Raw genomic sequence first — 57671 nt, forward strand, 5'->3', positions numbered from 1 at the left:
CCACCCTCCGCCCCGGGGCGTCGCCCCGGGCGTCGCCCGGGCGTCGCCCGGCGCCGTCCGCCCGCAGGACGGGGTCGATCAGAGCAGATGCCCCAGGAAGCGACCCGTGTGCGAACCGGTGTGGTCCGCCTGCGCGGCGACGGCCTCGGGAGTCCCCTCCGCGACGATCCTTCCGCCGCCTGTGCCCCCTTCTGGCCCGAGGTCGATGATCCAGTCGGCAGACTTGATGACGTCCAGGTTGTGCTCGATGGTCACCACGGTGTTGCCCTTGTCCACCAGGCTCTGCAGGACGCCGAGCAGCTTGCGGATGTCCTCGAAGTGCAGGCCAGTGGTGGGCTCGTCCAGGACGTAGATGCTGCGGCCCTTGGACCTCTTCTGGAGCTCCGAGGCGAGCTTCACTCGCTGGGCCTCACCGCCGGAGAGCGTGGTCGCGGCCTGACCCAGGCGCACGTACCCGAGGCCCACGTCCACCAGCGTGGTGAGGTGCCGGGCGATGGGCGCGAACGCGGAGAAGAACTCTGCGGCCTCCTCGATCGGCATGTCGAGGACCTCGGCGATGTTCTTCCCCTTGTAGTGCACCTCGAGCGTCTCGCGGTTGTACCGCGCCCCTTGGCAGACCTCACACGGCACGTAGACGTCCGGCAGGAAGTTCATCTCGATCTTCAGGGTGCCGTCGCCGGAGCAGGCCTCGCAGCGGCCCCCCTTGATGTTGAAGGAGAACCGTCCCGGCTGGTATCCGCGGGTCTTGGACTCCTGCGTCTCGGCGAACAGCTTCCGGATGTGGTCGAAGACGCCGGTGTAGGTGGCCGGGTTGGACCGCGGGGTGCGGCCGATGGGGCTCTGGTCGACGTGGATGACCTTGTCGAGATGGTCCACTCCGTCGATGCGACGGTGCCGCCCCGGCACCTGCCGGGCGTTGTTGAGCCTGTTGGCCAGCGACTTGTAGAGGATCTCGTTGATCAGGGTGGACTTCCCGGAGCCCGAGACTCCGGTGACGGCCAGGAAGACGCCCAGCGGGATGTCCACGCTGACGTCGGCGAGGTTGTTCTCATGGGCGTCGACGATGCGCAGGCTGCGCTGGGGGTCCACGGGGCGCCGCGACGGCGGCACGGCGATCGCGCGCCGACCGGCCAGATAGTCGCCGGTGATGGACTCCTCATTGGCCTTGAGGCCCTCCACGGATCCGGAGTGCACGATCCGTCCGCCGCGCTCTCCGGCTCCCGGACCGATGTCGACGACCCAGTCGGCCTCGCCGATGGTGTCCTCGTCATGCTCCACGACGATCAGGGTGTTGCCCAGGTCCCTGAGACGCGTGAGCGTCTGGATGAGTCGGGTGTTGTCGCGCTGGTGCAGACCGATCGAGGGCTCGTCGAGCACATAGAGCACACCCACCAGCCCGGAGCCGATCTGCGTGGCCAGCCGGATGCGCTGCGCCTCGCCGCCGGAGAGCGTGCCGGCCGCCCGCTCCAGGTTCAGGTATCCCAGGCCCACGTCCAGCAGGAAGTTCAGCCGCGCCAGGATCTCCTTGAGCACCTGCTCGGCGATGGTCGCATCTCTGGCGGAGAGGCTCAGACCCGAGAAGAACGCCACGATCTCGTCCAGCGGGCTGCGGGAGACCTCGGCGATGGACCGACCTTCGATCAGGACGGACAGTGAGGCGGGGTTCAGGCGCTGCCCGTCGCAGTCCGGACACGGCACCTGACGCATGTACTGCTCGTAATGGTCCCGGGCGTTGTCCGACTCCGTCTCCTCATACTTGCGATGGATGTAGGAGAGCACGCCTTCGAAACCAGTGGAGTACTTCCGCTCTCGGCCGAAGCGATTCCGATACTGGACGACCACCTTGTGGTTCCGCCCGTGCAGCAACGCCTTCCGGGCCTTCTTGGGAAGCTCTCGCCAGGGGACGTCCAGGGAGAAGTCGAGGTCTTCGGCCAGCGCGCGGATGAGCCGCAGCCAGTACTCACTGGAGGCCTTCCCCCGGTTCCAGGGGGCGATCGCTCCGTCGGCCAGGGAGAGCGTGTCGTCCGGAATGACCAGCTCCTCGTCCACCTCGAGCCGCGAGCCGATGCCCGAGCAGGTCTGGCAGGCGCCGAAGGGCGAGTTGAAGGAGAAGGAACGCGGCTCGATCTCATCGATCGACAGCGGATGCTCATTGGGGCAGGCCAGGTTCTCGGAGAAGCTGCGCAGCTTGGGGCCTTCGAGGCCGTCCGGCACCTTCTCGGGGTTCTCCGGCGAGCCGTCCTCCGCCAGGTCCACCAGGTCGATCACCACTCGTCCTTCTGCCAGACGCAGAGCAGTCTCGATCGAATCGGTGAGCCGCTGGCGCATGCCCTCCCGGATGACCAGGCGGTCGATGACCACGTCGATGTGGTGCTTGATCTGCTTCTCGAGCACCGGTGGGTCGTTGAGCTGGATCTGCTCGCCGTCCACCACGGCCCGGGCGAAGCCCTGTCCGGCCAGGTCTCGGAAGAGGTCCTTGAACTCGCCCTTGCGCCCGCGCACGACCGGCGCCAGGACCTGGAAGCGGGCTCCCACCGGCAGGTCCAGGATCTGGTCCACGATCTGCTGAGGGGTCTGCCGCTCGATCCGCTCTCCACACACGGGGCAGTGCGGAACGCCGATGCGGGCCCAGAGCAGACGCAGATAGTCATGGATCTCGGTGACGGTTCCGACCGTCGACCGCGGGTTCCGCGAGGTCGACTTCTGATCGATGGAGACCGCCGGCGACAGCCCCTCGATGAAGTCGACGTCGGGCTTGTCCACCCGTCCGAGGAACATGCGCGCGTACGCCGAGAGCGACTCGACGTACCGCCGCTGCCCCTCGGCGAAGATGGTGTCGAACGCCAAGGAGGACTTCCCCGAGCCGGAGAGGCCGGTGAAGACGATGAAGCGTTGCGCGGAAGCTCCACGGCCACGTCGTGCAGGTTGTGCTCCCGGGCCCCCTGGACGACGATGCGGTCCGCCTCGGCGCGACCGACGGTGCCGTTGGCGCCGGACTTCCGGCGCGCACCCCGGCTGTAGTAGTCGTCGACGGATTCGATCACGGCGCCGTCGATCGCGGCAACTGGCTCAGACACGCGCACCAGTGTATGCCCGCACCTTCGATCGAACAAATATTCGATCACCCGGGCCGTTCGCCGGCCGCACGGACCCGGATGGCAGGATGGAGGCGTGACGACCCGCCCCACCTCCCCCGCCCTGCAGAACGACGAGCCCTCCGCAGACGACGGCGCTCCCCTCGTCCTCTTCGACCTTGACGGCACCCTCGTGGACCCCGCCGGTTCGATCACCGGCGGCATCGCCGCGGCCCTGGCCGCGCACGGGATCGACGTGCCCGACCAGCCTACGCTGGAGGGCATGGTCGGCCCGCCGCTCGCCGCCAGCCTGCTGTCCCTGCCGGGCGTGACCACCGAGATGCTGCCGGGCCTCGTGGCGCACTATCGAGCCGGCTACCTCGCCCACGGCATGGCGGCCTCCAAGGTCTACCCCGGACTCCGGCAGCTCCTGGCCGACCTGCGGGAGGCAGGCGTCGCCCTGGCGGTGGCCACCTCGAAGCCGCAGCCGCTGGCGGAGCGACTGCTCGAGGTCCAGGGCCTGGCGGGCGCCGTCGACGTCGTCGCAGGCTCGGATCCGGACGAGACCGTGCCCCATGCCGGCAAGGCGCCGATCCTCGCGGCCGCGCTGAGGGACGTGGCCCGCGCCTCGGACCGCGATCCGAGCGGCGGCCCCTCTCGGCCCCGAGCGGCGATGGTCGGGGATCGGATCTTCGACGTCGAGGGCGCCCAGGCCCATGGGATCCCCTGTGTCGGCGTGCGGTGGGGCAGCGCCCCGGCCGGGGAGCTCGAACAGGCCGGCGCCGACGTCGTGGTCGACGACGCGCAGGGGCTCCGAGATGCACTCGAGCACCTTCTTGATGTGCCGCTCGGGGACAGCGCAGCGAGGCCGGCCCCCAGCCCGACTCAGGACTCGACCCACAGCGCAGCCGAGGATCCGGCCGAGGGCTCGGCATCGCCATGGCGTCTGATCGACAGCAGACCATAGACTGTCACCCATGGCCACCGACAGCTCTCTGATCCATGACCTTCCGGCGATCACCGTCCGCCGCGTCGCGGTCTCCGAGATGAGCAACAACGTCTACCTGCTCACCGCGAAGAAGTCCGGGGTCCAGGTGCTCATCGACGCCGCCGACGACGTCCCGGCGATCCGCGCGATGCTGGCCGAAGCCGCCGTCGACACCCCCTGCGCGCCGCAGCTGCGCGCCGTGCTCACCACGCATCGTCACTGGGACCACATCCGCGCGCTGCCCGAGCTCGCCGCCGACGTGGAGACGGTCGCGGGACAGGACGACGCCGGTGCGATCGAGGAGGCCGAAGGCGTGCGGATCGACCGTCGGGTCGACCACGGCGACCTGGTGCAGTATGACGGCATCGCGCTGGACGTCATCCAGCTGCGCGGCCACACCCCTGGTTCGGTGGCCTTCGTGTACCCCGTCGAAGACGGCCCCACCCACATCTTCACCGGAGACTCGCTGTTCCCCGGCGGCGTCGGAAAGACCTGGAGCGCAGAGGACTTCCGCACGCTGATCGACGACGTCGAGGCGCGGCTCTTCGCGGCCTTCCCGGACGACACCGTCATCCACCCCGGACATGGCGACCCCACGACGCTGGGCGCGGAACGGCCCGAGCTCGCCGCGTGGCGGGAGCGCGGCTGGTAGTGGCGGCCCTGCGACTCGACTCCCTGCGTCCTGTCCCCGCTGCGGACGGCATCCCCGACCCCGAGAGCCTCGTCGAGGCCTTCACCGGATGGACCGCCCAGCGTGGGATCACCCTCTACCCCGCCCAGGAGGACGCTGTCCTGGAGCTCGCGGACCGGCGGCACGTCATCATGGCCACCCCGACCGGCTCCGGGAAGTCCCTGGTGGCCACGGCCGCCCACTTCTTCGCCCTGTGCCGCGGCGAACGCAGCGTCTACACCGCTCCGATCAAGGCGCTCGTCTCCGAGAAGTTCTTCGCGCTCGTGGAGATCTTCGGCGCGGAGAACGTCGGGATGGTGACCGGAGACTCGGCGGTCAACGCCCACGCCCCGATCATCTGCTGCACGGCGGAGATCCTGGCCAACGAAGCTCTGCGCGACGGCACGGAGGCCGACGTCGGGCCCGTCATCATGGACGAGTTCCACTTCTATGCGGACCCCCAGCGCGGATGGGCCTGGCAGGTGCCCCTGCTGGAGCTTCCCCAGGCCCAGTTCCTGCTGATGTCCGCCACCCTCGGCGACACCAGCCGCTTCGAGCGCCGCATCGCCGAGCGGACCGGCCGAGACGTCGTCACCGTCTCCTCGGTCCAGCGTCCGGTGCCGCTGCACTTCGAGTACTCCACCACGCCGCTGCAGCACAAGCTCGAGGACCTCGTCGCCGACGGACAGGCGCCGGTCTACGTGGTGCACTTCTCCCAGCGCGAGGCCGCGGAACGTGCCGCCGGGCTCGCCTCGCTGAACGTGGCCGGCAAGGAGGACCGGGAGCGCATCCGGCAGCGTCTGGAGACCTTCCGCTTCGCCAAGGGGTACGGCAAGGTGCTCAATCGGCTGCTGCGGTCCGGCATCGGCGTCCACCATGCCGGGATGCTCCCCAAGTACCGGCGCCTCGTGGAGCAGCTCGCCCAGGACGGGCTGCTGAAGGTCATCTGCGGCACCGACACCCTCGGCGTCGGCATCAACGTGCCCATCCGCACCGTAGTGCTCACCGCCCTGAGCAAGTACGACGGCGAGCGGACGCGCCAGCTCAACGCCCGTGAGTTCCACCAGATCGCCGGACGGGCGGGGCGCGCCGGCTTCGACACCGAGGGCCGGGTGGTCGTGCAGGCCCCCGAGCATGTCATCGAGAACGAGCAGGCGCTGCGCAAGGCGCGGGCCAAGCACGGGGACGACGAGAAGAAGGTCGCCCAGGCGGTCCGCTCCACGGGGAAGAAGAAGCCGCCCGACGGCTTCGTCTCCTGGTCGGAGAAGTCCTTCGACCGACTCGTGGAGGCGACGCCGGAGCCGATGGTCTCACGCATGCAGATCAGCTATGCGATGGTGCTGCAGCTCCTGCAACGCCCTGAGGACCCGATCCTGGCCATGCGTCGGCTCATCCGCGGCTCCGACGAGACCCCGGCCCGGCAGGCGATCCTCCAGCGGCGGGCGCTGCAGATCCTGCGGGAGCTGCTCACCGCTGGCGTGCTGGAGCGGCTGGAGGCTCCCGACGAGGACGGGCGCACAGTGGACCTGACGCTCGACCTGCAGGACGACTTCGCGCTGAACCAGCTGCTGGCCCCCTTCGCCGTCGCCGCGCTGGAGCTCCTGGACCCGGAGTCGGAGACCTACGCCCTGGACGTCATCTCCGTGATCGAGGCGATCCTGGAGACTCCGTATCAGGTGACCGGCGCCCAGGTGAAGAAGCTCAAGTCCGAGAAGATCGGTGAGCTGAAGGCCGAGGGTGTGGACTATGTGGAACGGATGCGCATCTCGATGAGATGACCCATCCCCAGCCGCTGGGCGAGCTGCTGACCCAGCAGTTCGAGGTGTATCGGACCTCGGCGCCCTGGGTGGGCGACCATGAGCTGTCGCCCAAGGCTGTCGTACGGGACATGGTCGAGCGGGCCTTCGGCTTCGTCGACATGGTCAACCACTATCAGCTCACCCGCTCGGAGGGAGTGCTGCTGCGGTATCTCACCGACGCCTACAAGGCGCTGCGCCAGACCGTGCCGCAGCAGAAGGTGACCGAGACGCTGGAGGATCTGGTCGAGTGGCTCGGCGAGATGATCCGCCAGACCGACAACTCGCTGCTCGAGGAGTGGGAGCGGCTGGCCTCCGGGGCCGAGGACTCCACGGCGGAGGATCTCGAGCTCAGTGCCGAGGCGCCGGCAGAACCGGAGGGCGTGACCCACAATGTGCGGGCCTTCCGCGTGATGGTGCGCAACGCGATGTTCCTGCGGGCCGAGCTCTTCGCCCAGGAGAAGGAGCAGCAGCTCGAGCAGCTCGACGGGGACTCCGGGTGGGACGCCGAACGGTGGGGGAAGGCCATGGACACGTTCTTCGACGTCTACGACGATGTGTTCACCGATGCTTCCTCCCGCGGCCCGGCGCTCATCCGCATCGATGAGTCGCCGGAGGGCCGCCCGGGCTTCTGGCGGGCGGTGCAGGTCCTCGACGACGCCGACGGCAATCACGACTGGGCGATCCACGCCTGGATCGATCTGGCCTCCTCCGACGAGGTCGGCGCCCCGGTGGTGCTGGTCGATCACGTCGGCGAGGTCCACCACGAGCCGGCAGCCTGACCGTCGTCGCAGCCCACCAGTCCGGCGGGATGACCTCCGGCTGTGCCGTGTGCCACACTTGATCCGCGGTGGGAGCTGACCACCTCGCCCGAGTCAGCTCCCATCGTCCCACCTCAGCGGCAGAGCACCGCTGAGGAGCCCCACGACGACGCACGCCCGGCCAGCCGACAGAGCGGGACCGGCCAGCAGAGAGAGACAGCATGACCTTGACGTCTTCCCCTGTCCGCACCCTCCTCGACGGCACCCGCCTGACGGAGCACCGGCTGCGGGTCCCCCTGGACCACGCGGCCCCCGACGGTGAAGGCCTCGACCTGTTCGCCCGTGAGTTCGTCACGCCGGAGGCCGCCGCCCGTGGTGAGGACCACGTGGCCCGGATGCCCTGGCTGCTGTTTCTGCAGGGCGGGCCCGGCGGCAAGGGCACCCGTCCGGCGCGGACCCCGGCGTGGATGCAGGAGGCCGGCAGCCGCTTCCGCATCCTGATGCTGGACCAGCGAGGCACCGGCCTGTCCACCCCGCTGACCCGCCATTCGGTGCTCCGCAGGGGCCGCGCAGCGGAGCAGGCCGCCTATCTGCGACGCTTCCGGGCTGACGCCATCGTCCACGACGCCGAGGCCTTCCGTCGGCACCTGGGCCTGCAGAGCTGGAGCGTGCTGGGGCAGAGCTTCGGCGGGTTCTGCACCCTGACCTATTTGTCCCTCTTCCCCGACTCACTGGACAGGGCACTCATCACGGGCGGCCTTCCTCCTCTGACGGGCCACGCCGACCGGGTGTACCAAGCCACCTACGCGAAGATGGCGGCCCGGAACCGGGAGCACTTCGCCCGGTTCCCCGAGGACCGCGACAGGCTGGACGAGATCGTCGATCACCTCCACCGCCACGAGGTGCTCCTTCCGGACGGCTCCCCGCTGACGGTCCCCCGTCTGCAGTCGGTGGGCATGCTGCTGGGTGGGAACACGCGGGCCGACTCTCTGCACTACCTGCTCGAGGAGGCCTTCGTCGCGCCGGGGACCGACGCGCTGTCCGACACGTTCCTGCACGCAGTCCACCAGCAGATCTCCTTCGCAGCGGCCCCCATGTATGCGGTGATGCACGAATCGATCTACGGTCAGCCCGCCGAGATGACGGACGGCCGCGGCGACACCGGCTGGGCGGCTGAGCGCGTGCTCGAAGACCACCCCGAGTTCTGCCCGACCGGGACCTCCCCGATGCTCACCGGAGAGATGATCCTGCGCCACCACCTGGCGCTGGACCCCGCGCTGGCACCCCTGGCGGAGGCCGCAGACCGACTGGCCGACGTCGACGACTGGGAGCCTCTCTACGACCTGGATCAGCTGGCACGGAACGAGGTCCCCACGGCGGCCGCCGTCTACACCGACGACGTCTATGTGGCCCGCGAGCTCTCCCTGGAGACCGCCTCCCGGGTCCGCGGGCTCAGCGTGTGGGAGACCGATGAGTTCCACCACGACGGTCTGCACGACGATGGAGCGAGGATCCTGCGGGAGCTGCTGCACCGCACTGACGCCTCAGCAGGCGCCCGGGACGGCCGGGCTGACGCCGCGGAGGAGGCTCAGGCGCCGTCAGCGCGGTACTCCACATGAGACGATCGTCGGGCAGCTCCGCTCAGGAGACGCCTCCCTCATGAGCTCTGCGCGGCGTGCTCCTCGTCCTCGCGCCGCGCGCGGGCTGCCGAGGTGAGCAGCGAGCTGATCACGGTGACGGCCAGCACCGCGACGATCACGATGAGCGAGAGCCCCGTGGAGATCTCCGGCACGGGAACGTTCTCGCCGCCGTTGATGAACGGCAGGTTGTTCTCATGCAGGGCGTGGAGCACCAGCTTGACCCCGATGAAGCCGAGGATCACCGCCAGACCGTAGGACAGGTGGACCAGCCGGTCCAGCAGCCCGTCGATCAGGAAGTACAGCTGCCGCAGCCCCATCAGCGAGAACGCCGTGGCCGCGAACACGATGTACGGCTCCTGGGTCAGCCCGTAGATCGCCGGGATCGAGTCCACGGCGAAGAGGATGTCGGTGCCGCCGATGGCCACCATGACCAGCAGCATCGGCGTGAGCATCCGTTTCCCGTCCACCCGCGTGACGAGCCGGTCGCCGTCGTAGTGGTCGGTGGTGTGCAGGAAACGCCGGGCCAGACGAATGATGATGTTGTCCGCCTCCTCGGCCGCGTCCTCTCCCGCGGCGCCCTTCTTCAGCAGCTGGACGGCGGTGACCAGCAGGATGAGGCCGAAGAGGTAGAACACGTCGGAGAAGGCATGGATGAGGCCGGCCCCGACCAGGATGAAGGCGGTGCGGGCGATCAGGCGAAGACGATGCCGAACAGCAGGACCTTCTGCTGGTCCTCCCGGGGGACGTTGAAGCTGGCGATGATCACCAGGAAGACGAACAGGTTGTCCACCGAGAGCGCCTTCTCGGTGACATAGCCTGCGTAGTACTCGGTGGCCAGGGCAGGGTCGCCCATGGCGAGGAACACGAGTCCGAAGGCCAGGGCAGCGCCGATGTAGAGGGCCGACCAGACCGCGGCCTCCCGGATGCTAGGGATGTGCGCCTGGCGCACGTGGAAGACGAAGTCGAAGGCCAGCAGGCCGACGATGAGCAGGATGGTGAGTCCCCAGACCAGGGGTGTGATCTCCACAGGAGAGGGTCCTTTCGACAGTCACGAGGATGTGGGTGGTCCTCGCGAGTCTCTCCCCCGGACGCCTGCGCGATCCTGATGGATCTGCCGGCTCCCGACCGCTGTGCCCGGCAGGTCGACGACGACCCGCGTGCTGACGTGCACACCGCTGACGGATACTCCCTCACGCAGAGATCAGCATACACCCGCAGGCGCGGGCGGGCCCTGAAGGAGCCAGGAACCGGATCCCTGGCCGTGCTCAGTCGTGTCCGGCCTGCTGCATCTGGCGCAGCTCCTTCTTCAGGTCCCCGATCTCGTCCCGGAGCCGGGCGGCCAGCTCGAAGTTCAGCTCTTCGGCGGCGTGGTGCATCTGCCCGGTCATCTGCTCGATGAGGTCCGCCAGGTCGGCCGCCGGCGTCGTCGACGCGATGCTTCCCGCCGAAGCCGCCTCCGGGGACCCGGCATCCTGTGCGGCCGCACCCGAGGCGGAGCCCTCGAAGCCGGTGTAGCCGCGATGGCCCTTGCCGTACTCGAAGCCGGTGGCCAGCCCGCCCATGCCCTGCAGCAGGTCCGCCGTGTCGGCGTCCTCGCGGGCCAGCTGGTCGGTGATGTCGGCGATCTTCTTCTGCAGCGGCTTGGGGTCGATGCCGTGCTCGTCGTTGTAGGCCTTCTGGATCTGCCGACGCCGTTCGGTCTCGTCGATGGCCTGACGCATGGAGTCGGTGATCCGGTCGGCGTACATGTGCACCTGTCCGGAGACGTTGCGGGCGGCGCGGCCGATCGTCTGGATCAGCGAACGGGTGGAGCGCAGGAAGCCTTCCTTGTCCGCGTCCAGGATCGACACCAGGGAGACCTCCGGCAGGTCCAGACCCTCCCGCAGCAGGTTGATCCCCACGACGACGTCGTGGACGCCCCTGCGCAGGTCGCGGAGGATCTCCACACGCTTGAGGGTGTCCACGTCGGAATGGAGGTATTCGACCTTGATCCCGTGGTCCAGCAGATACTCCGTCAGGTCCTCGGCCATGCGTTTGGTCAGCGTGGTGACCAGCACCCGTTCGTCGCGCGCCGTCCTCTGGCGGATCTCGCCGAGCAGGTCGTCGATCTGGCCCTTCGTCGGCTTCACCACCACCTCGGGATCGATGAGTCCCGTGGGGCGGATGATCTGTTCGACCACGCCGTCGGAGATGCCGAGCTCGTAGGGGCCCGGAGTCGCCGAGAGGTAGACGGTCTGCCCGATCCGCTCCAAAAACTCGTCCCATGTCAGCGGCCGGTTGTCCATCGCCGACGGCAGACGGAACCCGTGCTCCACGAGTGTGCGCTTCCGGGACATGTCCCCTTCGTACATGCCGCCGATCTGCGGGATCGTGACATGGGATTCGTCGACGATCAGCAGGAAGTCGTCCGGGAAGTAGTCCAGCAGACAGTGCGGAGCGGATCCCGGAGGCCGGCCGTCGATGTGCCGCGAGTAGTTCTCGATGCCGTTGCAGAAACCCATCTGCTGCATCATCTCGAGGTCGTAGGTCGTGCGCATGCGCAGCCGCTGGGCCTCCAGCAGCCTGTCCTGGGACTCCAGCTCGGCCAGCCGCTCGCGCAGCTCGTCCTCGATGGCGGTGATGGCCTTCGCCATGCGGTCGTCGCCGGCCACGTAATGGCTGGCGGGGAAGATGTACATCTCCTCCTCCTCACGCACCACGGTGCCCGTGAGCGGATGGAGGGTGTGGATCGCCTCGATCTCGTCGCCGAAGAACTCGATGCGCACCGCGAGCTCCTCGTACATGGGGATGATCTCCACCGTGTCCCCGCGCACCCGGAAGGTCCCTCGGTGGAAGTCGGTGTCGTTGCGCACGTACTGCATCCCCACGAATCGGCGCAACAGATCATCGCGGTCCAGCGTGTCCCCACGCCGCACCGGCACCATCTGGGCGATGTACTCCTCCGGAGTGCCCAGACCATAGATGCACGAGACCGTAGCCACGACGACGACGTCCCGGCGGGTCAGCAGCGCATTGGTGGCGGAGTGCCGGAGCCGCTCGACCTCCTCATTGATGGAGGAGTCCTTCTCGATGAAGGTGTCCGTCTGCGGAACGTAGGCCTCGGGCTGGTAGTAGTCGTAGTAGGAGACGAAGTACTCGACGGCGTTGTGCGGCAACAGTTCGCGGAACTCGTTGGCCAGCTGGGCGGCGAGCGTCTTGTTCTGCACCATGATGAGCGTCGGGCGCTGCACCCGCTCCACGAGCCAGGCGGCGGTCGCCGACTTGCCGGTGCCCGTGGCGCCCATGAGCACGACGTCCTTCTCGCCGCCTTCGATGCGTTCGGCCAGCTCCTCGATCGCCTTCGGCTGGTCGCCGGAGGGCTGATAGGGGCTGACCACTTCGAAGGGAGCCACTGTGCGGCTGATCTTCGGCGCCAGAGACATCGTCCACTCGCCTCCCGTCCATGGGTCTCGCGGGCCAGGTTCCGGCCCCCAGGACAGCCTACCGCCTCACGCTCGAAGATGTCTTCGATCCGGGACCGTCGATCCCGCACAGCTGATCCGGACCGCCCATCCCGGACTGTCCGGGCGCCCTGCCCCGCGACGCCCGTTCAGGCTCGGCCGATGAGACCTCCGCGGTCGGACCGGGACAGCCGGTCCATCAGCTCGTCCACCCGAGCCTCCAGATCCTCCAGACTCCCGGAGTTGTCCAGCACGACGTCGGCGACCTCCGCGCGCTGCGCATCGGTGGCCTGCGCCTCGATCCGCGCTCGGGCGTCCGCCTCGGTGCCGTCCCGATCCTCGACGATGCGGCGGACCCTCTCCTCCTCCGGGGCCTGGACCACCACGACGAGGTCGAAGCGGTCGGCCTGCCCGGTCTCGACGAGCAGGGGGATGTCCTCCACCACCACGCTGCCGGGCGGAGCCTGCTCGCGCAGCGCCCGAGCCTGCTGACGCACCCGGGGATGGACGATGCTGTTGAGCCGCCGACGCGCCTCGGGGTCGGAGAAGACGATCGCGCCCAGCGCGGCCCGATCCAGCGCTCCCTCGGCGGTCAGCACGGACTCTCCGAAGGCCTCGGCGACCTCCGCCAGGCCTTCACCCCCGGGCTGCAGCGCGTAGCGGGAGAGGACGTCGGCGTCGATCACGACGGCGCCCCGGGCGGCCATCCTCTGAGCGACCGCCGACTTCCCGGAGGCGATCCCTCCGGTCAGGCCCACCAGCACGGTGCCACCGGTCCCGGGGGCCGGAGTCGAGGGCGCAGGTGACTCCACATCCGGGTCGCCGCCGGGGCCGGGCCGGCGGGCGGAGGAAGGTCGGGTCATGGGACGAGTCTATGCAAGAATCCGCCCATGACGCTTCCACCCGGTCCTCGCCTGCCGGCCACGGCCCAGACCCTGATGACCTACGGCGGAAGGATGCGTGCCTTCCCTCGGCTGCGTGCCCGCTATGGCTCCACCTTCACGCTCCGGCTGCTGCCGGGTCCGCAGACCGTCGTGCTGTTCTCGGACCCTGAGGACATCCGTCAGATCTTCGCCGGCGACTCCTGGGAGTTCAGCGGAGCCGGGGGCAATGAGGTGCTGCGTGCCGCCATGGGTGATCAGTCGGTCATGCTCACCGACGGCCAGGATCACCGGGCCCTGCGCCGAGCGCTGATGCCCGCGTTCTCACCCCGTGCGGTCCAGGGTCACCGAGAGACGGTCAGACGCCTGGTCGCCGCGGAGGTCTCCGGCTGGCGGCCCGGAGACCGGATCGACGCCCTGGACCGGATGAGCGCGGTGACCTTGGACATCATGCTCCACGTCGTGTTCGGCGTGACCTCGGCCGACCGTCTCGAACGTCTTCGGCCGCGGGTGCTGCGGCTCGTGGAGGTGGGGCCTGTGGTCGCCTTGGGCTGGCTGTATCCCCGACTGCGCGGGATTCCTCCGTGGCGCGCCGAGCGCAGGAACCTGCGGCAGCTCGACGAGATCATCGCGGAGGAGCTGGCCGCCCGCCGGACCGCGGCTCCTTCGGGAGCCCGACCTGAGGACGGATCCCGACTCGACGCCGGATCGGGAGTCGGCGATTCGGGAGCCGGCAGTTCGGGGGATGACGTGCTGTCGATGCTGATCGACGCCGGGCTGGACGACGCCCAGCTGCGCGACCAGCTGATCACCCTGGTGCTGGCCGGGTACGAGACCACGGCCTCGGCGCTGGCTTGGACCCTGCATGAGCTCGGCCGCCATGACGAGGTGCGGCGCAGGGCGCGGCATGCTGCCGACGTCGGAGACGACGACTACCTGGAGGCCTGCCTGAAGGAAGCGATCCGGCGGCACCCCATCATCGACTTCGTGGCACGCACCCTGCGCACCGAGCAGCACATCGGCGGCTGGAGGATCCCTGCCGGGGTCACCGTGGCCCCGGCCATCATGCTCACCCAGATGGATCCGCAGCTCGTGCCGGACCCGGAGGACTTCGCCCCCGAGCGGTTCCTCGACGGAACTCACGACCCGGGGGCTTGGATCCCGTTCGGAGGCGGCGTCCGCCGATGCCTCGGGGCGGCCTTCGCCCAGATGGAGGGCGTGGAGGTCCTCAGAGAGGTGCTCCGCCGTGTGGATCCGGTGGCGGACCGGCCGGCCGGGACGCGGCTGCGCAACATCACCAACGTCCCCCGGGACGGGGCTCCGCTGCGCCTCCGGCCCCGGTGAAGGGAACAGGCGGCGAGGTCCACGGGCACGGCGGGTCGGACCGCGGTCCGACCCGCCGTGCCCGTGCCCGTTTCAGCGCCGGACGCCGTCGGGGTCCGTCGGGTCGACCAAGGGGGTCTCTCCCGTGCGGATCCGATACTCCTCGACGATCTCCGGCTGCTCGACGTGCTCCACCTCCGGGGCGCCTTCCGGCTGGGTGCCCTCCTGGAAGTCGGGGGCCACCACTGCCTCGACCAGGGAGTCGTCGGCCTCCTCCATGCGGCGCTCGTACTCCTCGGGCGGCAGGGTCTTCAGCCAGCGACGGGTCCGCAGGTAGCCGACCTCTCCGGCATCCTCCCGCATAGCTCGAGAGAGGTTGAACATCATCAGATAGCCCAGCAGGAAGAAGGGCAGGCCCAGCACGATGGCCACGTTCTGCAGGGCCTCGAGGCCGCCGTCGCCTGTGGCGGTGAGCAGGATCGCCGCGATCAGGCCGATGGACACCGCCCAGAAGCCCTTCTGATGGGCCGGCACCTTGCCCTCGAAGCCTGAGGACATGTCGTTGAGCACCAGGGCGCAGGAGTCCATGGAGGTGATGAAGAAGATCGAGACGAGCATGATCGCGACCGCCGAGGTCAACGTCACCAGCGGGAAGTCGCCGAGGAAGGCGAACAGCGCCCCGGGGATGTCTCCTTCGCCGACCACGCGTTCCACCAGGCCCCCGTCGCCGTGCATCTCGATGTCGAAGACTCCGGTGCCCCAGACGCCGAACCAGATGATGGTGAACGCCGTGGGCAGCCCCAGGACTCCGGCCACGAACTGCCGGACGGTGCGTCCCCGTGAGATGCGGGCGATGAAGATCCCCACGAAGGGCGACCAGGTGATGGTCCAGGCCCAGTAGAAGATGGTCCAGCCGTTCTGCCAGCCGGTGTCCGCCATCGTGTCGTTCCAGAACGCCAGCTCGGGCAGCATCGCCGCATAGACGCCCGTCCACTCGATCATGCCGCGCAGCAGGTAGACGGTCGGCCCCGTGATCAGGATGAAGACCAGCAGCGCGATGGCCACCCAGATGTTGAAGTTGGAGAGCCGCTTGATGCCTCGGTTCACCCCGAGGAGCGTAGAGATCAGGGCCACGATCGTCACCGCGGTGATGATCATGATCTGAGACAGCGCCCCTTCGTCGATGCCGAAGAGCTCCGCGAGACCCGAGTTGATCTGCATGGTGCCCAGACCGATCGACACCGCCACGCCGAAGACGGTGCCCACAATCGCCAGGATGTCGATGGCCTTCCCGGCCGGTCCGTGGATCTTCTCCCCCAGCAGCGGCTGGAAGATGGAGGACACTCGCGGGGGAAGGTTGCGTTTGTAGATGAAGTAGGCGAACGCCAGGCCGGGAAGCGTGAAGATCGTCCAGGTGTGCAGTCCGAAGTGGTACAGCGTGAAGCCCATCGCTTCGGACGCCGCCTCCGCGGTGCCGCCGACCACGGTGGTGGGGTCGACGCTGCCTCCGCCGTCGACGATCTCCGCGGCCTCGTCCGCGGAGATGCCCCGCGGCGGGTTCGCGAAGTGGTTCACCGGCTCGGCCACGGCCCAGAACATCAGGATCGTTCCGATCCCAGCGGCGAAGAGCATCCCGAACCAGGAGACGTCCGAGTGCTCAGGGGTCTCGTCGTCCTGACCGAGGCGCATCCGTCCGAAGCGTCCGAGGGCGATGTAGATGAGGAAGAGCAGGAAGATCGTCACGCCGGAGACGTAGAACCAGCCGAGGTTGTCATAGATCCACCCCGATCCGGTGCCGAAGAACTCCCCCATGCCGGTCGGGTTGAGCAGGGTGAGCACGACGAATCCCAGGATGATCGCCGCCGAGGCGAAGAACACCACAGGGCTTGTCCGCAGTCTGAACAGGTCGTGGAACCTTTCGAGCATCAGGATGCCTTTCGTCGGTCTGCCTGGTGTCCGGGGCGCCGATCTCAAGGTGCGGTCTCGGTGTTCCGGAACGTGTCACTCACCGTAGGAGAATATGGGATTGTTTTCACGTTTTCACCGATGACGGCGTGTAGCCCCAGGTGGATGCGTACACTCTACGGGCCGTCGCCTCCCGCGACCAGGCCCTCGGCACCCCTCCGCATGTCATCTTCGCCGCGGATCATCCCCTCACGGGAACGGCATTCATGATGGTCCGCAATGACTCCTGAACATCGGCTGATCATCACCTGAATGCCAGCAGGTTCGGCGAGCTCCTCTAGACTGGTGGCCCATGAGCCCCTCCCTCGCCGGCCGCCTGAGCACCGTCCTCACCGAGGACGCCGAGGTCGTCGTCGAGCTGGAGCGCAGGAAGTCACGGTTCCTCACCGTGCTCCGACGCACCCCGACGCTCGAAGACGCCCAAGCGCTGGTCGAACGGCTGCGCCGCGAACACCACACCGCTCGGCACCATTGCAGCGCCTGGGTGATCGGACCGTCCCAGGAGCTCCGGCGCGGCAACGACGACGGGGAGCCCTCCGGCACCGCCGGGGCACCGATGCTGGAGGCCCTCACACACGCCACCACCATGGACGGACGACAGGACCTCACGGATGTCACCGCGGTGGTGGTGCGCTGGTTCGGCGGCACTCTGCTGGGCGCCGGCGGACTTGTGAGCGCCTACTCCGACTCCGTGGTCGCCGCGGTCGAGCAGGCGCGCGCCCACGGCCTGCTGCGCCGACGCCGTCGCCTGCGCCAGGTGAGTCTGCCGGCGCCGGTCGCGGTCGTCGGGCGCTGGGAGAACGAGCTCCGGGCCGCCGGGGTGACCGTGATGAGCACCGAGTACAGCACCGAGTACAGCACCGACGCGACCGCCCGGCTCAGCCTGGCCGTCGACGACACGGCCCAGGAGCGCGAGAACCTCGAGGCACGGCTCGCCCAGCTGAGCTCGGGGCGCCCCTGCCTGCAGGAGGACGGCCACATCTGGGTGGAGCAGAGGCCATGAGCCCTTCTGACGTCCCCGCGTCCCCTGTGCCGGAGGGCCGGACGCCGGCGGTCCGGCCCTCGGCCCTGACGTCCCTCGCGCTCCTCGACGACCTCGATCAGCACCCTCCCGAAGGGCCCGGCGCCGATGCCGCCGACCGGCTGCTGCTGGAGACGGCGGCGCCTGGTGGACGGCCGGACATCCCCGCGACGCCGTCGCCGTGGCCGACGACCGCTGGGGCGCACTGACGCTGAGCCTGCTGGCCGCGCCGCCGGAGCTGCGCCCACTGACGCTGCGCACGGGTCAGGACGCCCGCAGCGGGGAGCTCGCCGCACAGGCCAACGCCGTCCGGCACGGTCTCACCGACAGCCTCCAGGCGCTCCCCCGGACCTGCGGCGTCACCGAGGAGCTGGTCGCCGGGGCCCGGACCGTGCTGATGCCGCTTCCCCGTGCTCTGGAGACCCTTCAGGACTGGACCTGGCTGGTGGCCGAGCACGCCGCCGACGACGTCGTCCTGCTCGCCGGCGGACGGGACAAGCACATGACCCGCTCCATGAACGAGGTGCTGGCCGCCTGCTTCACCGACGTGGTGCCCGGGCGCGGCCGCGGCAAGGCCCGTGTGCTGACCGCCCGAGGACCGCGCCGGGGACGCACCGCCCCGTTCCCCCGACGTCAGGACCACTCGGGGGTCTCCGACCTGGGCCTCCCGCCGCCGCTGACGCTGCACGCACAGGGGGCCGTCTATGGCGGGACCAGCCTGGACCCGGGCACGCGCCTGATGCTCAGCACTCTGGCCGACGGGTCCGCCGAGGCGCTGCCCTCCGCCGACGGCACACTGCTGGACCTGGGCTGCGGGAACGGCACCATCGCCGTGTGGGCGGCCCTCCGTGACCCCGACCTTCAGGTGACCGCCGTGGACCAGTCCGCCTCCGCCGTGGCCTCCACGCGGCTCAGCGCCGAGGCGGCCGGCGTCGCCAACCGGGTCCGCACCGTCCGAGACGACGGGCTGTCCCGCTGGCCGGACGGCTCCGTCTCCACCATCCTGCTGAACCCCCCGTTCCACCGGGGCAACGCGGTGGACCCCACGGTCGCCCACCGGCTCATCGCCGAGGCCGGTCGGGTGCTGGCTCCGGGCGGCCACCTGGTGTGCGTCTGGAACTCCCACCTGCGACACCGGCCGGTCCTCGAACGCCGGGTGGGCCCCACCCGGCAGCTCGCACGGAACCCGACCTTCACCGTCACCGAGTCGACCAGACGACGCTGACCCGGCGTCGCCCGGCTCGCCGCCGCCCACGACGAAGGCCCCGCCCCACCAGAGGTGGGACGGGGCCTTCAGCGACTCAGCAGATCCGTGCGGATCAGGCGTTGCCGGTCAGCTTCTCCCGCAGAGCGGCCAGCGCCTCGTCAGAGGCCAGGGTGCCCGCGTCCTCGGTCGGCTGAGCCGAGGAGTAGTTGGACGGAGCCGGCTCCGACGACTTGGAGCTGCTGCTGCTGCCGCCCACAGATGCCTGGGCGACGGCCTCGGCGTCGGCGGTGATGGCAGCGGCCACCTGCTTCTTGTGGGCCTCCCAGCGCTCCTGAGCGGCGGCGTACTGAGCCTCCCAGGCAGCGCGCTGCTCCTCGAAGCCCTCCATCCACTCGTTGGTCTCCGGGTCGAAGCCCTCGGGGTACTTGTAGTTGCCCTCGTCGTCGTACTCGGCGTCCATGCCGTACAGCGCCGGGTCGAACTCGGTGCCCTCGGGGTCCACGCCCTCGTTGGCCTGCTTCAGCGACAGGCTGATGCGGCGGCGCTCCAGGTCGATGTCGATGACCTTGACGAAGAGCTCCTCGCCGACGGACACGACCTGCTCCGCCAGGTCCACGTGGCGCACGGCGAGCTCGGAGATGTGCACCAGGCCCTCGATGCCGTCCTCGACGCGCACGAACGCGCCGAAGGGCACCAGCTTGGTGACCTTGCCGGGCACGATCTGGCCGAGGGCGTGGGTGCGGGCGAAGGTCTGCCACGGGTCTTCCTGGGTGGCCTTCAGGGACAGCGAGACACGCTCGCGGTCCATGTCCACCTCGAGGACCTCGACGGTGACCTCCTGGCCGACCTCGACGACCTCGTTCGGGTGGTCGATGTGCTTCCAGGAGAGCTCGGAGACGTGCACCAGACCGTCGACGCCGCCCAGGTCCACGAAGGCACCGAAGTTGACGATCGAGGAGACGGTGCCGGTGCGGACCTGGCCGCGCTCCAGCTTGTTGAGGAAGGAGGAGCGGACCTCGGACTGGGTCTGCTCCAGCCACGCCCGGCGGGACAGAACCACGTTGTTGCGGTTCTTGTCCAGCTCGATGATCTTGGCCTCGATCTCCTGACCGATGTACGGGGCCAGGTCGCGGACGCGACGCATCTCGACCAGGGAGGCCGGCAGGAAGCCGCGCAGCCCGATGTCGAGGATGAGGCCGCCCTTGACGACCTCGATGACGGTGCCGGAGACGACGCCGTCCTCGTCCTTGATGCGCTCGATGTCGCCCCAGGCGCGCTCGTACTGCGCACGCTTCTTGGAGAGGATCAGACGCCCTTCCTTGTCCTCCTTGGTGAGGACCAGAGCCTCCACCTGGTCGCCGACGGCGACGACCTCGTCCGGGTCGACATCGTGCTTGATGGACAGCTCGCGGGACGGGATGACGCCCTCGGTCTTGTACCCGATGTCGAGAAGGACCTCGTCACGGTCGACCTTGACGATGGTGCCTTCCACGAGGTCGCCGTCGTTGAAGTACTTCATGGTCTCGTCGACGGCGGCGAGGAACTCCTCAGCAGTGCCGATGTCGTTGATGGCGACCTGCGGGGCGGTTGCGGTGGTGGTCATGTAGTAGGGGCTCCGATATGGATTGTGTGCTGGACTGGTCAGTGCACGGTTCTCCATGCACTGAGCGACGGACGAATGACAGACTGCCGGCCCAGGCGCCACAGGGCGTCAGGGCCGAGCAGGATCAGTGTCAGAGGTCTGATTCGACTCTGTGCGCAGAACGCGCCCGCCCAGTCTATACTGCGCGGCCAATCGGGTTCAACCGGGCGGCGGCCGGGTCCTGATCCGCCGTGCGACGGCACCCAGAGACGGTCGGATCGCCCTGACGGCGGCCGCAGCCGACCGATCAGAAGTGCGTCGCGCAGTGCGGCGCCGTGGGCAGGTCCCAGCTGGCCGACAGACGGGCCAGCAGCTCCTGCTCCTCGGTCGCTCCCCCGTCCACGGCGAGGCGACCCACGGCGTGCAGGGCGCACACTGAGACGTCGCCGAGCAGCAGCGAGCCCAGCGTCTCGGCATCGAGGGTCACCACCGGCAGCCGGTGCCCCACATCCGACGGTGACGGCTCCCCCACGAGGGCCTCCACCCGGGCCGACCCCTCGTGGACCTCCACGCGGTAGGCGCCGTCGACGATGCCCAGCCGATCCTCGACCTGCAGCAGCATCTGCCCGTCCGCGCCCCAGTCCCGAGCCTGCAGGCACTGCGCGACGTCGAGGACACGGACCCACAGCACATCGGTCTCCCCGACGACCTCACGGGCGCGGGGGTTCACCAGCGCATGGGACAGCGGATCCTCGAGCGGAGCGCGGGAGAAGGTCACCCGACGCACCAGGTCCATCTCCGCCAGGTGGCGCCACAGCTCGACACGACTCGTCGCGTCCCGGGAGACCATGTCCATGACCTCCATCGTCGGTGGCTCGCTGTCCCAGCCGGAGAAGCGGAAGACGGCGCAGCCGCCGACCTCGCCGTCGTCGCGCACGTGGACGATGCCCCGCACGGCCCGATCCCAGGAGGTGGCGTCGTCGCGGCTCCACCGGGCTGTGGCGTAGTTCCGGTAGGCGGCGTGGCGCCCCACCGAGCCGCGCTCACGGGCATGCTGGACGGCGAAGACCTCCGCGAGGACATCGCCCAGCCGCGTCGGGTCCACCGGCAGGACCGTGCCGGTGGGTGCGCCGCGCAGCGCGAAGCCGTCACCGGCAGGTGTGGTGTTCAGGCGGATCCGCTGCTCCCGGGTGGCGGCGCCGAACCCGAATCGGCCGTAGATGCCGCCCTCGGAGACCGTCAGCGCGGCCGCCGGCAGTCCGTCGTCCACCGCGGCGGCCAGCCGCGCGGTCATCATGTGGCTGAGGATCCCCCGACGTCGGAAGCCCGGGTTGACGGTCACCCCGGAGATCAGGCGGGCCGGAAGGAGCCCCGCCCCGAGGTTGAGGGTCTTGTCCCACTCCACGAAGGTGCCCACCGGATGCTCCGGGCCGTGCCCGAGGCGCTCCAGGGCCCCGCCCCAGGGCTCGAGGGCGGCGTGGCCGGGGTCCACGTACACACCGGTGAGCACTTGGCCGTCCTCCACGAAGGCCTCCTGCCAGCGCTCCACGTTCGCGGCGGAGAGCCACCCCTCATAGAACCCCTGGGCCACGCTCCGGGTGAAGGCGGCCGCGCGTCCGTCGCTCGAGGCGTCGGGCTCGATCGGGAACGTCTCGACGCGCAGACCGTCGGCGAGCGGGGCGACGGCCGGCGGGCGAGGCACAGCCGGTGTGTCAGATGCTGAGGAGCGGGGAGTCATGGTGGTCACAGGCCCAGCCTAGCGGCATGCCCCGGGAACGTCGTGGCCAGGCGTCAGTGCGCCGCCTCGTGCCACGAGGAGCCGACCCCGACGTTGACGTCCAATGGCACGGAGAGCTCCGCGGCGGCTCCCATGCGCTCCACCACCAGCCGCTCGACAGCCTCCCGCTCCCCCGGGGCGATCTCGAGGACGAGTTCGTCATGGACCTGCAGCAGCATCCGGGAGGCAAGACCTTCCGCGCGCAGGGCGGCGTCCACATCGAGCATGGCGCGCTTGATGATGTCCGCGGCGGATCCCTGGATGGGGGCGTTGAGCGCCGCGCGCTCGGCCATCTGGCGCAGCTGCCGATTGTCGCTGGTCAGGTCAGGCAGGTACCGGCGGCGTCCGTAGAGCGTCGAGGTGTAGCCGTCCGCGCGGGCCTGCTCGACCACTTCACGCAGATAGTCGCGCACCGCCCCGAAGCGCTGGAAGTACTCGTTCATCAGATCCCGCGCCTCATCCACTCCGATGCCGAGCTGCTTCGACAGACCGAAGCTGGAGAGGCCGTAGACCAGGCCGTAGCTCATCGCCTTCACCTTGGAGCGCATCTCCGCGGTGACCTCCTCGGTGCCGACGCCGAAGACCCGCGCGCCCACGAAGCTGTGCAGGTCCTCGCCGGCGCGGAAGGCGTCGATGAGCGCCTGATCCCCGGAGAGGTGAGCCATGATGCGCATCTCGATCTGCGAGTAGTCGGCCGTCATCAGGGCCTCGTACCCCTCGCCCACGACGAAGGCGTCCCGGATGCGCCGACCGGCGGCGGTGCGCACCGGGATGTTCTGCAGATTCGGATGCAGGGAGGACAGCCGCCCGGTGGCCGCGACCGTCTGAGCATAGGTGGTGCGGATGCGCCCGTCGTCGTCGATGGAGCCCTGCAGCCCGGTGACCGTCTGCCGCAGCTTGGTGGCGTCCCGGTGGGCCATCAGGTGGACGAGGAACTCGTTCTCAGTCTTGACCAGCAGGTCCTGCAGGGACTCGACATCGGTGGAGTAGCCGGTCTTGGTCTTGCGCGTGGTCGGCAGGCCCAGCTCCTCGAACAGCACAGTCTGCAGCTGCTTGGGCGAGCCCAGATTCACCTCATGCCCCACCACGGCGTAGGCGGCTCCGCGGAGGCGCCGATGGAGGCGGCGAAGTCGGTGTCGAGCGTCTCGAGGCGGTCCCGGCTCACAGCGATGCCGGTGAGCTCCATCTGCAGCAGCACCTCCGCCAGCGGGATCTCCAGGTCCTGCAGCAGCGTGGTCGCCTCCCGTCCGGCGACCTGCTCCCGCAGCACCGCGCTGAGTCGGTGCAGGAGCATCCCGTGCAGGGCGGCCGTGTCAAAGTCGCTGCGGTTCACGCCGGGCACGACGTCCTGCGCGGAGAACAGGTCGGGAGCTCCGCCGTCGTCCTCAGCGCCGCCGATGAAGTCCTTCGGCTCGGTGGAGGTGCCGAGGTACTGGGTCACGAGATCCGCGAAGGCGAAGCTCCGACGGTCCGGCTGGATCAGGTACCCGGAGATGAGCGTGTCCTCCACGGCCCCCGCCAGCCGCAGACCCCTGCGGGCCAGCCGACGGCCGGCGTCCTTGAGGTCATGCATCAGCTTGGGCCGCTCGGCATCGGCGAGCCAGTCCGCCAGCGCACCCTCCAGTGCGGCGTCCGCCTCGGCCAGAGAGACCGCGAGCGCCTCCTCGGCCCCCTCGGGGACGAGGACGACGGCGAGAGCCTCCGCCACGCGGGCAGCCTCGTCCCGCTTGGCCTTGGTGGACAGGCTCTCGCCGCTGCGGTCCAGGCACAGGGCGACCGCGATCGGGCCCTGGGATGCCTCCAGGGCACCGGTCAGCTCCTCGGCGTCGGTGATCAGGCGCAGTGCGGGCAGCGCCTCCGTCGGTTCGGCGGCGACCTCCGCGTCCGGGAACCGCTGGGCGAAGGTCTCGAAGAGCCTCTCGCGGATCTGGTTGAACTGCAGGGCGTCGAACAGGGGCTCGATCGCCTCACGGTCGGGAAGCGTCAGCGCGGTGTCCTCGAGGGCCACGGGCAGGTCCAGGTCGCAGACGAGCCGGTTCAGCTCGAGGTTGCGTTCGACGTCGGCGACGGCGGCGCGGAGGTTCTCGCCGACCTTGCCGCCGATCTGGTCGGCCTGGGTGATGATCTCGCGGGTCGAGCCGTACTGGGCCAGCCACTTGGCGGCGGTCTTGGGGCCGACCTTCGGCACGCCCGGGAGGTTGTCGGCCGTCTCGCCCACCAGCGCCGCGAGGTCGGGATACTTCTCCGGAGGGACCAGGTACTTGGCCTCCACACCGGCGGGGTCGAGCAGCGTGACCTTGGACAGGCCGGAGGTGGGGTACATCAGGGTGGTGCGGTCGGTGACGAGCTGCAGGGCGTCGCGGTCGCCGGAGACGATGAGCGTCTCCCAGCCGGCCGCCTCCGCCAGGGTCGTGTAGGTGGCGACGATGTCATCGGCCTCGTAGCCCTCCACGGTGACCGCGGGGATGTTCATCGCGGCGGCGACCTGCTTGATGAGCGCGATCTGGCCACGGAACTCTTCCGGGGTCTTGTCCCGCCCGCCCTTGTATTCGTCATAGGACTCGTGCCGGAACGTCGGGGTGTCCAGGTCGAAGGCCAGGGCGACATGCGTGGGCTGCTCCTCGCGGATGAGCTTGAGCAGCATGTTGGTGAAGCCGTGGACGGCGTTGGTGTACTGCCCGGAGTCGGTGATGAAGCTCTCCGGCGGCAGGGCGTAGAAGGCCCGGAAGGCCATGGAATGACCGTCGATGACGAGGAGCTTCTCACCCCCGGCGTCGGCGGCGGCGGCTGAGGACGGCTGGGGGCTGGCTTCACTCTTCGGGCTCACAGTGCAACTCTAGTGGGCATGAGTGGAGATTTCACCGCCGGCGCCGCGCCTGCCGGCAGCGCCGAGACACACATGGCCCCCGTGCCCAGCCGCCTGCCCGATGAGGCCGAGCGGACCGCCCTCCTGCAGGCCGCCGGAGTCCCGGAGCACCTGCACGGTCTGATGGGACCCCACGGGGTCGCCCCGCTGGGTCGGAAGATGGGGCTGCACTTCGAGGAGATGACCCCGGAGAGGGTGGTCGCCACGCTGCCGGTGGCCGGCAACGAGCAGAACATGGGGCTCTTCCACGGTGGGGCTCACATGGTCCTCGCCGAGACGCTGGGGTCTCTGGCGGCGATCCTGCATGTGCGGCTCACCCTGGGCCTGCCGAACGCGGTGGTGGGCACCGAGCTGGGCGCCACCCACCACCGGGCGTCACCGACGGCGTGGTGACCGGGACGTGCACTCCCATCACCCTGGGACGCACGCTGACCTCGCATGAGATCGTCATGCGGGATGAGCAGGGTCGGCGGCTGTCCACTGCCCGGATGACGAACATCATCCTCACGCCGCGGGACTGATCGCCGCCGCGGCTCCGCCCGCGCGGCGCTGTTCGGTGAGACAGGTCACCGGGTGCGATACTCGCCCCTATGATCGAGACCGCGAACACCACAGTCCAGCTGGTGGCGGTGATCCTGTACTTCGCGTGCATGGTCGCCATCGGGTACTACGCGTACCGCCGCACCACGGACCTCACCGACTACATGCTCGCCGGGCGGAACCTCCGGCCCTCCACGGCCGCCCTGTCCGCCGGTGCCTCCGACATGTCCGGCTGGCTCATGATGGGGCTTCCCGGCGCCATCTATGCCCGCGGGCTCGTCGAGGCGTGGATCGCCATCGGGCTCACCATCGGTGCCTGGCTGAACTGGAAGTTCGTGGCACCGCGCCTGCGCGCCTACACGGAGGTCGCCAGCAACTCCATCACCATCCCCAGCTTCCTGGAGGCCCGCTTCCGCACCGGCAACCACGCGCTGCGGATCATCGCCGGGCTCATCATCCTGGCGTTCTTCATCTTCTACGTGTCCTCCGGTCTGGTCGCCGGCGGACAGTTCTTCACCGTGGCCTTCGGGCTGGACTACCTGCAGGGCATGCTCATCGTCGCCGGCGTCACGGTGGTCTACACACTGGTGGGCGGCTTCCTCGGCGCCTCACTGACGGATGTGGTCCAGGGGACGATGATGTTCCTGGGCCTGCTGCTGGTGCCGCTGTTCGCCGTGGTGGTCCTCGGTGGCGTCGGCGAACGTGGGCTCCGGGGTGTCGGCGGCGGACGCCGTGCAGGCCACCGCGGCCGGCGCCGAGGTGGATCGGATGAGCTTCCTGGCGGGCGCCTCCGTCCTGGGCATCATCTCCGCGGCCGCCTGGGGTCTGGGGTACTTCGGCCAGCCGCACATCATCGTCCGCTTCATGGCCATGCGCTCGGCCGCCGACGCTCCGGCGGCCCGCCGCATCGGCATCGGCTGGATGGCCCTGGCCGGCGCGGGGGCCATCTTCACCGGACTGGTGGGCATCGCCTACTTCCACGGTGAAGGCGTGGACCTGACCCAGGACGGCCGGGAGGAGCAGGTCTTCCTGCTGCTCTCGCAGGCGCTGTTCCATCCGTTCGTCGCCGCGCTGCTGCTCGCCGCGGTGCTGGCGGCCGTGATGTCCACGATCTCATCCCAACTGGTGGTCTGCTCCTCCGCCCTGGTGGAGGACATCTACCTGTCGTTCGGCCGCACCACCAGCAGAGGCCAGCAGCTGATGCTGGGCCGCGGCGCGGTCCTGTCGGTCGCGATCGTCGCCACGCTGCTGGCCCTGGACACCGACTCCACGATCCTGGATCTGGTCGGCTTCGCCTGGGCGGGCTTCGGCGCCGCCTTCGGGCCGGTCATCCTGCTGAGCCTGTACTGGCGCCGCCTGACCATGGCCGGTGCGCTGGCCGCGATGATCACCGGGGCGGTCACCGTGGGCATCTGGGGCAACGTCGACGCGCTGTCCGGGTTCCTCTACGAGATCGTCCCCGGCTTCGTGCTGGCCACGCTGGCCGCCTGGGTCATCTCCCGGCTCACCTGGCGTGAGGACGACGCCGCCGCTGAGGTCGCAGCCGAGTTCGACGCGATGCTGGAGGCCTCTGGGGCCCGCACGCCGCACGCTGATCCCGCCTGCCGGGGCCGCTCAGCGGCTGCCGGCCTTCCTGGGCGCCCGGCGGGCGTCCAGGAAGGCCAGGATCGCCGCCTCCATCGCCTCCGCGTGTCGCTCCGCGGTGTACCGGTCCCGGATAATCTCGAGTCCTCGGGCACCCATGCGCCGCAGACCGGCTGGGTCATCGACGAGCTCCTGCAGGACCTGCCGCAGCGACTCCGGATCTCCGCTGCGGTAGAGCCGTCCGGTCTCGCCGTCGATGACCGCTTCGATCTCCGGAGACGAGTCCGGGTTGCCGTCCTCCGCCACCACGGGCACACCCAGCTGAGCGCCTGGGTGACGTTGAGGCCCGCGCCGCCGATGGACACCGCGGCGTCGGCGCGTGCGTAGAGCTGACGCAACGTGGGCAGGTCGTAGACCGCACCCAGGAACTCCGCGTCGACGCCGGCCTCGACGAATCGTCGCTCCAGGCGGGGACGCTCGACGCCGTCTCCGACCACCAGGACACGAGGACGCGCCGCGGCGGGCATGAGCTCCAGGGCCTCGGCCAGCGTGTCCAGACGGTGCCGGGTGGTGAGTCGGGAGCTGTAGATCAGAGTGGGTCGGCGCGGCGCCTCGGGCGCGCCGACGGCGTCCTGCGGGTCGGCGTCCTGCTGGTCGGCGGCGTGCGGGTCGGCGTCAGCAGGTGCAGCGGCGATCTGGTCCTCCGCGTAGATGCTGTTGTAGACCACGGCGATCTTCTCCGCGGGGACCCCGTAGGAGACGCCCAGCTCGCGGGCCCGGTCGCCGTAGACCAGCAGACCGTCGCACAGCGCGTAGAAGGCCAGACGCAGCCGACGTTTCAGCCCGGCTTCGGGACGCTTCCAGCCGTGCCCCCACAGCAGCACCGTCCGCCCGGTGAGCTTGCCGGCGAGCATCGCGGCCCAGGCCGAGAGCGTATAGATCCGTCCCGCCAGGACGTAGACGTCGTGGCGGCCGGAGAGCACGTCCCGCACCTGGCCGCGTTCCCACCACAGCTCGCCCCAGGAGAGGAAGCGTAGCGGGGTGACCTGAGCCAGCAGCTCCTCCGAGGCGGACTGGATACGGTCGGCCGCCGTGCCCTCGGAGTTGCGGTACCGTCCCACGAGGTCGACATCGAGGCGGGTGCTGGCAAGCAGACGGCGCAGCAGCGGTTCCCGGTAGTGCGAGACGGTCGGCTGGACGACGAGGAAGACCTTCGGCGGCGAATCCTGCTCCCGCGACGTTCGACGACCGGGGACTCGCATGCACGCTCCTCGTTGGAGACCGAGAGGGGAACTCGAGGGAACCTCAGAGCAGAGTTGGAGGGGATGACGGGAATCGAACCCGCGTCGTCGGTTTGGAAGACCGAAGCTTTACCATTAAGCTACATCCCCGTTCGCGACCGTCGTCGCAACGATCACCCAGCTTAGCAATGCGCTCCGCTGAGGCCAAAACCGACGCGCCGCCACCGATCCCGGCGCGTGTCGGGATACCCTCGACAGTGATGAGTTCAGAGCTTCCCCGCCCCGAGGAGCAGCATCCGACGGAGCAGCCTCCCGAGGATTCCACCTCGGCGAGCCTGATCACCGCCGCCTCCGCGCATGACGACGCCGCCGCCGCCTTGGCGCGCACCCGTCGCCCTGAGATCTGGGCCCCGCTGGCCCAGGCCCATGGCCGCCGGGCCTCGGCCATGCGTGCCCGTGCCGCCGAGCAGGACCCTGCCGACACGCCGATCACCGAGTCGGCCCAGTCCCGCGCCACGGCTCGCCGCGCCATCGAGGAGGCTCTCGAGGCGGCCGCCGCCCTGCCCTCGCCGGAGGAGGGCGCCACCCGGCCGCGGCTCCGACTGAGGATCGGCATCATCTGTGACCGGTTCCTGTTCGACACCTTCTCAGGGATCGCCGAGCTCATCCCGCTGACTCCCACCACGTGGCGGCGTCACCTGCATGACGTGGACGTGCTCCTGGTGGCGGCCACCTGGCGCGGCCATGACGGCAGCTCCTGGGACGTGACGGGTGCGCAGGCGCGCAGACGGCGCCGGCTGCTCACCGAGACCCTCATCCCGGCCTACCGCCGAGCCGGTGTGCCCACGGTCTACTACGGCAAGGAGGATCCGCCGGACTACCGGCAGTTCCTCGACGTCGCCCGCGCCTGTGAGCACATCCTCACCACGGCCGCCGAGATGGTCGAGTCCTACCAGCACGACTGCCCCGGGGCGCGCAGCATCGAGGTGATGCCCTTCGCGGTCAACCCGCTGCTGCACTCCCCCCTCGGATCCCGGCCCGCCGCGGGGGAACCGAACTGGTCCTCGGCCCGCCGCCCGGTCCTGTTCGCCGGCTCCTGGATGGGCCGGAAGTACCCGGAGCGGGCCGCCTACGCGCGCTGGATCTTCGACGGCGTGCTCCAGGCCGGTCGTCCGCTGGCCGTGGTGGACCGCTATCACGACGTCGAGGTGCCGACCCCCAACCAGCTCCTCCCCTATGAGTACTGGCCCTACCGCGTGCCCGCGATCGACCATCGCCGGCTCATGGATCTGCAGAGGGTCACCGACGTCGCGATCAATCTGAACTCCGTGCTGGCCAGCCAGACCATGTTCGCCAACCGGGCGCTCGAGCTCCAGGCGGCGAGCACCCTGGTCCTCTCGACCTACAATCAGGGTCTGAACTCCTACCATCCGCAGGTGCGCATCGCGAACTCCGCGACGGAGGTGGCGGCCTCGCTGCGGGATCTGGACCTGGAGACCCTCCGCCGGGCGCAGGGGGACGGCGTCCGCCAGGTGTTCCTCGAGAACCACGGCGCTGACCTGCTGGCGCGGCTGGCCCGCATCGTCGGCCTCACTGTGGAGCTGCCCGGTGAACGGGTGCTCGCGGTGGCCGAAGCCCCCACCGAGCAGCTGCGCACGGACTTCGCGACTCAGAGCCGCGGCGCGGTCGACGTGGTCAGCTGGGAGGAGCTCCCGCAGCGGGCCGCCGAGGCCGAGATCCTGCTGCCGGTCTCCCCCGCCCGACGCTACGACCCCGAGTACGTGGCCGACCACACCGCCGCGCTGAGATTCCAGTCTGCGGGCCTGACCGTCAAGCTCGACGGCGATGCCGCCTCCACCGATCCTCTCGCCCACCGCCACCACCGCTTCGACCTGCTGGGTGGGCAGGCCGGCGCGCTCGAACTCGCAGCCGTGCATCGCCCCGCGGACCGCATCGCGGAGGGATCGCTGTCCCGCCGAGCTCTGACCGGGCCCCAGCAGCTGGCCTCCGCCCTGCAGGACGAACGTGCCTACGCGCTCGACCACCTTCAGCATCGGGTCCATCCGCAGTCGACCGTCCAGCCCCGGACGGACAGGCGCCAGGCAGATCGACTCCACTCCCTGGAGGTCTCAGCCTCGGACGAGGAGCCGGCGCTCAAGGAGCGGACGCCCGAGGGTGACAGTCTGGCGGCGGCCCGGCGGATGTTCCGCAGCACGGCCGAGGACCATGCCCTGCAGCTGGCGGTCATCGTGCCCATCTACAACAACGGACACCATCTGCGGCACAAGGCCTTCGCCTCGCTGCGGCGATCGGCCTCCTTCGAGCAGATGCATGTGCTGCTCATCGACGACGGGTCCACCGACGGCACCACCGCGGCGGTGGTCGACGAACTGGCCCGCACCTACCCGAACGTCTCCGCGTTCCATCACGCTCCCGGCGGATCCGGCTCCGCCTCCCGGCCCCGCAACACCGGGCTGGAGCTGACGTTCACGCCGTTCGTGACCTACCTGGATCCCGACGACGAGCAGCACGAAGACGGCTACATCCACCTCATGGAGCGCCTCCACGAGGCCGAGGAGGCCGACTTCGCCCTCGGCACCCAGATCACCTGGACCCACCGACGCACCGTGCTGGACGTGCACCGGTGGCTCAACGCCGGCATCCCCGAGGTCGACGGTCTTCGCCGCCCCGAGGCGGGGTCCCTGCGGGCGGTGAAGTTCCGGCCCGCCAGCATCGAAGGACTGGTGGCCCGGACGTACTGGCTCAAGAGTCTGGGCCTCACCCAGCCGGTGGGCGCCACCGGCCAGGACACCTTCTTCTTCCAGCAGATGCTGCACCACACCAAGGCCTACGTGGCGGCGCCGGACCCGGTCTACGTGTACTACGGCGCCGTGGACACTTCGATCGTCAATGTGGTGACTCCCAAGTATTTCCGGAAGTATCAGATCCTGGAGGCCGCGCGCGCGGCTTGGCTGCGCGAGACCGGCCTCATGCAGGACTACCTGGAGACCCGGTTCGAGCACTTCCTGGTCACCTGGTACCTGTGGAAGCTGACGCGTGTCGCCCCGGTGCATCGCCGCGAGGCCGAAGAGATCCTCCGCCAGATCATCATGGAGTACGTCCCCGATCCCTGGTCCCACCGGTGGCGCTCCCCCAAGGCGCTGCGCTTCTTCGGGCTGGCCAACCCGCAGCAGGTCCTCCGGGGGCGTCTCCCAGCCCCGGCGGCGCTGCGCCCGGCGCTCGGCGCGGCCCGGGACCGTCTGCGCGCGGAGGCCTCCGCGAAGGTCGGCTCCTTCAAAGGCTCCCCGCCCGGGCGTGCCCTAGGCGCGGTCTACCGGCGCACGATCAAGCCGGAGCCGACGGCGCAGCTCGCCATGATGGCCGACCTTCGGGAGGACCAGCGCAGGCTCGAGGCCGCCGACGGACCGTGGGAGTCGGTGATGGCCGCCGAAGATGCCGTGGACCGAGCCCTGCAGAGCCCGGCCGCGCGGGAGTCCGTGCCACAGGACCCCGCGGCCCGGAACTCCGCGACACAGGACACGGAGACACAGGACACCGCAGCGCAGGATCCGTCCCCCCAGCGCCCAGCGACACACGCCGTCGCTCCGCAGGACACGGCCGAGGAGCTCAGCGAGCGTACTCCTCGCGGGCGCGCCCGGTGACGGCCTGGACCATCCCGACTCCCTCGCGCAGCCACAGGCTGTCCTGATAGGTCACAGACTGACCCCGCAGACGCCTCAGCGCCACGCGGCCGGCGCCCAGCCCGATGCGGGCCACGGCCTCGCCGGTGATCCGGGCGGCCGACTTCCCGGCCTTGACGGCCTTCTTCGCCCGGACATGTCCGGCGCGCACTCCGCGCGCGCGCATCCACTCGCGGGTGGCGCGCTCCGGAGGAACGTCCTCCTCCACGACGGCCTCGGCGCACCACCAGCTGGTGGCGCCGGCGGCCTGAATGCGACCGAAGAGCTCGGAGTCCTCCCCGCCGCTGAAGTTGAAGTCCTCGTCGAACCGGAACGCCGGCTCACCGGTGAACCAGTCCGCACGGACCAGCACATTGTTGGTGGCGGGTCGATACCTCCACGGTCCGGTGGGGAAATCGATGCGGCGGATGAAGCCCTCACCGGCAGCCTCTGCGGGAGCACCTGCCGGCAGCACGGAGCGCACCGGACCGGAGACCGTGTCCGCTCCTGACCGATCTGCGGTGCGCACCAGCGCCGCGAGCCAGTCCGGATGGGCCCGCTCGTCGTCGTCGAGGAACACGACGGCATCCGCATCGTCCGGCAGCGCGTCGAGAGCCGCATTGCGCGCCGCCGCGATCCCGGGACGTGGCTGGTGCACCCACCTGGCCTCGGGCCAGAGGCGCCGGACCGTCTCCTCGGAGCCGCCGTCCGGATCGTTGTCCACCACCAGCAGATGCGGCCTCTGCGGTGCCCGCTGGGCCTGCAGGGACGTCAGGAGCTCGGCCAGCAGATCGTTGCGCCGATAGGTGCACACAGAGATCCACAGCCGGTCCCAGTCGATCGGGCCGCGCGCGCTGCGAGCTCGCGGGTCGACCGTCTCGGCGGTGTCTCCGACGAGGTCGGAGAGCAGTCCGGCGTAGCGGCGACCGAGGCCGGGCAGATCCGCGTGCTGGGCCACCCAGCGACGCCCGCTCCGGGAGATCGGGGTGGAGGCCGGGTCCCGGGCCAGGTCCGTGAAGGTCGCCGCCAGCCGGTCGGCGCGATCAGCGGTCCGAGGGCAGGAGCCGGCGTCGGCGTCGGCGCCGTCGAGCACAGCGTCATCGTCCACAGCGTCATCGAGCACCGTGACGTTGTCTGCCTGCCGCAGGATCTCGGCGGCCTCCCCGGTCACCGCGGCGGTGATGTGCTTGCCGAGACCGAGCAGCTCGAAGGTCTTCGAAGGCACCGTCCAGGCGAAGGAGGCCCAGTCGGTGCGCAGGCTCACCAGCAGCGTGTCCGCCCAGCGGCAGTGCTCCCACACGGCCTCGCCGTGGCAGGGATCATGGAATTCGATGGCCGGGCAGTCGCCGGCCCGCTCCTGCAGCCGCGGCTTCTGAGTCCCGGAGCCGATGAGGCGCAGCGTCACCGTGACCTCTCCGGCGGCGTGCACCGCGCGAACGGCGTCGATCACGGACTCCAGGGCCTGGCTCTCTCCATGATTGCCCAGGTAGGCGACCCGCAGGCTGCCGGGCTCCCGCTCGCGGTGCTCCAGGGACGGGACGCCGTCGAGATCCACACCGTTGCTGACCGTGGCCACCCGCTCCACGCCCCGCTCTGCCAGGCGTCGGGCGAAGCCCTGCGTCACCGTGACCACCAGGTCCGCGTCGCGCTGCACCCCGGTGACCACAGTCTCCATCAGTCGTCCGGCAGGCCCGGCGCGGACACCGGCCTCGCGGGCCAGCTCCGGCCACGCATCCCGCATGTCCACCACCAGCGGCACTCCCCGCAGGCGTGCCGCCGCCCAGCCCGCACAGATCACCGGCAGGGCGGGCACCGTGGCCACGACGACGTCGGGGCGGCGCGCCATCAGGGCCCGCGGTGCCATCAGCAATGAGGCGACGGCGTCGGAGGCGAACCTCCCCATCCGCGAGTTCGGCAGCAGGACGCGTGGGAGCCGCAGGACCCGCTCCCCGGCCGGCCGGACGCGGCCGACCGGGGCGGCTCCCCTGCCGGGCCGCGATCCGGGGTGAGCCGCGGGTCCGGAGAGGGGGTGACGACGTCGACGTCCCACCCCTCCTCCACCAAGGACGCGGTGAGTCGCTGCCAGCGTCGCTGCGGCGGCGTGGATTCGGGCCAATAGGAATGGGTGAGCAGCTGCAGGCGCCTCACGGCTGAGTGACCTCCGCCCCATCCTCGGCGAGGCCCTCCGCCGACTCCTCTTCGGTGAGCTCACCCTGCCCCGGCTCCTGGTCCTGCATCGGGTCCACCGTGAGGTCCTCGGGCGCGTCCTGCTCCTCCTGGGAATCCAGGTACTCCAAGAAGCCGTCCATGTTCTCCTGGCGCAGTGAGCGGCTCAGCAGCTCGAGGGCCTCCTCATCCTTGAGCAGGACCTGCGCTCCGCCGGAGGTCACGGTCGGCTCGCCGGTGGGGATGGTGAACATGTGGATGTCCTGGGACCGCAGGTCCCGCAGCTGGATCGCGTAGTCCACCGCGGTGCCGGAGTCCAGTCCTTCGTCCATCCAGAGGTACGGGACGATGCTGTTGACGGCGTCGGAGATCCGCTGCGGGCTGGTCAGGGTGTCCGCGCTCAGGAAGCGGTCGACGATCGCCTGGACCACACGCTGCTGGTTCTGCACGCGCATGAAGTCGCCCTCGAGGAACGACTTGCGCTCACGCACATAGCGCAGCGCGTCCGACCCTTCGAGACGGATGGTGCCCTCCGGGTAGAAGGAGGGGTTGAGCTGGCCCGCGGAGAACGCGACCGGGTTGTCCACGTAGACACCCTCCAGCGCGGTGGTCAGCTCCTCGAAGCCGTCGAAGTCGATGATCCCGATGTGGTCGATATGGGTGTCGAGCAGCTCCTCGACGGTGTCGATCACCAGCTCGTAGCCCCCGGCGTCGAGGGCCGAGTTGATGCGGCCCTCTCCATGCCCGGGGACGTCCACCCAGAGATCCCGGACGATCGACATGACGTAGACCCCGGAGCGGTCGGCCGGGATGTGGACGAACATCATGGTGTCCGAGCGTTCCCCGTCCTCCCCCTTGACCTCCGCCAGGTCGAGGCCCTCGCCACGGCTGTCGGAACCCAGCAGCAGCATGTTGATCACGCCGTCGTTGGTGCGGTCGGCGGTCTCGTCCTCCAGGTCCATCTGCAGCACGTTGCGGTTCTCGTCGAAGTCGGTCTGCAGCTGACGCAGATAGAGCCCGGCGGCGACCACCGCCACGACGACCACTGCGGTCACGGCGACCAACGACCAGCCGGCGATCCGGCGGCGCCGGCGTCGTCGCGTCCGCTTCTCGTCCGAGGCGTCGGCCGACGGGCGGGTCGGCGCAGCCTCGGATGCGGAGGCGGCCGACGCAGCGGTCTCGCTGAGCCGCTTGGCCCGGCGGGGCCGGTGAGGCTGCCGCCCTGCGGCGGAGTCATGGTCGGCCACGGGGCCTCCCCTCGGAACGGAACGATCGGACGATCGGCGAGCCGGTGCGCACGCCGCAGAGCCGCGGAACGACCTGCCGCCCCGCGACCATCCCAGCCATGCTAGCGGACCGCAGGAGAGTCACCAGCGTCCGCGCCGAGGTCTGGGCTGGCATGTGGGGCACCAGTAGGAGGATCGCCCCATGAAGGCTGTGCGCCGGATCACGGCCTCGCGGGGCGTTCCAGCGCATCGGGGACAGGGCCGGCCCTCCTGACCGTAGGCCGCCAGGGACCGGTCGAAGTATCCCGAGGCACCGTTGACGTTGACGTAGAGCGCATCGAAGCTCGTCCCTCCGGCGGCCAGCGCCTCCTCCATGACCTCGCGGGCGGCGGCCAGGACACGGCCAGCTTCAGCCCGGGTGATGGTCTCGGTGCGCCGGGCGAAATGCAGCCGCGCTCTCCAGAGCGCCTCGTCCGCGTAGATGTTGCCGATCCCGGAGATCAGCGTCTGGTCCAGCAGCGAGCGCTTGAGCCCGGAACGCCGGCGTCGAAGTGCCCGGAACAGCCTCTCTGCCGCGGTCCCCTCCGCCGCCGGCCCCTCCGAGGACACCAGGTCCTCGAACGGGTCCGGAGCGATGTGGACCACCGGAGCAGGGACGGCTCCGGTCGAGTGGTCGGCCGGCACGAGAGGGCTGACCTGCATACCGCCGAAGATCCGCTGGTCCACGAAGCGCAGCTGCTCGGGAGCCCCGGCACGGGGGCTGAGGTCCAACGAGATCTTCAGGTGCTTCTCCACGGGAGCGTCGCGGTCCTCGACCAGGACCTGGCCGCTCATCCCCAGATGCACCAGCAGCGCGGAGGGCTGTTCCTCCGCCACAGGGACGGCAGGGCGGGCGGTGGCCGTGGAGGCGGCGTCCTGCGACGTCGAGGGACCCTCGTCGGCCGGCGACGGCCCGAGCGGGATCCACAGGTACTTGCCGCGCCGCTGCGGAGTCTCCAGCAACCGCCCCACGAGCCGGGTACGGAAATCCTCTCCGAGGGGAGGCGGTGTGGCGACTGCGGACTCCGGTCCTGCGGGGATCCGCGGCTCGTGCCGTCGGAGGCTGCGCTCGTCGTGGACGTCGACGGCGGTGATCACCCGGCCAGTCGCCCAGTCGGCGATCCCGCGTCGGACGACCTCGACCTCAGGAAGCTCCGGCATGGCGTTCGGGTCCGAAGGGTCAGCGGTCCAGGACGGCGCGCAGCACGTCGTCGCCGTCGGAGCCGGTGGACAGCGTCGAAGCGGTCAGGCGGGCGGCCTCCCGCTCGGCCTCCTTCTTGGACTTGCCGGTGCCGGAGGCGTACGACTCGCCGCCGATGGTCAGCGTGGCTGTGAACGTCTTGTCATGGTCGGGGCCGGAATCCTCGATCACGTAGCGGACCTCGCCCAAGTCACGCTGCGCCGAGATCTCCTGGATGGTGGTCTTCCAGTCCTTGCCGGCGCTCATGGCCTGGGCGTCGGAGAGCAGCGGCACCACCAGTCGCAGCACGAGGCGCCGCGCGGTCTCGAAGGAGGTCGAGAGGTAGGCGGCTCCGATGAGCGCCTCCATGGTGTCCGCGAGGATGGAGTCCTTGTCCTGTCCCCCGGTCCGCAGCTCGCCGGTTCCGAGACTGATGTGCGGGCCGACGTCGTGGCCTCGGGCGATGCGCGCCAGCGCCCGGGTGCTCACCAGCGCAGAGCGCAGCTTGGCCAGGTCACCTTCGGAGAGGTCCGGATACGTCCGGAACAGATAGTCGGTGACGGCATAGCCCAGCACCGAGTCGCCCAGGAACTCGAGGCGCTCGTTCGTGGGGATCCCGTCGTTCTCGTAGGCGTAGGACCGGTGCGTCAGGGCACAGCGAAGAGTCTCGGGGGCGATGTGCACCCCGAGACTCTTCACCAGTGATTCATGGTCGTCCGCTCCGACGGGACCGTCGGAAGGAGCCGCCGAGGTCACGCGTCGGCGACCTTGCGACCCTTGTACTCGTAGAACAGCGGGGTGCCGGCCGAGTCGGTCACGAGCTTGGCCTGGTGCGGCTGGCTGTAGACGACACGACCGTTCTCGACCGTCTTGACCAGCGTCGGTGCCTGGGCCTTCCACTGCGAACGACGGTGACGGGTGTTGGCACGGGACTTCTTCCGCTTCGGAACAGCCACGGTGTCTCTCTTCTCTCTCGGTGTCGGTCAGGTCAGCAGGAGGGACGCTCGCCCCTCCCCGATGGAGTCTCGGTCAGTCTTCGGGCTCGTCCAGCCCGTTCCGCAGGTTGGCCAGGGCCGCCCAGCGGGGGTCGATCTGCTCGTGGAAATGCTCGGGGTCGTCCTCCATGCGGAAACCGCACTGGGAGCACAGCCCGGGGCATTCCTCGCGGCAGACCGGCTGGAACGGCAGCGCCGAGACCATCAGGTCCCGCAGCACCGGCTCCAGGTCGATCGTGAGGTCGTCGCCGATGAGGCGTTCGTCCTCGTCCTCAGCCTCTCCGGACGCCTGAGCGGCGCGCTCCGGAAAGGTGAACAGCTGCATGACGTCCACGGTGAGCGGGTAGCCCAGCTCATCGAGGCAGCGTCCGCATTGGCCGGCCACCTGTGCCGAGGCGGTGCCGGTCATCAGCACACCTTCATGCACCGACTCCAGCCGCAGGTCCAGTTCGAGGTCTTCGCCCTGGCGGAATCCCACCAGCACTGTGGAGAACTCCGCGGGCACGCCGACGGTCCTGGTGAGATGCTGCTGGGTGCCGGGCCTGTCCCGGAGCTCCTTCACATCGATCACCAGGTGGCTTCCGCGCGGTGCAACCACGGTGGACACTCCCTGAGGACGACGAACACTTCGATCCTGTGGACCGACGTGCCAGTCTATCCCACACGATGCGCCGCTGACGAATCCTGGGATGGCGCCCTTCCAGGCGTGTCGCGACCCGTCAGCACCTGGGCGGCTCGGCGACGGCCCTGACGCTCACAGCTGGGTCACGAACTCCTTGAGCCAGCCCCGCAGGTCCTGGCCGAGGTCCTCCCGGTCCACGGCGAGGGTCACCACGGCCTTGATGTAGCTGAGCTTGTCCCCGGTGTCATAACGACGTCCGCGGAACACGACGGCGTGGACGCCGCCGCCCTCCTCGACGGGCCGCTGCGCCATCGCCTCCAGGGCGTCGGTCAGCTGGATCTCGTCGCCCCGCCCCGGAGGGGTCTGCTCGAGCTGGTCGAAGATCGCCGGGTGCAGCACGTAGCGGCCGATGATCGCCAGGTTCGACGGCGCCTCCTCGGCCGGCGGCTTCTCCACCAGCCGCGTCACCGGCACCACGGTGTCGCCGTTCTCGGCCTGCCCCGTCCCCCGCCCACCGGTGTCGACCACACCGTAGGCGCTGATGTCCTCGAGCGGGACCTCCATCACCGCGATCACGGACCCTCCCAGGTCACGCTGCGTCTGCAGCATCGTGGTCAGGAGCTCATCACGCGAGTCGATCAGGTCATCGCCCAGCAGGACGGCGAAAGGCTCCTCGCCGACGTGCTGGCGGGCACACAGGACCGCATGCCCGAGGCCCTTGGGATCGCCCTGTCGCAGATAATGGATGTCCCCCAGCTCGGTGGCCTCCCGGACGGCGGCGAGCTTCTCCTCGTCACCCTTGGCCTCCAATGTCGCCTCCAACGCCGGGACCCGGTCGAAATGGTCCTCCAGCGAGCGCTTGTTCCGCCCGGTGATCATCAGGATGTCGTCCAGACCCGCCGCGGAGGCTTCGGCCACCACATACTGGATGGCGGGCTCATCGACCACCGGCAGCATCTCCTTGGGCATCGCCTTCGTCGCCGGAAGGAAACGGGTCCCCAGACCCGCCGCGGGGATGACGGCCTTGGTGATCGGCTTCATGGTGCTCCTCGACCTCTCTCTGGACTGGACGACACTGGTATCCGGGAATCTAACACGACGCCGACGTCGCCCCGCTCCCGGTCAGCTCTCATGACGCCGGTCGGCGAGCCGCCGCTGCACAGCGCGCGGCACATGCTCCGAGACGTCCCCTCCGAGGCGGTGCACCTCTTTGATCAGCGTCGAGGACAGATGCGTGTACCGGCCGTCCGCCGGGAGGTAGACCGTCTCCAGGCCGGAGAGATGGCGATTCATCGTGGCCATGGGCGTCTCATAGGCCAGGTCCTTCGCGTCGCGGAGCCCCTTGACCACCGCATTGGCTCCGTGGGCACGGCAGAACTCCGTCAGCAGCCCCTCCCCGAGCGGCTTGACCGTCACGCCGCGCACATACGAGAAGGTCTCCTGCGCCATCTCCATGCGCTCCTCCACCGAGAACATCGGGGCCTTGTGCATGTTCGGGGACACAGCGACGATGACCTCGTCGAAGAGGTTCGAGGCACGGGCTATGATCTCGACATGCCCGTTGTGCAGGGGGTCGAATGATCCGGGGCACACAGCAGACTGCATGTACAGGACCTACTGCAGGTGATCACCGCCGAGTGGGAGCCGACGACGATGTGTCTGCCGGATGTCGAACGGGAAGACCCGAGCAGGAAGTGTCGAGCAGGAAGTGTCTACGATGGGAGGCATGCTCTCCCGCCCTGACCCCAGCTCCGCGACCGGTGGCGAGTCCGCCGCCGAGGCCGGAGGCGCGACGGCGTCCCGGGCGCCCCTGGACCACCGCCCCCTGTGGGTCAAGGCGTCCATCGGCGCGAACACCTATGACTTCGCCTCCGGGCGCGTCCTGCCCACCGTCTACGAACGCACCACTGCGGCGGCGCTGCACCACGGGGCCGTGAACCTCGGCCAGGGCTTCCCCGACCGGGACGGACCCCGGTGGCTCACCGACGCCGCGGCCGAAGCCATCACGGACCCCGACGTCGGACCGACCAACCAGTACGCCCCCGGCACGGGGCTGCCGGTGCTTGGGGCCGCCGTGGCCGATGCGCACCGGGCCCGCTACGGCGTGGAGCTGGACCCCGTCGACCAGGTCATGATCACCACGGGCGCCACGGAGGGCATCACCGCGGCGATCCTGCGGTTCGCCGAGCCCGGATCCGAAGTCCTCACGTTCGAGCCCCACTACGACTCCTACGGAGCCTGCGCGGCGCTCGCCGGGGCCGAGCTCATCGGGGTGCCGCTGCGGGGGCCGGACTTCAGGCCCGACGTCGAAGCGCTCGAAGCGGCCGTCACCGAGCGGACGTCGCTGATCCTGCTGAACACCCCGCACAATCCCACCGGCACCGTCTTCAGTGCGGAGGAGCTGCGGCGCATCGTGGACATCGCGCGCAGGCACGGCCTGCGCATCATGTGCGACGAGGTCTATGAGCATCTCGTCTTCGAGGACGCCGCCCACCAGCACCAGACCATCCTGGCCGTGCCGGGCGCCGACGAGGTCGCCGTGGCGGTGGGATCGGCCGGGAAGTCCTTCTCCGTGACCGGCTGGAAGGTCGGCTGGGTCACCGGGTCCGCGCGGCTGCTGAATCAGGTGCGCGGCGTCAAGCAGTTCCTGAGCTTCTCCTCCGGTCCCGCCTACCAGTGGGCGGTCGCCCAGGGGCTGCGGGACGATCACGGATTCTTCGCCGCGAACGTCGCCGAGCTCGCCGCGGGCCGCGACCCGCTGCGCGCCGGCCTCGCCGACGTGGGACTGCGCCGGCACCCGCGCTGAGGCCGGATACTTCGTGGTCGCCGACATCCGCGAGATCACCGACCTTCCCGGACCGGCGTTCTGCGATCTTCTGGTCCGCCGGGCCGGCGTCGCCGCGATCCCCGTCTCCGCGCTGACCATCCAGCATCGCGCTTCCCTCGACGACGAGCTCCAACATCTGGTCCGGTTCGCCTTCTGCAAGGACCCTGCGACCCTCGAGGAGGCGGTGCGCCGCCTGCGCACCCACCTCCCCGCGGCCCTGGAGTGATTCCTGTGGACCGCGCCCGCCTCCCCCGACGCATCCGTCTCTCCGCCTCCGGGACCGTGGCAGAGCTCCGCCAGGACGAGCTCACCGAGGCCGGGGTCATGCTCACCATCGACGGCGTGGAGCAGTCCCATGTGGAGACCGACGACCCAGGGTGGCTGCTCCACGACTACACGCTGCGCATCGCCGCCGTCCTGGACGCGCTGGCGGGGTGGTCGGCGGAGCGGCCCTGGTCCGTGCTGCATCTCGGCGCCGGCGCCCTGACCCTGCCTCGATGGGTGGAGCACCGCGCCGGGCAGCGCCGGCTGCGCCCCCTGAGCAGACCGTGCTGGACTTCGAGCCCGAGCTGATGGACTTCGTGCTCGAGCATCTGCCCATGCGCACCCGCCCCCGCACCGTGGTCGCCGACGCCGCGGCGGCCCTGGCCGACGGCGGGGAGCTCGAGGGCGAGCGTCACGACGCCGTCGTCGTCGATCTCTTCAACGGCGCCCACGCTCCGGACCAGCTCACCTCGGCGACGTTCTGCGCCCACGTGGCTCGCACCGTGGACGATGACGGGGTGCTGGTGATGAACCTCGGCGACGACCCGGGGCTGCACTTCGCCCGGCCCCTGATCCGGCGGATCCTCCACGCAGCCGCAGGCGCGGACCCCTCCCGGCTGCTGGTCACCGCCCCGGCCGACGTGCTCGCCGGCGCGACGGCGGGGAACCTGGTGGTCGCCGCCCTCGGGGAGCCGGTGCCCACCCGGGCCGCCGAAGCCGTATGGGCGGCCGGCCCCCATCCGGGGGACGTCCTCACCGGAGACGAACTGCGGCAATGGCTCGGCCTCTGACCGACGCCGAAGCCCCTGACGGGCGAAGCCGCCGCTGAGATCATCTGGCGGAGAGGCGCACGCTCAGGCCGGCTCCGCGAACCATAGCCGCGTGGTGCCGTACGCACGATCTTGGAACCGTTCCAGTCCAGCGGGCCACTGCGGCTCCGGACTGCGGGACTCCCGCTCCACCACCACGGTGGCCGCCGGATGCAGCTGCGGCACCGCGGCGGCGAGCACCTCGGCGAGCTGCTGCTCGGTGAAGGCATAGGGCGGATCCAGGAACAGCAGCTCGATCGGTTCGCCCTCCCGGCGGCGAAGATGGCGCAGCGCCTCGGACTTCTGGACGGTGACCGCCCCGGCGTCGAACAGGGCCGCGTTGCGTCGCAGGGTCCGCAGCGCCGGCTCGGCCCGATCCACCAGCTCCGCGCGACGGGCACCACGACTCAGCGCCTCCAGTCCCAGTGCCCCGGAGCCGGCGAACAGGTCCACCACGACGGCGTCGCCGATCGCGTCATAGCCCTCCAGCCGGGAGAACAGCGATTCCTTGACCCGGTCGCTGGTGGGACGCGTCCCCTCCCCCGGAACGGCCGTCAGACGACGTCCCTTATGCGTGCCCGCGATGATCCGCGCCACGGCGGTCCTCCTTCTCGGTGGGTCTCCGGTTCCCTGTCGTCTCCGGCGTCGTCTCCGGCGTCGTCTCCGGCGCCTCAGCCGCGTTCGATATAGGCGTCGGCGCCGTCGCTGCGCGCGATCCAGGAGTCGATCGCCTCCCGCAGCTGCGGATGGCCCTCCCATCCAGGGTCGTTCGCGGTGAGCGCCTGGACATGGTCGGCGGCCGAGCTGATGATCCCCTCGTCGCGCACGATGCGCAGCAGCTTCAGCGTGGAGCTCCGTCCCGCCTGCGAGGCCCCGAGCACATCGCCCTCCCGACGGCGCTGCAGATCCAGCCGGGCCAGCTGCATGCCGTCGCTGTGCGCGGCCACCTCCTCCAGACGCTCCAGAGACGGGTGGCCGTCCGGCAGCCGGGTGACCAGCAGGCACAGCCCCTGGGCGGAGCCTCGTCCGATCCGGCCCCGCAGCTGGTGGAGGGTGGAGATGCCGAAGGCGTCGGCGTCGAGCACCGCCATCACCGTGGCGTTGGGGACGTCGACCCCGACCTCGATGACCGTGGTGGAGAGCAGCACGTCGATCTCGCCGCGTTCGAAGGCCGTCATCACCTCCTCCTTCTCGGAGGAGTCCATCCGGCCATGCAGGCTCGCCAGTCGCAGCCGGCCGATCAGCGGATGCTCCGCCAGCCGGTCCGCCAGCAGCTCGACGGAGGCGTCCTGTTCGATCTGGACACCGGTGGCCGGGTCCTCACGCTGGTCCGACTCGGAGATCTTGGGACAGACCACGTAGGCCTGATGTCCGGCGGCCACCTCCTCGGCGATCCGCTCCCAGACTCTGCCGATGATCCGGGGTCCCTGGGTCATCCGCGCCACATGGGTGCGGATCGGCTGGCGGCCGGCCGGCAGGCCGGCCAGCATCGTCAGCTCCAGATCGCCGAAGACCGTCATCGCCACCGAGCGGGGAATGGGGGTCGCCGACATCACGAGCATATGGGGGGTCACCGGGTACCGGTGCCGCAGGGCGTCCCGCTGCTCCACGCCGAACCGGTGCTGCTCGTCGACGACGACGAGGCCGAGGTCCGCGAACTGCACCTTCTCCCCCAGCAGAGCATGGGTCCCCACCACGATGCCGGCCCTGCCGGAGGCGATGTCCAACAGCGCCTGTTTCCGCTCCGCCGTGCTCATCGACCCCGTCAGCAGGGTCACGGTGACCGCCGGCGCGTCGTCAGGGGCGTCCCAGGCCGAGAGCAGATCCGTGCCCGCCAAAGCTCCGAGCATGCCCCGCAAGGACCTTTCGTGCTGGGCCGCCAGCACCTCGGTGGGCGCCACCAGTGCCGCCTGGGCGCCGGCGTCGACCACCTGCAGCATGGCTCGCAGCGCCACCAACGTCTTTCCTGAGCCGACCTCGCCCTGCAGGAGCCTGTTCATCGGCGCCGCACCGGAGAGGTCCTCGGCGATCAGCTCCCCGCAGCGGCGCTGGCCCTCGGTGAGGGTGAACGGCAGGGCGTCGTCGAACACGCCGAGCAGGCCGTCCTCCCGGCGTGGGGCGGGACGCCCGACCCCGGAGCCGGCGAGCACTCTGCGCCTGGCGAGCAGAGCCTGCAGCAGGAACGCTTCCTGGAAGCGAAGTCGCTTCAGCCCTTCGGCGGGGTCCTCCAGACGAGCGGGCCGATGGATCAGCAGATACGCCGTCGCCAGTCCGCGCAGGCCCTCACTCTCGGACACCTCCGTGGGGACCGGATCCGGCCAGGCGTCGAGATCCACCATGTCCAAGACGAGGCGAACACACCGGTAGATCTCCCAACTGGAGACCTTCGCCGTGGCCGGATACAGAGGCACCGGCGTCGACTGCCCCTCGCCGGGCAGCGGAACGCCCGCCGGACCACGGGAGTCAGCTCCCGGTCCGACGTCCCCGTCCTCGGGGAGCACCGAGTAGTCGGGATTGTTCAGCGTGAGGCGCCCGCCGTAGCTGCCCACCTTCCCGTGGAACATCGCCCGGGCGCCCGAGGTCAGGTCACGGAAGGCCTGATGCCCCTGGAAGAACGCCATCTGGAGCCGGACGCCGTCGTCGTCCTCCACCACGACCTCCACGAGGAACCCGCGACGCCGCTGCATGCGACGCTTCGAGCGCTCACCACCCGCGCGACGAACGTGACGTGTTCGTCCTCGCGGAGCTCCGCCAGAGAGGAGAGCTGCCCGTGCTCGACCCACCGACGCGGGATGTGGTTGAGCAGGTCCTCGGCGGTGTGCAGGCCCAGCTCCCGCTCCAGGGTCCGCGCCGAGGCGTCGCCCAGCAGTCGATCCAGCGGGGTCTCCGGGCCCTGGACGGATCCGTGAGCCGTCATGCGCCGAGCTCCGTGAGGGTCAGGGCCTCGACGGAGCCGGCCGATCGGATGGCCTCGGAGGTCGGTCCGCGCCGTGCGGTGTGGACGTGGATGCGCCATCGGTACGCGCCGGCGGCATCCGCTTCGACGTCCACCGGGGTGATGATCACCGAGTCCCCCAGCTCGTCCAGACGGTGGCGCAGAGAGGCCGCCCCCAGCGGGTCGAGCCGGACCGTGGCCATGATCTCCACCAGCGGAGGACCTGGTGCTTCCCTCGCCGGCGCGGCAGGGCCGACGCTCCGTCCGTGGAGGTCGCCCTCGGGAGTTCGCGCGCCGCCCGCAGCGGGTGCACCGGGCAGGCCCGGAAGACCGTCGAGCAGGTCGTCGTCGAGCTCCTCGCCGCACACGGTCGCGCGCAGGGCGTCCAGGATGAGCAGCAGTCCGGTGCCTCCGGCGTCGACGACGCCCGCCCGGCGCAGCACGTCCAGTTCGTCGACGGTGGCGGCCACGGCGGTCCTGCCGGCCGCGATCGCCTCACGGAGGCTCCCCTCCAGGGCGGCGCGGCTCTCCAGCTCCGCAGCACCGGCGAGACCGGCTCGGACCCGCTCGGAGACGGCATCGATCACGGAGAGCATGGTGCCTGCCACCGGTTCGGACAGAGCGGTCCAGGCCCGCAGGCTCCCTCGTTCCAGGGCGTCGGCCAGGCGCGGCACGGTGAGCCGCTCATGCCCGTGCAGCGGCTCCGCGATGCCGGAGAGCAGGACCGCCAGCAGGGTCCCGGAATTGCCGTGGGCCTCGACCATCGCCGTCGATCCTGCCGTCGCCAGCAGCGCCCCCAGGTCATCTTCCCGGGATGCCTCCACCGCGGCGCGACACGTCCGCATGGCCGCAAGCATGTTCGCGCCGGTGTCCGAGTCCGGCACTGGGAAGACGTTGAGCCGGTCCAGCTGTCCGCGGCGGGACTCCAGGGTCTGTTCGGCGAGCTGGAACCATGCCAGCACCGCCTGCCGACCTCTGACCTTTCCTCTCATGGCCCTCCTCCGGTCCTGCCGACCCCACCACCCCGGTTGTCGGACTCCGCCTCGCGGCGGTGCCCTCAGAGGTCGTTGTCGTCCACGTACTCCTGCAGCGTGCCATCGCTGAGCGCCTCGGAGATCTCCGAGATCGCCTGGGTGTCCTGGTTCCAGATCCACTGGCCGTCCGCCGATCGGCCCGAGTCCCCGGTGGGGAGGGTGAACAGCTGGATGTCGCTGACCGCGCCGCGCATCTGCCAGCCCAGGGAGGCCACCGTCGAGGAGTCGAGGGTCTCATCCACCACCAGGTGGGGTGCGAAGGTCTCCACCATGTCCTGCACCTGCCCCGGGTTGGTGAGGTTCGACGGGGAGACCGACTCCTGGATCACGGCGCGGATGAAGGCCTGCTGGTTGCGCACGCGCTGGAGATCGCCGTCAGGGAACGTCGCGCGGTGGCGGACGAAGGACAGCGCCTGCTCAGAGTCCATGTGCTGGACCCCGGGCTCGAAGGTGTAGCCCTCACCAGTGGTGAAGGACTCCGGGTAGCTGGAGTTGACGTCGACGCCGCCGAGGGCGTCCACCAGGCCGATGAAGCCGAGCATGTCCACCGACGCGATGTGATCGATCCGCGCGTCGAAGAGGCCCTCCAGGGTCTGGACAGTCAGCGAGATCCCACCGAGCGCCAGCGGAGCGTTGACCTTGTGCCAGCCGTGGCCCGGCACCTCCACCCACAGATCACGCGGGATCGACATGACCTGCACGCTGTCCCGGTCCGCCGGGATGTGCACCAGCATCATCGTGTCCGAGCGTCCGCCCTGCGGCACACGGGGCAGGTCCTCCGACTCGCCGGAGCCTCCATGGTCGTCGGAGCCGATGAGCAGGATGTTGATGGACTCGTCGTCCTCGTCCTTCTCCGGACGGTCCGCCTCATCGGGGAAGGTCTCCTCGTCCCCGAACGTCTGGACGTTCTCCTCGTAGCTGCGAGAGAGCGAGTTCAGGTACAGCAGCGAAGCGACCAGGGCACCTGCCACCAGCACCACCAGGGACCCCAGCACGATGCCGATGGTGAGCCGGCTGCGCCGCTTCCTGCGCCGGCGCGACTCTTCGACGGTCTCTTCTGCCATGTGTTCTCCTCAGCTGAGCGCGCCCATGCCCCCGGACGGCGGGCTATGCCCGCACACGGCGTCCGGCGGTCGACGTGCAACGGATGGGTCGACGTCGTTCCAGGATATGCCAGAACTGTGACAGGCCATGACAGCGGCGCTGCATCCTCAGTCCGCAGTCCTCCGCTAGCGTGTCCTCCATGAGCTCCGCCTCGTCCCCAGCAAGGTTCCGCGCATCATCCCGTGCCTCACTGCGTGCTCGGCCGGGAACCGGTTCGTACACCGGACCGTCCGCCCCGGCTCGGAGCTGGATGCGTCCTTGGTCAGCGTCGCCCGCCGGGCGACGGAAGACGGCGATGCTGCTCGCCCCTGCCGCGCTGGTGCTGAGCTCGTGCGCCCCCGGAGGCGCCGCCACCGTGGAGCCCGCCCCCTACGCCTCCGACCCGGTCTGTGCAGAGGTCATGCTCGCGCTGCCGGAGACCATCGACGGACACCACCAGCGGGAGACCAACTCCCAGGGGACCTCGGTCTGGGGCGACCCGAGCCGCGTGGTGGCGAGATGCGGCGTCGAGCCGCCCGGACCGAGCCCGGAGCACTGTGTGACTGCCGACGGCGTCGACTGGCTCGCCGTCGAGGAGGAGGGGTCGGACTGGCGACTGGTCAGCTACGGCCGGGAGCCCGCGGTGGAGGTCCTTCTCGACGTCGACGAGATCCCGTCCTCCACCGTCATGCTGGCCCTGGCCACGGCCGTCGAGCGGGTGGAGCAGACGCGCGGGTGCACGTCCACCGAACAGGAGATCGAGGGCACCGAGGATTCGGACGCGGTGACCGAGGACTCGGCGGACTCCGACCATGCGGAGTCCCATCACTGACCCTGACGCTCGGGCGCGGCGGCCTCTCCGCCGTCCCGGCCGGGGCAGCCCAGGCCGGATCAGCGCAGGCCGGGTCAGCGCAGGCCGACGGGCCGCTGAAGGGCCAGCGTGATGAGCTCGGCGATGAGCTCCGGGTACTGGATCCCGGTGGCGTGCCACATCTGCGGATACATGCTGATCGGCGTGAACCCCGGCATGGTGTTGATCTCGTTGATCACGACGTCGCCGTCGTCGGTGTAGAAGAAGTCCACCCGCGAAATCCCCTCAGCGTCCACCGCCTCGAAGGCGACGACCGCCTGACGCCGGATCTCCTCGGCCGCCTCGACAGGCAGGTCGGCAGGACAGCTGAGGTCGGCGGCCGCAGCATCCGTGTATTTGGCCGTGAAGTCATAGAACTGGTGGGACTCGCCGCCGTCGTGGACCACGATCTCCCCCAGCTGGGAAGCCCGGGGCGGCTGACCGTCATGGCCGTCCAGCACGCCGCATTCGATCTCGCGGCCCGAGATCCCCTGTTCCACGACCACCTTCGGGTCATGCTTCTGGGCCAGGGCGACGGCCTCCTCCAACTGCTCCCAGGCATCGACCCGGGTGATCCCCACCGAGGACCCGGCCCGAGCGGGCTTGACGAACACCGGAAGATTCAGGCCGCGCACCCGCTGGAGGGCTGCCCCCGGGTCTCGGCGCCACTGGCGGGCCGTCAGCGTCTCATAGGGCCCCACCGTCAGCCCGGCGGCCTCGAAGGCCAGCTTCATGAAGTGCTTGTCCATTCCGACGGCGGAGGCGAGCACCCCAGCTCCCACATAGGGCACGCCGACCGACTCGAGCAGCCCCTGCACCGTGCCGTCCTCGCCGAAGGGGCCGTGCAGCAGCGGCAGCACGACGTCCACCGGACCCAGGGAGGACGTCTTCCCCGCCGGGCCGACCTCCAGGAGCTCGCACCGACGTTCCCCGGTGCCGTTGGAGGCGCCGTGCAGGGCCACGGTGGACTCGGTGGGCAGCACCCGGGGCAGCTCGCCGTCGGCGAAGGTGTGGGTGCGGGGGTCCACCGCCGGACGGGTCCACTGCCCGTTCGAGGTGATCCCGACCGGCACGACGTCGAACCGCTCCCCATCGACGGCCTTCAGCACTCCGGCGGCCGTCACACAGGAGACGGCATGCTCCGAGGACTGCCCGCCGTAGAGGACCAGCACGCGCGGACGGGCGCTCGAGCCCTGGGAAGCCACCCGCAGTCCGTCATCGACGGTGGTGCGCGGCACGGTGCTCTCGGACATGGAAGGAGTCACTTCCCTTCGGGTTTGAGGTCTCGGGCGAGCAGGAGGGTGGCGATCCGGTCCACAGCCAGGGATCCGTCCAGGACTGCTACGACGGCCTCGGAGATCGGCATCTCCACACCGTGGCGGCGGGCCAGATCGACCACCGCCGATCCGGACTTCATGCCCTCGGCGGTCTGTGTCAGCTCGGCGGTCACCTCATCCGCGGACAGGCCGTCTCCCAGCAGACGCCCCGCGGTCCGGTTCCGGGACAGCGGAGAGGCGCAGGTCGCCACCAGGTCCCCCAGCCCTGCGAGGCCGGAGAAGGTCTCCAGACGACCGCCGAGCACGGTCGCCAGACGGGTCGTCTCGGCGAGGCCGCGGGTGATCACGGATGCCTTGGAGTTGTCTCCGAGCCGTTGTCCGTCGCAGATCCCCACGGCCAGGGCGATCACGTTCTTCACGATGCCGGCGATCTCCACGCCCACGACGTCGGTGTTCGTGTAGGGCCGGAAGTAGGGATTGTTGCACAGCGCGGCGACACGTTCGGCGACGGCGGCGTCCTCACAGGCGACGACCGACGCGGTGGGCTCCTGGCGGGCGATCTCCATGGCGAGGTTCGGGCCGGAGACGACGGCGACACGATCGGCCCCGACGCCGAGCTCCTCGATGATGACCTCGGACATGCGCATGTCCGACCTCGCTCGAGCCCCTTGATCAGGGACACCAGCACGGCACGCTCACCCAACGCCGCACCGACGGCGGCCAGGTGCGACCGCAGCGACTGCGCCGGGACCGCCAGCACCACGACCTCGGCACCGGTGACGGCCTCGGCGACGTCGGTGGTCGCGCGGATGCCCGGAGGCAGGACGATGTCCCCCAGGTAGGTGGAGTTCGTCCGTCGCTCGGTGATCTCACGGGCGATCTCCTCGCGGCGAGCCCACAGCACGATCTCCGCAGGGGCCCCCGAGGCCACGGCGGCGTCGCCGAGGACCTTGGCGAAGGTGGTCCCCCAGCTGCCGGCGCCGAGCACGGCGATGCGTGCGGCCCCGGGCGCTCCCTCAGGAGCCCCGGTGGACGGTCTGACGCTCTGTGCGCTCATGGATCACGACTCCTCGATCTGACGGCGCGGAACACGCTGGCGCAGGGCACGGTCCCAGATGAGCTCAGGGGGCTCCTCACCGCGCAGCTCAGCCACGCCGGCCGTGAGCGCATCTTCGATGCGCTCCGTGGCCCGGGCCAGCGCCGTGCGGGTCATGGGGCCCTCCCGGAGGTCCGAGAGGTCGACCTCGTCACCGACGAGCAGCCGATAACGCGGACGGGGCAGCACCGTGGGCACGCGGCCGTAGGGCGCCAGGAGGTCCTGGACGCCCCAGTGGGTGATCGGCACCACCGGCGCTCCGGTGGTCAGCGCGAGACGCGCCGCCCCGGTCTTCGCACGCATGGGCCACAGCTGCGGATCCCGCGTCAGCGTGCCCTCGGGATAGATGATGATAGCCCCGCCCTGAGCGATGACCTCACCCGCCACGGTCAGCGACGACTGGGCGTCCCGCTGGTCACGGGCCACCGGGATCTGCTGGAGCCGACGCAGCAGGGTCCCCAGCGCCGGAGCCCGGAACAGGGCGTCCTTCGCCAGGAAGTGCGGCGTGCTCCCGGAGCTGTAGACCGCGTGGGCCACGGCCAGCGGGTCGATCTCGGTGACGTGGTTGGCCACCACGATGTACCCCTGCCGGGGCAGCCGGTCGAGCCCGTCCCACTGCTTGCCGATCACGAGGTTCAGGGCAGGGCGCACGACGGCGGCGGCGGTGCGGAAGCCCAGCGAGGGCGCGTCGTCTCGTCGGGAAGTCACAGACAGAAGCCTACCGAGGCTCAGCGCTCAGTCATCTCGACGTCGGCGCCGAGTCCTGCAATCTTGTCGATGAACCGCTCATAGCCGCGATTGATGATCTCGATCCCGGTGACCCGGGAGGTGCCCTGGGCCGCCAGCGCGGCGATGAGGTGGGAGAAGCCGCCGCGCAGGTCCGGCACGTCGATGTCGGTGCCCTTCAGCTCCGACGGCCCGGAGATCACAGCGGAGTGGAGGAAGTTGCGCTGGCCGAAGCGGCAGGGATTGGACCCGAGGCACTCACGGTGCAGCTGGATGGAGGCCCCCATGCGCTTGAGCGCCTCGGTGAAGCCGAAGCGGTTCTCATAGACCGTCTCATGGACGATGGACACGCCGTGGGCCTGAGTGAGGGCCACGACCATGGGCTGCTGCCAGTCGGTCATGAAGCCCGGGTGCACGTCGGTCTCCAGCACCAAGGGCTTGAGCGGCTCGCCGGCATGCCAGAACCGGATCCCGTCGTCGTCGACCTCGAACTCGCCGCCGATCTTCCGATAGGTGTTCAGGAAGGCGGTCAGGTCCCGCTGGGCAGCTCCGCGCACGTAGATGTCACCACGGGTCACCAGCGCCGCCGACGCCCAGGACGCCGACTCGTTGCGGTCCGGGATGGCCCGATGCTTGAAGCCGCTGAGTCGGTCCACACCTTCGATCCGGATGGTGCGATCGGTGTTCACGGAGATGATCGCGCCCATCTGCTGCAGGATGGCGATGAGATCGTGGATCTCCGGCTCGACCGCCGCGTTCTTCAGCTCCGTGATGCCTTCGGCCATGACGGCCGTGAGCAGCACCTGCTCCGTGGCCCCCACGGACGGGTAGGGCAGGTCGAGCTTGGCACCCTTGAGGCCCTTCGGAGCGGTGATGTGGATGCCCGTGACCTGTTTGTCCACCACGGCGCCGAAGTTGCGCAGCACCTCGAGGTGGTAGTCGATGGGACGGTCTCCGATGCGGCACCCGCCGAGATCGGGGATGAACGCCTCACCGTTCTTGTGCATCAGCGGACCGCAGAACAGGATCGGGATCCGCGAGTCTCCGGCGTGGGTGTCGATCTCCGAGTGCTCGGCGTTGCGCATCCGGCGCGGGTCCAGCGTGAGGTCCCCCGTCTCCGGGTCGACGTCGACCGTCACGCCGTGGATGGTCAGCAGATTCTTGACGATCTCGACGTCCTTGATCTCCGGGACGTTCCGGAGCTCCGAGGGTTCGCTGCCGAGCAGAGAGGCGACCATGGCCTTCGGAACGAGGTTCTTCGCGCCGCGGACGCGGACGCTGCCCTCGAGGGGCTTTCCACCCTGGATGGTGAGCAGTTTGGCCATAGTGACTCGACGGTCCCTTCGTGAAGCACAGGAGATGTAGCCATGCCACTGTATCCAACCCGGACGCCTCCCCCGGACAATTCCGCCGTGGGGGAAGGCAACGATTCCATGACGGACCGGATGTCCAGCTCGCACTCAGCAGATCCCCAGGATGACGGCGATCCGCGTCACACCCGCAGCCGTCTCAGATCCTGGCCGGCAGTGTCTTCGGCTTCCACTCGGGCCGGGTGGCCTCGAACTGCTCGATGTCCTCCGCCCGGGTGAGGGTCAGGGAGATGTCGTCGAGCCCCTCCATGAGGCGCCAGCGCGTGTAGTCGTCGATCTCGAAGCTCGCCTCGACCGAGCCGCAGCGCACGGTGCGGGCCTCCAGATCGACCTGCACCTCGGCGCCGGGCTCCTTCTCGAGCTCCTTCCAGATGAGTTCGACGTCGGGCTGGGCCACCTGAGCGGTGACCAGCCCCTGCTTGCCCGAGTTGCCGCGGAAGATGTCGGCGAAGCGGGAGGCGACGACCACCCGGAAGCCGTAGTCCTTCAGCGCCCAGACGGCGTGCTCCCGGGAAGAGCCGGTGCCGAAGTCGGGGCCGGCCACCAGCACCGTGCCCTGGGCGTAGGCCGGCTGGTTCAGGACGAACTCCGGATCCTTGCGCCAGGACGAGAACAGAGCGTCCTCGAATCCGGTGCGGGTGATCCTCTTCAGGTACACCGCCGGGATGATCTGGTCGGTGTCGACGTTGGAGGCGCGCAGCGGCACGCCGACGCCGGTGTGTCGAATGATGGGTTCCATAGCTATGTCAGCTCCTCGTCGGGGCACGCCGGTCAGGCCGGCTGGGGCTCGGTGGACAGGACGTCCGACGGCGCAGAGAGCGTGCCGCGGACCGCCGTGGCCGCCGCCACGACCGGAGACACCAGGTGCGTGCGACCACCTTTGCCCTGGCGCCCTTCGAAGTTGCGGTTCGACGTGGAGGCGCACCGCTCCCCCGGCTGCAGCTGGTCCGGGTTCATGCCCAGGCACATCGAGCACCCGGCGAAGCGCCACTCGGCCCCGAACTCCTTGAACACCTGGTCCAGCCCCTCGGCCTCAGCCTGCAGACGGACCCTCTGGGAGCCGGGGACCACGATCATGCGCACCTGAGGGTCCTTCTCCCGACCGCGGATGATCCCCGCGGCCGCCCGCAGGTCCTCCATCCGCGAGTTGGTGCAGGATCCCAGGAACACGGTGTCCACCCGGATGTCCCGCATCGGCGTACCCGGGGCGAGGTCCATGTACTTCAGGGCCCGCTCGGCGGACTCCCGGTCCACGGGGTCGTCGAAGTCCTCCGGAGCCGGCACCGTGTCGGAGAGGCTCACGCCCTGGCCCGGGTTGGTGCCCCAGGTGACGAAGGGCTCGAGCGCATCGGCGTCGATCACGACCTCGGCGTCGAACTCTGCGCCGGCGTCGGTGCGCAGCGCACGCCAGTTCTCGACGGCCGCGTCCCAGTCCGCGCCCTGCGGCGCGTGGGGACGTCCCTTGATGTAGTCGAAAGTGGTCTCATCGGGGGCGATCATGCCGGCTCTGGCGCCGGCCTCGATCGACATGTTGCAGATGGTCATCCGGGCGTCCATCGAGAGCTGTTCGATCGCCGAGCCGCGGTATTCGAGCACATAGCCCTGGCCGCCTCCGGTGCCGATCTTGGCGATGACCGCCAGGATGATGTCCTTGGAGCTGACTCCCGGCTTCAGCGTGCCCTCCACTGTGATCGCCATGGTCTTGAACGGCTTGAGCGACAGCGTCTGGGTGGCCAGCACATGCTCGACCTCGGAGGTCCCGATGCCCATGGCCAGAGCTCCGAACGCTCCGTGGGTGGAGGTGTGGGAGTCTCCGCACACCACGGTCATCCCGGGCTGGGTGAGTCCGAGCTGCGGGCCCACGACGTGGACGATGCCCTGGTCGTCATCGCCCAGCGAATGCAGCCGGATGCCGAACTCCTCGGCGTTCGCACGCAGCGTGTCGACCTGCTTGCGGCTGATCGGGTCGGCGATCGGCTTGTCGATCTCCAGGGTCGGGGTGTTGTGGTCCTCGGTGGCGATCGTGAGATCAGGCCGGCGCACGGGCCGGTCGGCCAGCCGCAGCCCTTCGAAGGCCTGCGGCGACGTCACCTCGTGGACGAGGTGCAGGTCGATGTAGAGCAGGTCCGGCGTGCGCTGCCCGCCCTTCTCCTCACCGGGCACGACGACGTGCTCGCGCCACACCTTCTCCGCCATCGTCAGCGGCTTGTCCGCCATGGGGTCCTCCTGAAATCGGCCTTATACCACTACAGAAGCACCGATGCCAGATGGTATCCAGACCTGCAGGCCCGGGTCTCACTATCTGAACACGCCCGGTCGGCAGAGAGGAGTGTGCGCGTCCCGTGCCCTCCCCGACAGCGACACGAGGTCTCACTATCTGAGATTTCCGGGCTTTTCGCAGTATGATGTCGACCATGTCCAGCCCTCGATCCGGCGCTCCCCGATCCGGCGCCTCCCGACCGACCGGCCCCGCCTCCGCCCGGGCCGGGGCTTCGCCGAGCACCCCGCCGCGCACGAGGCCCACCGAGCCTCCCCTGGATCCGCCGCGGCCGCTGCACACTCCGTCCGGGATCGGCGTCGTGGACAAGTCCGTGATGATCCTCGACGCCCTGGAGGCCGGACCGGCGTCCCTGGCGCAGCTCGTGGAGTGCACCGGGCTGGCGCGTCCCACCGTGCACCGACTCGCCTCCGCGCTGATCCACCACCGCTTCCTCAGCCGCGACGTGCGGGGACGCTACGTGATCGGATCCCGCCTGGCGGAGCTGGCCTCCGCCGCAGGAGACGACCGACTCGTCTCGGCGGCCGGCCCCATCCTGCTCAAGCTGCGGGACGCCACCGGAGAGAGCTCGCAGCTCTATCGCCGCCAGGGCGACGCCCGCGTCTGCGTGGCCTCGGCGGAGCGGCCCATCGGCCTGCGCGACTCCATCCCCGTGGGGACCCAGCTCTCCATGAAGGCCGGCTCCGCCGCGCAGGTCCTGCTGGCCTGGGAGGACCATGAGCGCCTCGTCGAGGGGCTGCAGGGCGCCCGGTTCACCCCCACGGTGCTGGCCGGCGTCCGGCGGCGCGGCTGGGGCGAGTCCCTGGGCGAACGGGAGCCCGGAGTGGCATCGGTCTCCGCCCCCGTCCGTGGCCCTTCCGGACGCGTGATCGCCGCAGTGTCCATCTCCGGCCCGATCGAGCGGCTGACCAGGCAGCCGGGCCGCCAGCACGCCGAGGTGGTGGTCCAGGCCGCCCACCAGCTGACCGAGCTGGTGAGGAAGAACCCGGACGCTGCCGAGCACGGGCTGGGGGAGGATCTCGGACGGCACTGACCGGGCTCCGAGCCGTCACAGACAGGCCGCAGACAGGGCCGTCCCTCACTGCCGGTCACCTCCCACCTATGATGGGTCCGTGATCAAGAACATCAGTGTCATCGGTACCGGATATCTGGGCGCCACGCACGCCGCCTGCATGGCGGAGCTGGGCTTCGACGTCGTCGGCGTCGACGTCGACCCGGAGAAGATCGAACATCTCTCCCGCGGAGACCTGCCCTTCCACGAGCCCGGCCTGCCCGAGCTCATCCGCCGCCACGTCGACTCCGGCCGGCTGCGCTTCACGACTGACCTGGAGGCCGTCGGCGGATGGGCGGACGTCCATTTCATCGCCGTCGGGACCCCGCAGCAGGCCGGCGGCACCGGGGCCGACCTGACCTACGTGGACACCGCCGCGGTCTCCCTGGCTCAGGCCATCACCAAGGACTCCCTCATCGTCGGCAAGTCCACCGTGCCGGTGGGCACCGCGCGTCGGCTCAGCAGCCTCATCGCCGAGGAGTCCCGCGACGACGTCTCCGTCTCGCTGGCATGGAACCCCGAGTTCCTGCGCGAGGGCTTCGCTGTGGAGGACACCCTCCGCCCCGACCGGCTGGTGGTCGGCGTCGGTTCCGAGGCCGACGAGGCCGTGCTGCGCGAGGTCTACGCCGAGGCGCTCGGCCGTGAGACCCCCTGGGTCAGCACCGACTTCGAGACCGCGGAACTGGTCAAGGTCGCCGCGAACGCGTTCCTGGCCACCAAGATCTCCTTCATCAACGCCTTCTCCGAGGTGACCGAGACCGTGGGCGGCGACATCCGCACCTTGGCGGACGCCATCGGCCATGACACCCGCATCGGCCGCAAGTTCCTCAACGCCGGCGTCGGATTCGGCGGCGGCTGCCTCCCCAAGGACATCCGAGCCCTGCAGACCCGTGTCTCCGAGCTCGGCCTGGACCACACGATGACCTTCCTCAACGAGATGGACCAGATCAACCTGCGTCGCCGCGAGCGCGTGGTCACCCTCTCCGAACAGATCCTCGGCGACCTCGCCGGGCGGCGCATCGCCGTGCTCGGCGTGACGTTCAAGCCGCTCTCCGACGACGTGCGGGACTCCCCCGGTCTGGATGTGGCCAACCGCCTGTTCAACGCCGGCGCCGACGTGTTCGTCTACGACCCGGAGGGCAACGCGAACGCCGCGAAGCGCTTCCCCCGGCTCGGATACGTCGACTCGCTGGCCGAGGCGGCCCGGGACGCCGACCTCGTGGTGCTCACCACCGAGTGGAACGAGTTCAAGGCCCTCACGCCCGCGGATCTGGAGGACGTGGTGGCTGCCAGGAACTTCCTGGACGCGCGCCACGTGCTGGACGCGGGCCAGTGGGAGTCCGCCGGATGGACCTTCGCCCAGCTGGGCCGGATGTTCCCGCAGGACTGAGACCCAGCCATGACTGGGTCCGGCCACGGCTGAGGGCCAGCCCGGACGGCGCCGTTCGGACCACGGGCGGCCCAGGACGCCAGCGGATCAGGACTCGTGCAGGGAGTCCCAGCCCTCGTCCACAAGACGCTCGACGGTGCCCCCGGTGATCACGCCGGGGGCACCGTCGTGTCTGCGCACCTCGCCGATGCGGCGGAACCCCGCGGGCAGCGGGGACCCACCTGGGAAGGTGGCCAGCAGCGCGTAGTCCTCGCCGCCGTGGAGCACGAGCCGCAGGGCCGTCATCGCGACCTCCGAGAGGGCCCCCGACGACGGCGCAGGGTGGGCCTCCTGCGTCTCAGGGACCTCCTGGACATCCTGACCCGTTCGGGGCCGCAGACGGTCGGCGATCCCCTCCAGAGCGGCGGCCTGCTCCCG

Annotated in this window: 36 protein-coding genes, 1 tRNA gene and 10 pseudogenes (1 of these 47 running past the window's edge); 18 read left to right on the forward strand and 29 right to left on the reverse strand. The window is 69.8% G+C overall.

What is annotated here, in order from left to right:
- Positions 1 to 78: 78 nt before the first annotated feature.
- A pseudogene (gene uvrA / locus BCY76_RS06615) lies at positions 79 to 2954 on the reverse strand (excinuclease ABC subunit UvrA).
- Positions 2955 to 3171: 217 nt separating this feature from the next.
- Between uvrA and BCY76_RS06620 the strand changes: the two are divergent.
- From BCY76_RS06620 to BCY76_RS06635, 4 genes and pseudogenes are all read left to right on the forward strand, one after another.
- Entirely contained in the window at positions 3172 to 4041 is an 870-nt protein-coding gene (locus tag BCY76_RS06620; RefSeq protein WP_070160141.1) for an HAD hydrolase-like protein, read from the forward strand.
- A 10-nt stretch (positions 4042 to 4051) separates the two neighbouring features.
- The gene (locus tag BCY76_RS06625; RefSeq protein ID WP_085437397.1) at positions 4052 to 4714 is read left to right on the forward strand and encodes an MBL fold metallo-hydrolase; all 663 of its coding nucleotides are present in this window, start codon (positions 4052 to 4054) and stop codon (positions 4712 to 4714) included.
- Positions 4715 to 4722: 8 nt separating this feature from the next.
- Positions 4723 to 7310: pseudogene (locus tag BCY76_RS06630) on the forward strand (DEAD/DEAH box helicase).
- Between the two features lie 200 nt (positions 7311 to 7510).
- A complete protein-coding gene (locus tag BCY76_RS06635) occupies positions 7511 to 8908 on the forward strand; it encodes an alpha/beta fold hydrolase (RefSeq protein ID WP_070160142.1) in 1398 nt (465 codons plus the stop codon).
- A gap of 74 nt (positions 8909 to 8982) precedes the next feature.
- On the opposite strand, the pseudogene BCY76_RS06640 reads toward BCY76_RS06635, so the two are convergent.
- The 3 genes and pseudogenes from BCY76_RS06640 to coaE form a co-directional block, all read right to left on the reverse strand.
- A pseudogene (locus tag BCY76_RS06640) lies at positions 8983 to 9956 on the reverse strand (TerC/Alx family metal homeostasis membrane protein); the annotation flags it as partial.
- A 238-nt stretch (positions 9957 to 10194) separates the two neighbouring features.
- Positions 10195 to 12351: an excinuclease ABC subunit UvrB gene (uvrB, locus tag BCY76_RS06645; protein WP_070160143.1), complete on the reverse strand. Its 2157-nt coding sequence runs from the start codon at positions 12349 to 12351 to the stop codon at positions 10195 to 10197.
- Between the two features lie 167 nt (positions 12352 to 12518).
- Complete coding sequence (gene coaE / locus BCY76_RS06650) at positions 12519 to 13076, reverse strand: dephospho-CoA kinase (RefSeq protein ID WP_237090015.1); 558 nt, start codon at positions 13074 to 13076, stop codon at positions 12519 to 12521.
- A 183-nt stretch (positions 13077 to 13259) separates the two neighbouring features.
- Here coaE and BCY76_RS06655 point away from each other — a divergent pair, with 183 nt between their 5' ends.
- Positions 13260 to 14594: a cytochrome P450 gene (locus BCY76_RS06655; protein ID WP_070160145.1), complete on the forward strand. Its 1335-nt coding sequence runs from the start codon at positions 13260 to 13262 to the stop codon at positions 14592 to 14594.
- Positions 14595 to 14666: 72 nt separating this feature from the next.
- Here the strand turns inward: BCY76_RS06655 and BCY76_RS06660 are convergent, their stop codons facing one another.
- Positions 14667 to 16499, reverse strand: coding sequence for a BCCT family transporter (locus tag BCY76_RS06660; protein WP_070160147.1), 1833 nt, complete (start codon positions 16497 to 16499; stop codon positions 14667 to 14669).
- Between the two features lie 331 nt (positions 16500 to 16830).
- Here BCY76_RS06660 and BCY76_RS06665 point away from each other — a divergent pair, with 331 nt between their 5' ends.
- The 3 genes from BCY76_RS06665 to BCY76_RS06670 are packed head-to-tail and all read left to right on the forward strand — an operon-like array spanning position 16831 to position 18784.
- Positions 16831 to 17541: an IMPACT family protein gene (locus tag BCY76_RS06665; protein WP_070160149.1), complete on the forward strand. Its 711-nt coding sequence runs from the start codon at positions 16831 to 16833 to the stop codon at positions 17539 to 17541.
- Positions 17538 to 17768, forward strand: coding sequence for a hypothetical protein (locus BCY76_RS17485; protein WP_139827661.1), 231 nt, complete (start codon positions 17538 to 17540; stop codon positions 17766 to 17768). The genes BCY76_RS06665 and BCY76_RS17485 overlap by 4 nt, the downstream gene beginning before the upstream one ends.
- On the forward strand, positions 17741 to 18784 hold the full coding sequence (locus BCY76_RS06670; RefSeq protein WP_139827662.1) for a class I SAM-dependent methyltransferase: 1044 nt from the start codon (positions 17741 to 17743) through the stop codon (positions 18782 to 18784). Before BCY76_RS17485 ends, BCY76_RS06670 begins: the two co-directional genes overlap by 28 nt.
- 94 nt (positions 18785 to 18878) lie before the next feature.
- Here BCY76_RS06670 and rpsA read toward each other — a convergent pair whose 3' ends face one another.
- The 3 genes and pseudogenes from rpsA to polA form a co-directional block, all read right to left on the reverse strand.
- Positions 18879 to 20369, reverse strand: a complete 1491-nt coding sequence (gene rpsA / locus BCY76_RS06675) for a 30S ribosomal protein S1 (RefSeq protein WP_070160151.1) — start codon at positions 20367 to 20369, stop codon at positions 18879 to 18881.
- A gap of 286 nt (positions 20370 to 20655) precedes the next feature.
- Positions 20656 to 22050 (reverse strand): GNAT family N-acetyltransferase, encoded by a 1395-nt coding sequence (locus BCY76_RS06680; RefSeq protein WP_070160153.1) that lies wholly within the window; start codon positions 22048 to 22050, stop codon positions 20656 to 20658.
- 89 nt (positions 22051 to 22139) lie between these two features.
- Positions 22140 to 24859 (reverse strand): annotated as a pseudogene (gene polA, locus BCY76_RS06685) (DNA polymerase I).
- 165 nt (positions 24860 to 25024) lie between these two features.
- On the opposite strand from polA, the pseudogene BCY76_RS06690 reads away from it, so the two are divergent.
- Together BCY76_RS06690 and putP are read left to right on the forward strand one after the other, a co-directional pair.
- A pseudogene (locus tag BCY76_RS06690) lies at positions 25025 to 25512 on the forward strand (hotdog fold thioesterase).
- Positions 25513 to 25581: 69 nt separating this feature from the next.
- A pseudogene (gene putP, locus BCY76_RS06695) lies at positions 25582 to 27118 on the forward strand (sodium/proline symporter PutP); the annotation flags it as partial.
- A 368-nt stretch (positions 27119 to 27486) separates the two neighbouring features.
- Here putP and BCY76_RS20670 read toward each other — a convergent pair.
- Both BCY76_RS20670 and BCY76_RS06705 read right to left on the reverse strand, forming a co-directional pair.
- A pseudogene (locus BCY76_RS20670) lies at positions 27487 to 28377 on the reverse strand (glycosyltransferase); the annotation flags it as partial.
- A gap of 55 nt (positions 28378 to 28432) precedes the next feature.
- Positions 28433 to 28506: transfer RNA gene (locus BCY76_RS06705), tRNA-Gly, on the reverse strand.
- Between the two features lie 110 nt (positions 28507 to 28616).
- On the opposite strand from BCY76_RS06705, the gene BCY76_RS06710 reads away from it, so the two are divergent.
- Complete coding sequence (locus BCY76_RS06710) at positions 28617 to 32018, forward strand: glycosyltransferase family 2 protein (protein WP_085437399.1); 3402 nt, start codon at positions 28617 to 28619, stop codon at positions 32016 to 32018.
- On the opposite strand, the gene BCY76_RS19055 is transcribed toward BCY76_RS06710, so the two are convergent.
- The 8 genes from BCY76_RS19055 to coaD all read right to left on the reverse strand — a co-directional run bounded on the left by BCY76_RS19055 (position 31984) and on the right by coaD (position 39869).
- On the reverse strand, positions 31984 to 34206 hold the full coding sequence (locus BCY76_RS19055; protein WP_237090016.1) for a glycosyltransferase: 2223 nt from the start codon (positions 34204 to 34206) through the stop codon (positions 31984 to 31986). The genes BCY76_RS06710 and BCY76_RS19055 overlap by 35 nt on opposite strands.
- A complete protein-coding gene (locus BCY76_RS06720) occupies positions 34181 to 35449 on the reverse strand; it encodes an LCP family protein (RefSeq protein ID WP_085437401.1) in 1269 nt (422 codons plus the stop codon). The genes BCY76_RS19055 and BCY76_RS06720 overlap by 26 nt, the downstream gene beginning before the upstream one ends.
- A gap of 120 nt (positions 35450 to 35569) precedes the next feature.
- Positions 35570 to 36628: a bifunctional DNA-formamidopyrimidine glycosylase/DNA-(apurinic or apyrimidinic site) lyase gene (gene mutM, locus BCY76_RS06725; protein ID WP_070161043.1), complete on the reverse strand. Its 1059-nt coding sequence runs from the start codon at positions 36626 to 36628 to the stop codon at positions 35570 to 35572.
- 19 nt (positions 36629 to 36647) lie between these two features.
- Positions 36648 to 37346 (reverse strand): ribonuclease III, encoded by a 699-nt coding sequence (gene rnc / locus BCY76_RS06730; RefSeq protein WP_237090013.1) that lies wholly within the window; start codon positions 37344 to 37346, stop codon positions 36648 to 36650.
- Between the two features lie 53 nt (positions 37347 to 37399).
- Complete coding sequence (rpmF, locus tag BCY76_RS06735; protein WP_070161041.1) at positions 37400 to 37603, reverse strand: 50S ribosomal protein L32; 204 nt, start codon at positions 37601 to 37603, stop codon at positions 37400 to 37402.
- Positions 37604 to 37676: 73 nt separating this feature from the next.
- Complete coding sequence (locus BCY76_RS06740) at positions 37677 to 38240, reverse strand: YceD family protein (RefSeq protein WP_237090014.1); 564 nt, start codon at positions 38238 to 38240, stop codon at positions 37677 to 37679.
- 156 nt (positions 38241 to 38396) lie between these two features.
- Entirely contained in the window at positions 38397 to 39305 is a 909-nt protein-coding gene (gene galU / locus BCY76_RS06745) for a UTP--glucose-1-phosphate uridylyltransferase GalU (RefSeq protein WP_085437403.1), read from the reverse strand.
- An 81-nt stretch (positions 39306 to 39386) separates the two neighbouring features.
- On the reverse strand, positions 39387 to 39869 hold the full coding sequence (gene coaD, locus BCY76_RS06750) for a pantetheine-phosphate adenylyltransferase (protein ID WP_070161039.1): 483 nt from the start codon (positions 39867 to 39869) through the stop codon (positions 39387 to 39389).
- A 121-nt stretch (positions 39870 to 39990) separates the two neighbouring features.
- Between coaD and BCY76_RS06755 the strand changes: the two genes are divergently transcribed.
- Genes BCY76_RS06755 through BCY76_RS06765 form a run of 4 tightly spaced genes read left to right on the forward strand, consistent with a single transcriptional unit; the run spans position 39991 to position 42146 of the window.
- A complete protein-coding gene (locus BCY76_RS06755; protein WP_170922618.1) occupies positions 39991 to 41070 on the forward strand; it encodes an aminotransferase class I/II-fold pyridoxal phosphate-dependent enzyme in 1080 nt (359 codons plus the stop codon).
- A gap of 13 nt (positions 41071 to 41083) precedes the next feature.
- Positions 41084 to 41317, forward strand: coding sequence for a hypothetical protein (locus tag BCY76_RS19060; protein WP_139827664.1), 234 nt, complete (start codon positions 41084 to 41086; stop codon positions 41315 to 41317).
- A gap of 5 nt (positions 41318 to 41322) precedes the next feature.
- The gene (locus tag BCY76_RS06760) at positions 41323 to 41664 is read left to right on the forward strand and encodes a hypothetical protein (RefSeq protein WP_085437404.1); all 342 of its coding nucleotides are present in this window, start codon (positions 41323 to 41325) and stop codon (positions 41662 to 41664) included.
- Positions 41640 to 42146: a hypothetical protein gene (locus BCY76_RS06765; protein ID WP_085437405.1), complete on the forward strand. Its 507-nt coding sequence runs from the start codon at positions 41640 to 41642 to the stop codon at positions 42144 to 42146. The genes BCY76_RS06760 and BCY76_RS06765 overlap by 25 nt, the downstream gene beginning before the upstream one ends.
- Positions 42147 to 42209: 63 nt before the next feature.
- On the opposite strand, the gene rsmD is transcribed toward BCY76_RS06765, so the two are convergent.
- From rsmD to BCY76_RS06785, 4 genes and pseudogenes are all read right to left on the reverse strand, one after another.
- A complete protein-coding gene (gene rsmD / locus BCY76_RS06770; protein WP_070161034.1) occupies positions 42210 to 42761 on the reverse strand; it encodes a 16S rRNA (guanine(966)-N(2))-methyltransferase RsmD in 552 nt (183 codons plus the stop codon).
- Between the two features lie 74 nt (positions 42762 to 42835).
- Positions 42836 to 45081, reverse strand: a pseudogene (locus BCY76_RS06775) (ATP-dependent DNA helicase RecG).
- On the reverse strand, positions 45078 to 46091 hold the full coding sequence (locus BCY76_RS06780) for a DAK2 domain-containing protein (RefSeq protein WP_070161032.1): 1014 nt from the start codon (positions 46089 to 46091) through the stop codon (positions 45078 to 45080). Before BCY76_RS06780 ends, BCY76_RS06775 begins: the two are co-directional and overlap by 4 nt.
- A 65-nt stretch (positions 46092 to 46156) precedes the next feature.
- Positions 46157 to 47197 carry an LCP family protein gene (locus tag BCY76_RS06785; protein ID WP_070161030.1) on the reverse strand — a complete coding sequence of 347 codons (1041 nt, stop codon included), beginning with the start codon at positions 47195 to 47197 and terminating at the stop codon, positions 46157 to 46159.
- Between the two features lie 335 nt (positions 47198 to 47532).
- On the opposite strand from BCY76_RS06785, the gene BCY76_RS06790 reads away from it, so the two are divergent.
- A complete protein-coding gene (locus BCY76_RS06790; RefSeq protein WP_070161028.1) occupies positions 47533 to 48048 on the forward strand; it encodes a DUF3515 domain-containing protein in 516 nt (171 codons plus the stop codon).
- 74 nt (positions 48049 to 48122) lie between these two features.
- Here the strand turns inward: BCY76_RS06790 and BCY76_RS06795 are convergent, their stop codons facing one another.
- The 6 genes and pseudogenes from BCY76_RS06795 to leuC all read right to left on the reverse strand — a co-directional run bounded on the left by BCY76_RS06795 (position 48123) and on the right by leuC (position 54752).
- Complete coding sequence (locus tag BCY76_RS06795) at positions 48123 to 49319, reverse strand: D-alanine--D-alanine ligase family protein (RefSeq protein ID WP_083277606.1); 1197 nt, start codon at positions 49317 to 49319, stop codon at positions 48123 to 48125.
- A gap of 8 nt (positions 49320 to 49327) precedes the next feature.
- Positions 49328 to 50400: pseudogene (locus BCY76_RS06800) on the reverse strand (NAD(P)H-dependent glycerol-3-phosphate dehydrogenase).
- 3 nt (positions 50401 to 50403) lie between these two features.
- Positions 50404 to 51147 carry a lysophospholipid acyltransferase family protein gene (locus BCY76_RS06805; RefSeq protein ID WP_070161026.1) on the reverse strand — a complete coding sequence of 248 codons (744 nt, stop codon included), beginning with the start codon at positions 51145 to 51147 and terminating at the stop codon, positions 50404 to 50406.
- Between the two features lie 20 nt (positions 51148 to 51167).
- Positions 51168 to 52490, reverse strand: a complete 1323-nt coding sequence (gene murA, locus BCY76_RS06810; protein ID WP_070161024.1) for a UDP-N-acetylglucosamine 1-carboxyvinyltransferase — start codon at positions 52488 to 52490, stop codon at positions 51168 to 51170.
- Between the two features lie 184 nt (positions 52491 to 52674).
- Positions 52675 to 53274, reverse strand: a complete 600-nt coding sequence (gene leuD / locus BCY76_RS06815; protein ID WP_070161023.1) for a 3-isopropylmalate dehydratase small subunit — start codon at positions 53272 to 53274, stop codon at positions 52675 to 52677.
- 32 nt (positions 53275 to 53306) lie between these two features.
- A complete protein-coding gene (gene leuC, locus BCY76_RS06820; protein ID WP_070161021.1) occupies positions 53307 to 54752 on the reverse strand; it encodes a 3-isopropylmalate dehydratase large subunit in 1446 nt (481 codons plus the stop codon).
- A 197-nt stretch (positions 54753 to 54949) separates the two neighbouring features.
- Between leuC and BCY76_RS06825 the strand changes: the two genes are divergently transcribed.
- Together BCY76_RS06825 and BCY76_RS06830 are read left to right on the forward strand one after the other, a co-directional pair.
- Positions 54950 to 55846: an IclR family transcriptional regulator gene (locus BCY76_RS06825; protein ID WP_396954320.1), complete on the forward strand. Its 897-nt coding sequence runs from the start codon at positions 54950 to 54952 to the stop codon at positions 55844 to 55846.
- Positions 55847 to 55925: 79 nt separating this feature from the next.
- Positions 55926 to 57254 (forward strand): UDP-glucose dehydrogenase family protein, encoded by a 1329-nt coding sequence (locus tag BCY76_RS06830; RefSeq protein ID WP_083277605.1) that lies wholly within the window; start codon positions 55926 to 55928, stop codon positions 57252 to 57254.
- Between the two features lie 87 nt (positions 57255 to 57341).
- Here BCY76_RS06830 and BCY76_RS06835 read toward each other — a convergent pair.
- Positions 57342 to 57671, reverse strand: a pseudogene (locus BCY76_RS06835) (hypothetical protein); its annotated part runs 108 nt beyond the window's last position; the annotation flags it as partial.

The sequence above is a fragment of the Nesterenkonia sp. PF2B19 genome (assembly GCF_001758425.2).
Classification (GTDB): domain Bacteria; phylum Actinomycetota; class Actinomycetes; order Actinomycetales; family Micrococcaceae; genus Nesterenkonia; species Nesterenkonia aethiopica.

Coding starts and splice junctions, on each gene's coding strand:
- BCY76_RS06755 (WP_170922618.1), top strand. CDS start 39,991: ATGCTCTCCCGCCCTGACCCCAGCTCCGCGACCGGTGGCGAGTCCGCC.
- galU (WP_085437403.1), bottom strand. CDS start 39,305: ATGAAGCCGATCACCAAGGCCGTCATCCCCGCGGCGGGTCTGGGGACC.
- leuD (WP_070161023.1), bottom strand. CDS start 53,274: ATGGAACCCATCATTCGACACACCGGCGTCGGCGTGCCGCTGCGCGCC.
- BCY76_RS06785 (WP_070161030.1), bottom strand. CDS start 47,197: ATGGCAGAAGAGACCGTCGAAGAGTCGCGCCGGCGCAGGAAGCGGCGC.
- BCY76_RS06825 (WP_396954320.1), top strand. CDS start 54,950: ATGTCCAGCCCTCGATCCGGCGCTCCCCGATCCGGCGCCTCCCGACCG.
- BCY76_RS06660 (WP_070160147.1), bottom strand. CDS start 16,499: ATGCTCGAAAGGTTCCACGACCTGTTCAGACTGCGGACAAGCCCTGTG.
- BCY76_RS06655 (WP_070160145.1), top strand. CDS start 13,260: ATGACGCTTCCACCCGGTCCTCGCCTGCCGGCCACGGCCCAGACCCTG.
- BCY76_RS17485 (WP_139827661.1), top strand. CDS start 17,538: ATGAGCCCTTCTGACGTCCCCGCGTCCCCTGTGCCGGAGGGCCGGACG.
- BCY76_RS06795 (WP_083277606.1), bottom strand. CDS start 49,319: ATGTCCGAGAGCACCGTGCCGCGCACCACCGTCGATGACGGACTGCGG.
- BCY76_RS06790 (WP_070161028.1), top strand. CDS start 47,533: ATGCTGCTCGCCCCTGCCGCGCTGGTGCTGAGCTCGTGCGCCCCCGGA.
- BCY76_RS06780 (WP_070161032.1), bottom strand. CDS start 46,091: ATGAGAGGAAAGGTCAGAGGTCGGCAGGCGGTGCTGGCATGGTTCCAG.
- BCY76_RS19055 (WP_237090016.1), bottom strand. CDS start 34,206: ATGGGGCGGAGGTCACTCAGCCGTGAGGCGCCTGCAGCTGCTCACCCA.
- BCY76_RS06625 (WP_085437397.1), top strand. CDS start 4,052: ATGGCCACCGACAGCTCTCTGATCCATGACCTTCCGGCGATCACCGTC.
- BCY76_RS06635 (WP_070160142.1), top strand. CDS start 7,511: ATGACCTTGACGTCTTCCCCTGTCCGCACCCTCCTCGACGGCACCCGC.
- coaE (WP_237090015.1), bottom strand. CDS start 13,076: ATGGCCGCCCGGGGCGCCGTCGTGATCGACGCCGACGTCCTCTCCCGC.
- mutM (WP_070161043.1), bottom strand. CDS start 36,628: ATGCCGGAGCTTCCTGAGGTCGAGGTCGTCCGACGCGGGATCGCCGAC.
- coaD (WP_070161039.1), bottom strand. CDS start 39,869: ATGCAGTCTGCTGTGTGCCCCGGATCATTCGACCCCCTGCACAACGGG.
- BCY76_RS06665 (WP_070160149.1), top strand. CDS start 16,831: ATGAGCCCCTCCCTCGCCGGCCGCCTGAGCACCGTCCTCACCGAGGAC.
- BCY76_RS06710 (WP_085437399.1), top strand. CDS start 28,617: ATGAGTTCAGAGCTTCCCCGCCCCGAGGAGCAGCATCCGACGGAGCAG.
- uvrB (WP_070160143.1), bottom strand. CDS start 12,351: ATGTCTCTGGCGCCGAAGATCAGCCGCACAGTGGCTCCCTTCGAAGTG.
- rpsA (WP_070160151.1), bottom strand. CDS start 20,369: ATGACCACCACCGCAACCGCCCCGCAGGTCGCCATCAACGACATCGGC.
- leuC (WP_070161021.1), bottom strand. CDS start 54,752: ATGGCGGACAAGCCGCTGACGATGGCGGAGAAGGTGTGGCGCGAGCAC.
- murA (WP_070161024.1), bottom strand. CDS start 52,490: ATGGCCAAACTGCTCACCATCCAGGGTGGAAAGCCCCTCGAGGGCAGC.